This is a genomic window from Algoriphagus sp., from assembly GCF_013373065.1.
Lineage (GTDB): Bacteria > Bacteroidota > Bacteroidia > Cytophagales > Cyclobacteriaceae > Algoriphagus.
On the sequence record NZ_JABXIN010000018.1, the window covers coordinates 57,672 to 115,342 of the forward strand.

Sequence of the window (57,671 nt, forward strand, 5' to 3'; positions counted from 1 at the left end):
CCATTTTTCCATCAATCGAAAATTAGGAGTCGTCTTCCGTGTATCCATCAATCGAGCCTTGGTATGGAGGATTTTTTGGGTAAGTAGGTGGGTTTTGGTGGCAATCCCGCTCATGCGCTGCATGCAGTTCAAGACCAATCGTTCCGAAGATAGAATGGAAGCAGCAGGGCCTTTTACCTCCAGGCCAATGTCTCCGAATTTAACCGGATCCCCATCCTTTTTGAATAGAGTGACTTCCAAGCGAGGGTCAAAGGTTTTAAATATTCGCTCGGCCAATTCCACTCCAGCAAGAATACCCTCACCCTTGATTAAAAGTCGAGCTCGCCCTTGGGTATCTGGTGAAAATGCCGACAGAGAGGAATAGTCCCCGGGTCCAATGTCTTCGTTAAATGCAGCTTGAATAAAGGCCTCTAGGGCTGAATCTGTCAAATAGGAGGGTTTCATCCCACAAAAATAGGCATCTTGGAAGGTTTATCCCTTCTTTTTTAAAAAATCACTCAGGCTTTGACAAAGCCCAAACTATAAACTTCCAATTGGGAGTTTTGCTGATTGATTTTGATTAATACTTTATATCGGGCTTGTCCGCTTTGATATTCTCCGATGTAGGAGCTTAGGCTGGGGTTGTTTTCGCTTTTGAAAACCACCTGGAAACTAAGAGGAGGATTTTTTTTAAAAAAGTCTCGTAGCACCAGTTCTGCCTGGTTTTTTGAAAAATCTCCCTGTTGCCCATTGATATTTAGTGAAATGCTATTTCCAAAATAGCGGGCTAATTCACTGCTTGAGCCTGAGTCGATCGCCAAAATTACCGGATCAATAGAATCCATCGTTTTGGCTGGCTCTAAAGGAGAGATCCAAAAGGTAAGGAAGAAAAGAAATAACTTAAATCCACTCATCGGCCCACGAATAGACAAATACTAAGCCAAAAAAGCGGTATACCCTTGATTTTTTGTCCTTCAGGAAAAAAAGTGAAAATAAAGCAAAGAAGTCTATTGCTCCGGTCAATGGTAAGAAAAGTAATATATTTGCGACATGGAAAAGAATGTACTTTTAATGATTTTGGATGGCTGGGGAATCGCGACTAATCCAGCCGTGTCTGCCATCGACAAAGCCAAAACTCCTTTTGTAGATAGCCTCTATGAAAAATACCCGCATGCGACACTTGAGGCCTCTGGTCTTGCGGTAGGTTTGCCTGAAGGTCAGATGGGAAATTCAGAAGTGGGCCACATGAATATCGGTGCTGGTCGAGTGGTCTATCAGGATCTTGTAAAAATCAATCAGGCTGTCCAAAATGGCGAACTTAAGGAGCATCCTATCCTTGTTGAAGCATTTGAGAAAGTAAAATCAAATAAGAAAAAAGCACATTTTATTGGCTTGGTTTCCGATGGAGGGGTGCATGCCCACATCGATCACTTGAAAGGGCTTTGCGATGCTGCCCATTCCCATGGGGTTGAACAAGTTTTTGTACATGCCTTCACGGATGGAAGGGATACTGATCCTAAAAGTGGCGCAGGATTCCTTGCCGATTTGGAGCAACATATGGAAAAATCCACCGGCCAAATTGCTTCTGTCGTAGGTCGTTATTATGCGATGGACAGAGACAACCGTTGGGAGCGAGTGAAACTTGCCTATGATGCTTTGGTCCTTGGAGAAGGTGAAAAGTCCAAAAATATTCAAGCGGCCATTAAGAAATCTTACGAAAACAATGTAACGGATGAATTTATCCGGCCTATTATCCATGTAGGTCCTGACAATAAACCTTTGGCCACTATCGAAAATGGGGACATGGTGGTTTGTTTCAACTTCCGTACAGACAGAGGAAGGGAAATTACGCAGGTCCTTACCCAGCGTGATTTTGAGGATTTCAATATGAAGAAGTTGGACCTGGATTACATCACCTTCACCAACTACGACGATACATTTAAAGGGGTAAAAGTTCTTTTTGAAAAAGATAATCTGAAGAATACCTTGGGAGAGGTGTTGGAAAAAGCCCATAAAAAACAAATTCGAATTGCTGAAACCGAGAAATATCCCCATGTGACCTTTTTCTTTTCCGGAGGTCGCGAAAAGGAATTTGAAGGAGAAAGCCGAATTCTTTGTCCATCCCCAAAAGTTGCCACCTACGATCTCAAGCCGGAAATGAGTGCCTATGAGATCGCTTCTAAGATTAATCCCGAACTCAAAAAGAAGTCAGCCAATTTTATCTGTCTCAATTTTGCAAATGCAGATATGGTAGGGCATACCGGGGATTTTGAAGCAGCGGTAAAGGCCTGCGAGGCTGTGGACGAATGTGCAAAAAGTGTTATCGAGACCGCTCTAGATAATGACTATACGATTATCGTTATCGCGGATCATGGAAACTCAGATGTCATGATCAATGAAGATGGTACCCCAAACACAGCACATACGACGAATTTGGTGCCTTTCATCATGGTGGATAAACATGATCGATTTACATTAAATAATGGAAAACTGGGGGATTTAGCACCTACTATTCTGAAATTGATGGGTGTTGAAATTCCAAAAGAAATGACCGGAAATATTCTGATAAGCTGATGAAAATCAACCTATTACTTCTTTTCGGAGCCTTTTTGTTTCTGTTTTCTTCCTGCGAAAATGCGCCAGGTATTGCAAAACCCGGGAAGCTTGATCCCTTACCCTACTATGATGTCAGTGGATTTATTGAAGCTGAGATTGCCAAAATGGATGAAGAAAGGGTCACCAAATCTACCCGGATCAACGGGAAGGAGGAAAGTCTGGAAGTCTCCCTTTCCCAAGAGGAATGGCGGGAAGAATTGGACGCCTTTATTCGGGCGGATATTAATAAACCGTCTTTGGTGAGTTCTTACACGACAGAATTACAAGGCGATATTTTAATTCACCGACTGAAACCAGGGGCTAAGAATTCTGTCCAAGAAATCCGTGTTCGAATCATCGACGATCGTCCCATTTGGCTGACCTTCAAGGTTGCCAAGGAAAGTATGTTTTATACTTCCTACGTCTTAGGGGAGGTTTACATGAATCAGCGGACTCAAAAAATTGATCACTACGGGATCGAAACCACTCAGAAAATCTGGTTTTTGAGTCCTAATAATATGCGGGTAAAAGGGGCGGTTTTGCCTTGATTGAATCTTGAAGGAAAGATAAGAGGCTGTCTCAAAAAGTATCGTCATTACGAGGCCTAACATTTGGAAGAATGCACAAAACGAGATGACAGTGTTCAATATTCTCCGAATTCTGGTCACCCTGAGCGGAGTCGAAGGGTCCTCGACTCCGCTCGGACTGACCCATTTTAGAATACCCAAATAAAATCTATCATCGGTAACGAAGTGAAGGAATCTACACTCATTTAATTTAAATCAACATCGAGATCGCTTCGTTTCACTCGCTATGACAAAACCTTATACTTTTGAGACAGCCCCTTTTTTATTTGTTAAAAAGGGGAGGTCGCTTCGCCTGCCAATCCGTATTTTTTTGAATGTAATTTCCTAATAACACTAACTTATCTTCTTCAAATAGATTTCCAAGCAAGGTGATGGAAGTTGGGCTTCCTCCTCCATTAAATCCATTCGGAAGGCAAAGTGCCGGATGGCCTGTCAAGTTGGTGATTTGTAGTTGTTGTCCCCCATAGCTAGGTGTGACAATCACATCATATTCCTTCATCAAATCATGCATTTCTTGGATCAAGATGCTTCGCTGACGTGCCAAATTCACATATTCCACGGCCGGGATAAATCGTGCGGCTCGGAAAAGATTGGGCCAGGCATTTCGGTTTTGCGCAACCAATTCATCATCCCAACCCAAGCGGGTGAGTTCGTCAAATGCTGCAGCACCTTCTACCATCAGCATCATGGTTATAGGTCCTGCCGCAACAGAAGTTTGGAGCTCAACAGGATGTAATTCAAACCCTTCATTTTCTAAGAATTCCAGGACTTTTCGATCATTCTCTGAACTTCTATTTCCTTCGAAAAAGGATTTGAAATAGCCGATTTTAAGACTTTTTGGATCTTTATCGGCAGAATAATTGAAGGCTGCTTCGATCGTGCTTGGGTCTTTTTGATCCTTTCCATTTAAGACAGAAAGCACGATGGCATTATCCAAAGCGGATCGGGAAATTGGGCCGATTTTGTCCATGGACCAGCTCAAAGCCATCGCCCCATGTTTACTAACACGACCATAAGTTGGTCGAAGTCCAGTAACTCCATTTCGGGTACTTGGGGAAACGATGGAGCCCAAGGTTTCTGTACCAATGGCAAAAGGCACCAAGCCCGCGCTTACTGCTGAAGCAGACCCGGCAGATGATCCACTTGATCCTTGTTCCAAATTCCAAGGGTTTTTCGTTACTCCCCCATACCATACATCCCCCATGGCTAATGCACCTAGGGTAAATTTGCCTACCAAAACAGCTCCTGCTTCATCCAGTTTTTCAACGATCTGAGCCGTTTCATCAATTTCTTGATCCTTGTAAGGAGCCGCTCCCCAAGTTGTTTTGGTTCCTTCCACAGTCAAAAGGTCCTTGATGCCATAAGGGATTCCATGCAATGGCCCTCGATAGCGTCCTGAAGCCAACTCGGCATCCATGAGACGGGCTTTTGCAAGGGCATCCTCTTCCATCAAGGTGATTAAACACTGAAGTGTGTCTGAATAGGTTTTGATCCGATCCAGATAAATTTTAGTCAGACGCTCACTGCTTAACTGGCCATTTCGGATCAGGACAGCCAATTCATGAACTGGCGTGTAAGCAATGTCCACATCACTGTTTGGTAGCGTCACATTTTCGGCTAGTCCAAAATCCACCGGCATTTGACGGGTCTCCGGTTGGTAGCCAATAGGCAGTGGATTGAAGACAAGCGCCGGAGCTATGGAATTATCCAATTTGTATTCCCGAGAAGATTCCAAATTCCTCAATTGAAATTCAAGTCGGGAAATCATACTGTCTTTTTCAGCAGGAGAAAAGCTCAGACCGATAAGCCCAGCGGCGCTGTCAATTGTTTGGGGATTGATTTCCCCAGCTAGTTTTCCGAAGGTAAAGCCTAAAGTCAGGGTTGAAATCATCCCCAAAACCACAAACAAGGCAGAATGTCTTTTATTTTTTCTTTCCATAGGATAGTTTTACTATACTGCACAAACAAGCATTGCTCGAAGGTGTTTATTTAGCTGTAAAAATTCAAACCGTTCATGGATCAAAAAGCCCAATTTCCAATTTTCCCAATGCATTTTCGGGGCCTTCTTTTGTTAGCAGGTATGTATACTGTGGCTTGGTCAGCATTTTTCAACTGGTTTGGACCTGAACTTATTGCATGGCTTGCAGAATCCCCAGGTGAGGTTTTCGATCTTCCCGCGAAATACTATGGTATGTTCGGGATTGTAGTTGGCTTGGTACTTTTTGTATCCGCTTTTTATCCTGTGAGTTGGGTGTATTTGATTTTGGCAGGAATTACGGGAAAAGTCATTTTGGCAATTTGGTTTTCGCTTGGTTTTTTGCCCGAGCTTGGCTGGAACAAACGGACAGGTTTTCATTTGATAGTCAATGAATTATTGTGGTTAATTCCTTTGGTAATCATTTTTCTTCGTGCCTTACAAGTCAAGGAATATCTAAGAAAGCAAGAAGAATAACCTTGTTCGTCTTCGCTTTCTTTTAGCTTGAAATCTGCTAATAGCTGTCTCAATTGGCCGTATGGCAGGGTATTTTTTGTAACTTCATCGACTCATTTGGATCCAAAGAACAATGACTCAAAAACAAGCTCATAAACTTTTCCTGCTCGATGCCATGGCCCTTATTTATAGGGCACATTTTGCCTTTAGCAAAAATCCACGTATCAATTCGAAGGGATTGAATACTGGGGTAATGTTGGGATTTACGAATACCCTACTGGAAGTGCTGAATAAGGAAAAGCCTTCTCATATCGCTGTAGCTTTTGATACATCGGCTCCTACTTTTCGGCACGAACAATACGAACCCTATAAAGCCAACCGACAGGAGCAACCTGAAGATATTACCGCCTCCATTCCCTGGGTAAAAGAAATCGTCAAGGCCTTTAATATCCCACTTTTGGAAATGGATGGCTTTGAAGCGGATGATATCATCGGGACAATCGCCAAAAAGGCTGAAAAAGAATCCTTTACGGTTTACATGATGACTCCGGATAAGGATTATGGTCAGTTGGTGGATGATCATATTTTTCTGTACAAACCAGCCTTCATGGGGAATGGCGTGGATGTTATGGGACCCAAGGAGGTATGTGCAAAATGGGAGATCGAACACGTGGATCAGGTTCGGGATATTTTGGGCTTGATGGGAGACACTGTGGATAATATTCCCGGAATTCCCGGGATAGGCCCCAAAACTGCTACCAAATTACTCAAGGAGTATGGCAGCATTGAAGAACTGGTCAAAAACACAGATCAGTTGAAAGGAAAGCAAAAAGAAAATGTGGAAAACTTTGCAGAGCAGGGTTTACTCTCCAAAGAATTAGCCACCATCAAGATCGATGTCCCGGTTGATTTTGTGGAGGAGGAACTTCGGTATGATGGATTTGATGAAGAAAAGTTGCGGGCAATTTTTAATGAGTTGGAGTTCCGAACCCTTGCCAAAAGAGTCTTCAAGGAGGAAGGGAAAAAAGCAGTTATCCAAAAAAATGAGCAATTGGGACTTTTTGGGGATAGTGCTAGCGGATCAGAACTGGAGTTTGAAGAGGAAAGTGTGAACCCTTCCGCACCAGTGGTTTTAGAAACCATTGATAGCCGTTTTCACCATTACCATAAAGTCAAGGGTAAGGATGAGATCAAAGAATTGGTGGAATATCTTCTGCTTCAAAAGGCAGTTTGCTTTGATACCGAGACTACCTCTCTCAATGCGATGGAGGCAGAGTTGGTTGGGTTGTCCTTTGCATATCTCAGCGGGGAGGCTTATTATATTCCTTGTCCTGATGATCAAAAAGACACACATCGAATTTTGGATTGGCTCAAGCCTTTCTTTGAAAATGAAAAAATCCTCAAGGTTGGTCAGAACATCAAATACGATTTACTAGTCCTGAGAAACTATGGAATAGAGGTTAAGGGAGCACTTTATGATACCATGCTCGCGCACTATTTGATTGAGCCGGAAGGAAAGCATTCTATGGATTTTTTGGCGGAGCAGTACTTGAATTACAAGCCGGTTTCCATTACAGAGTTGATCGGTAAGAAAGGTAAAAACCAAGGAAATATGCGGGATGTGGATGAGGATACCGTGACCGCATATGCCGCTGAAGATGCTGATATTACCTTGCGCCTGAAGGAGCAATTTGATCCTATTCTCCAAAAAAACGAGCTGGAAAAACTATTCTACGAAGTAGAAAATCCTCTTATTCCGGTATTGACCGATATGGAGTTTGAAGGAGTTCGAATTGACACCGAAAGCTTGGCAGAACTTTCCAAATCTTTGGATGAAGAAAGCAAGGAAATTGAGAAGCGGGTTTATGAACTTGCCGGGGTAAGGTTCAACTTAGCTTCTCCCAAGCAGTTGGGGGATGTGCTTTTTGAAAAATTGAAACTGGATCCCAAAGCCAAAAAGACAAAAACAGGGCAATATGCTACGGGGGAAGAGATTCTGAGCAAACTAGCCAATGAGCATGAGATTGCGCAGGCTATTTTGGATTATAGACAAATGGTCAAATTGAAGTCCACCTACGTAGATGCGCTTCCCAATATGATCAATCCAAAGACAGGCCGAATTCATACTACTTACAATCAGTTTGTCGCAGCGACGGGACGACTTTCGTCCATTAATCCCAACTTGCAAAATATTCCCATTCGGACCGATCGAGGAAAAGAAATCCGGAAAGCATTTGTTCCCCGAGACGACAATCATGTGCTTTTCGCGGCGGATTATTCGCAGATAGAACTGCGCATTATGGCCGCCTTTTCTAAGGATGAATCTATGATCGAAGCCTTCAAAAATGGTCGTGATATTCATGCAACCACTGCAGCCAAAATCTTCCAGGTTCCTCTGGATGAGGTCACTTCAGATATGCGGAGAAAGGCAAAAACGGCCAACTTTGGGATTATATATGGGATTTCTGCTTTTGGACTTTCCCAACGCTTGTCTATTTCAAGAACAGAAGCCAAAGACATCATTGATGCTTATTTTAAAGAATTTCCCGCTGTCAAAGCCTACATGGATGGAGTGATCGAAAAGGCTCGCAAAGATGAGTATGTAGAAACTATTTTGGGCCGTCGTCGATACCTTCGGGACATCAATAGTCGCAACATGACCATGCGTGGGTTTGCAGAGCGAAATGCAATCAATGCTCCTATCCAAGGTTCGGCTGCTGATTTGATCAAAGTTGCGATGATCCATGTGCATGACTGGATAAGAAAGGAAAAACTTAAGTCCAAGATGATTCTTCAGGTCCATGATGAATTGGTATTTGATGCCCATAAACATGAAGTGGACTTGCTTAGAAAGCATGTGCCCCAATTAATGTCTCAGGCGATTGAACTTGCTGTTCCAATCGAAGTGGAAGTAGGGGTTGGAAATGATTGGTTAGAAGCGCATTAAGAATGGCAAAAATTAAAACCGCTTTTTTCTGCCAAAACTGTGGGGCTCAAAGTCCCAAGTGGCAAGGAAAATGTCCAGCCTGTGGACAGTGGAATACCTATGTAGAGGAAGTAATTCAAAAGGAAGAAAGCGGAAAAGGAAATTGGAAGCCAAGTGGAAGTGGAACCAAAAAATCCAATTCTCCAAAAAAGATAACAGAGGTCAAGTATGAGGAACAACCTCGTTGGGTGACAGGAGATTCCGAATTAGACCGGGTTTTGGGTGGAGGAATTGTTCCCGGCTCTTTGGTGCTGATCGGCGGGGAACCTGGAATCGGAAAATCCACTTTGATGCTCCAGATTGCCTTGACCTTAAAGGGAAAAACCGTTCTCTATGTATCTGGAGAAGAATCAGAAGCGCAAATCAAAATGCGGGCAGATCGAATGGCCGCTCAGAACCCTGATTGTTTTGTTCTTTCCGAAACCAATACCCAACAAATTTTTCAACAGGTAGAATTACTAAAGCCGGACTTCTTGGTCATTGACTCAATTCAGACCCTCAACAGCCAATATGTGGAGTCGGCTGCCGGTTCGGTTTCCCAAGTTCGAGAGTGTACAGCAGAATTGATGAAGTTTGCAAAGGAAACCGGAACCCCTGTTTTTCTGATAGGTCATGTGACCAAAGATGGAACAATTGCTGGGCCGAAAGTACTCGAACACATGGTGGATACGGTCTTGCAATTTGAAGGAGACCGACATTTGACCTATCGGATTTTAAGAACTTCCAAAAACCGTTTTGGGTCCACTCATGAATTAGGAATCTACGAAATGCGGGTAGATGGTCTTCGAACGGTCGCTAATCCTTCAGAAATTCTACTCACCCAACGGGAGGAAGTGCTTAATGGGGTAGCAATTGGAGCTATGATGGAAGGGAACCGCCCTCTTTTAATCGAAATACAATCCTTAGTCAGTCCTGCTACCTACGGAACCCCACAGCGTAGCAGCACCGGGCATGATGCAAAGCGATTGAATATGTTGCTCGCTGTTTTGGAAAAGCGAGGAGGGATGCGCTTGGGGAATCAGGATGTGTTTTTGAATGTAGCTGGTGGAATGCGAGTTGATGATCCAGCATTGGATTTGGCAGTTTGTGCCAGTTTGATTTCCAGCTATGAAGACACGCCTGTTTCGGAAAAAATTTGCTTTGCTGGAGAGGTAGGTTTGGGTGGAGAAGTTCGGGCTGTTTCCCGAATTGAAAACCGAATCGCTGAAGCTGAAAAGTTGGGCTTTACAAAAATTCTGGTGTCCAAATACGCCGTCAAAGGACTGGATTTAAAAAAGTATCAGATTCAGGTTTTGCAGGTGAGTAAATTGGAAGAAATGTACCAGTTGATTTTTTGATTCAATTTCTAATTGATAGAAAATCAGGGTCTTATTTTTCAAAACTCGGACACATTTTTTATTTTTCTACCATAGAATTTCTTTCACCTCTAACTTTTGTGGTATGAAATATTTTCCTCGATCATTTTGCTTCTCCTTGTTTTTTCTTGTTCTCAAAAATCTGAGCATTCAGAAATCGAAACCTATCCAGCTCCCCTTCTTGATCTTCAAGCTGAATTGGATGGGATTGAGGAAACCAGGGCTGCTTTCCAATTAGCCATAAAGGATAAAAGGTATGGGGATCTTGCTCAGTATTCAACAGATGATTTCATAGGGGTTTCACCGGGAAGTGTAGAGTGGTTGGAGTATAAACGAGAGCGAGAGCAAAAATTGGGAATGTTTAGCTACGATAGTATCCGCATGCGTCCCCAAGAGACCGTGATCGTCAGCGATTCAGTTGCCTATGATTTTGGAACCAGTTCGGTTTTCTATACCAATGCCAAAGGAGAATCTGTAGAGTTATTAGATACTTTTTTGGCAATTCTCAAAAAGGATAAAAGAGTGGCGTTTGGAAAATTCATCGAGAAGTGGCCTCTTCAATTGTTGAGTAGAAGAATAAATTGTTCTTCATGAGCATATGTTAGAAATCTAAAATTTTTTCTTCCTGACTGTAGTTTTTTGGTGTCTCTTGAGACTAACGGAGTAAATGATTCACTAAACTATACCGCGCTATGAAAACTACAGACAATCATCCAGCTCTATTATTCAAAGGGGCAGGTTACCTCATCGGCTCTTTGATCACCTTTGTACTTGGAATAAGTTTGTTCATCCTGACCGAGAACTTTGTGATTGCGCTTTCTTCATCTCTTCCCATCGGCACCACCTTGGGGATTTTGATCGAACAAAGATTCCAAAGTGGGCAAGATCAATTGGATTCTCGCAAAACCAAGCTATTTACCGGACTCTTGCTTTTGGGTATCATTGTGTTTTTTGCAATCTTATTCCTGTAAGTCAGACGGCAGCCGGCCGCTTCCCACATGCAGTCAGAAAAGGACATAGAAAAGGAATTCATTGCAAGAATTGAAAAGCATCAAGGCATACTTCATAAAGTATGCTTTGTCTATGCAAAGGATGAAGCGGATCGTAAGGATTTATATCAGGAAATGGTCCTCCAACTTTGGAAGTCCTACTCGAAGTTTCGTGGGAACTCCGCCTTTTCGACTTGGATGTATAGGGTCGCATTAAATACCGCGATCACTCAAACTAAAAGGCTAAAATTGCTCACAGTTAATTCCGAAATCCCTTCTCTTGGGGATGATTTAGAGGCATCCATGGATGCGTCTGAAGATGTCAAGATCCTCTATCGGGCTATTTCTCATTTAAACAAAATAGAAAAGGCGATTATCCTACTTTGGCTGGATGAAAAATCCTATGAAAAGATCGCAGATACGATAGGAATCAGTGTGAAAAATGTAAGTGTAAAGTTGGTCCGTATCAAGGCAAAATTGGCCTCAATCATTCAAAAGCTTCAATAAAATGGAACCAATAGATTTAGAAAAGTATAAAGAAGCTTGGAAAAAGGAAGCTCCTTTTCAGAAGCAAAAGCTTTCAGAGAAAGATATTACCACTTTCGTACGATCATCTTCCAAAAATATCCGAGCCCAATTCAAGTCAGCTTTGATTTTAGATTTGGTATTAAAAGCCCTGCTTATCCTTGCAGGTTTATACCTTTTCCTTATTCAACTTAAATCGGCAAAATCTGGGATTACCATTTCCTTGATTGGGATTTTGGTGGTTGGAATTTTTATGCAGTTGCAGAATTTAAAGAAGCTTGTCCGTCTCGATTTTACAAGTTTAGGGGTAGTTGATTCGCTCAAGTTAACGGTCGAGTTTTATCAAAAGGAATATATCAAGTCCATCCCCATTGGGGCTACCACAGGTACTATGGTGTTTTTGATTGGGTCTTTATTCTATTTGCAAAGCAAGTACGGTGAAATTCCTCCCTTTGAATGGGACGATTACTTGGTCTTTGCAATAGGAATAGGCTTGAGCTTTTTCATTAGCTTTTTTTCTCAAACCTATTTCAACCAATTCAAGATCAGGCAACTGCAAGAGGCATTAAATGATGCAGGAGAGATTGCTGTGGATGAATTATATATTCAAAATTACCGATCCGGTACACGAAGCTACCTTATGATTTTTGGGATGGTTCTGCTACTGGGACTGGCGATCTTTTTATACCTATTGCTCAAATAAATCCTTGAAATACACATGGAATCAAAGCAAAAAATCTCTTGGAATCTCATTCGGACTATTCTCTTTCTAGTGATTGGATTGATGAACACGGTTTTTGTAAAGCCCGAAGATGTTGGGAGTTTCAAAAACTATTTGGGCTATGTTTTGCTGGTTTTGGGGATTATTGACACATTTTTTGTGATTCGAAAGCAAATCAAATTGAAAAAAGGTGGAAGACATCTATAATTCTTTTTTCCTTAACAAATGGAAATCCAGATTTATGGTCTTCAAAGCAAATGGAATTTTATGAGGAACACCAATAAAGTCTTTATTGCCACCAGTTTGGATGGATTTATTGCTGATAAAAAAGGGGGGATTGATTGGTTGGATGCCTTTCCAGCTATTAATCAGATTGATACAGGATATGGGGCTTTTATGGCTCAGATAGATGCCCTATTGATGGGGAGAAATACCTTTGAGACGGTCTGCAGCTTTGATATCGAATGGCCTTATGAAAAGCCTGTTTTTGTATTGAGTAATAGGTTGAAAGAGATTCCCAAAGCTCTTCAGGATAAAGTCAAATTAGTTAGTGGACCGCTTCAAGAAGTCTTGGATGCAATCCATCAACAAGGCCACCATCATTTGTATATCGATGGAGGCAAAACCATTCAAAGTTTTTTGAAAGAAGATCTGATTGATGAAATGATCATTACTACCATTCCTTTCGTGTTGGGTGGAGGAATTCCTTTGTTTTCGGAACTTCCCAATCCCATTCTTTTTGAATGTGTTTCTTCTCAAACATTCCTTGGAAAAATTGTCCAAAGCCGCTTTGTGCGGAATAGGGAAAAATGAGGCTTTGTGAGACTAGGTTCAGGTACTTTATTTTTTTCGAAGGGATTCGAAAACCTCTAAATATTGTTCTGTGACATGATCCCAATTGTATTTTTGGGTTAGCCCCGATCGCGCTGTTTTTCGTAATTCTTCCAAGGCCTTTGGATTTTCTTCTGCTTTTTCTACCAATTCCTTCACAGAATTTCCATTCTTTTCAAAGTACCATCCATGCTTTCCATTTTGAAGCATTTCTTGGTTGAAAGGGGTATTGAGTGCTAAAATAGCACAACCATAACCCAGGGCTTTCAACATGGCAGGATTGGTGCCACCATATTCATGTCCATGGAAATAGGCATAGCAATGCGAATACAAAGCCGCCAGTTCCAGCGGATCCCGGACATAGCCCGTAAACAACAATCTGGGATCTTGAATTTCTTTTAACCGATTAGCCCAAGCATCTTTAAAAGGAACATCTCCTACAACTACTAATTTTCGTTGGGAATTAGATTTCAAAAAACCTTCAATAATGAGGTCTGCATTGTTATCTGGCACAAGTCTTCCCACAATCAAATAATAGCCTTGAGGATCCAATTGCCATTTGGAGAGGGGTTCTGAAGAAACGGATTCCTTTGGGTTGGCACCATAAGCGATGACCACTGAGTCCTTTTGGAAAAGCTCCAAATAGACCCTGCGCATTTCTTCGGAATCATTGATGATTTGATCATAAAATTTGGTAGCCATCTTGGAGGCCCAATAAAAATATTTAGCCCCGAGCCCTTTCCATTTGGGACGAAGCCATTCCAATCCATCTACGTTAATGGCAGTTGGCTTTCCAAAGAGGCGAGCCAAAAGCCCGAAGGGTCCATTCCCCGAATTGACTACAAAAATCACATCCACATCCGAGAAGCATGCGTGGACCATGGAAAAAAAAGTATGGGTCAATTGAGTCAAACTTTTGGATTCAATGGCAGGAGTATAAATGCATTCAATGCCATTTACCCATCGGGGTTTCTCTGGAAAAAGAGCCCGGTGATTGTAAACCCGGACATGCACTCCTTTGGCAACGAGGCGTTCCCCCAATTCCTTAATCATCGTATCATAGCCACCGTAGACATAGGGGTAACCTTTTGCCCCCATGATGGCAACTTTTAGCTTTTTGTCAGGTGTTGCCATAGATGGTTTTTGATTTTTTCTTTGAAAGCCTCCAAACTAAATTCCTTCAACACCCGGACTTGTCCTGATTTTCCCATTTCGTTTCGTAATTCCGGGTTTTCGATCAGCTGACTTATGGCCTGTATCCCCTGTTCTACATTCCCAGGGTCGATCAAAAAGCCGGTTTTCCCTTCTTTAATCATCTCTATTGCTCCCCCACTTTTGGTAGCTACGATGGGTTTCCCTGCTGCCATAGCTTCCAAAATAACTGTTGGGAATGAGTCTGGGAGAATGGAGGGCAAAACAAAAATATTCAATGAGGTCATGATTTGGGGAATATCTTCTCGAAATCCCAAATAAGATACCTGTTGACTCAAGCCTTCCTGTTCTGTTTTTTTCAAGAGTCCATCCAGAATCGGTTCATAGCCGGGGAAAGGATCACCGACCATTACAAAATGAAGTTTGGGATGAGTGGCAGCTAAATGCTTAGCCATTTCTAAGAAAAACCCTTGTCCTTTTCCCGGATTTATTCGCCCAACCATTCCGATTAAAATTTGGTCTGCCGATAGACCTAATTCTTCCCGGAGGGTAGGCATTGCATTTAAATAAGGTTCATAGGGAATACCGTTATAAATGACGCTTAGTTTAGCTTTTTTGAATTTGGCTTGCCAGTGATTTCCTACGGATTTAGAAACTGCAATAGGATGAGGGGTAGTGGCATCCAGTATCTTTGAAAGCCACCAAATTAGTGGTTTGGGACCAAGCAGGATTTCGTGAATATGCCAAGTATGAGGAATTTGCTTTTTCTTGGCCCAATAAGCTCCAATCACCACTGCCAGCGTGTTGGAGTAGACAAATTCGAATTGGAACTTTTGATGAAGATCCGTCAGAAAATTAAAAGCCTGCAAATTTTTTTGAGCTCTATTGAAGAGTCCCCAAGGGCTGAAGTATTTCCTTCTTAAAATCCCGAGATTTTGAATAAAAACAGGGATTCTTTCCTTTTCTAAAAGAGTTTGGAGAGGACCTTGATTAGTGAGTACAACTACCGGGTTAAATCCCTGCTCCTGATATACACTTATGACCTGAAGGAAAATTTTTCCTGAACCATAAAGCTCTGATGAACTTTGGAGAAAAAGGATATTTCGCGATTCAGACATGTCTTTGGAAATAGAGTCTTGTAATTCCGGATTTCCCAAAAAAAGTTGAAACAAACTCAATTACCCACGCAAAAGGCAAGACTAAGGCCAATGTGATCAACAAACCGAATGATTTTTCTCGCTTGAGTCTTAGAATAAGATTGTCCCGAAAACCCAGTCTGGAAAGCAAGGCTTGAAGCATGCCCAATACTCCCAAATGGATGGAAAAACTTCTTGAACCTACAGCTAAAAACCCCAGTTTTGCCAGTTCTTTTTTCAATCCCTCTTCGGTCCAATGTGTGAGATGCTTAGGAATATCCCAATGCATCCAATTTTTGCCAGCTATGCGAGCCTGCCAAGAATCTAATCGAGGCACCTCAATATAAAGGATTCCATTTTCAACCAAATTTTCTCGAAGCAACTCCCTTAGTAATTCTAAGGGTTTTGGCAGGTGCTCAAGTACATGGTTCAGGGTCATCAAATCATACTTTCCCTTTTCAATTGGTCCAGTTTCATAAAATTGATTCAGGACTTTTACCCCGTACTTTTCCCGGGCAAAATCCGCACGGGCCTTTTCAGTTTCTATCCCAACTCCATCCCATTCTAAATTTTTGGCAACCGCAAGAAATTGGCCTTTTCCTGAGCCGAAATCCAATAATCGCATGGCGGCAGGATTCATTTTTTTGGCGCCGATAAGAATTTTTCTAGCTTCTCGAAAAATGATTTTTTCAAAAATAGAATTGCGGTTGTCAACCACAGCATAAACTTCATCTCGGTAGAGAGATTCCGAATCCACGTCTTCTGGAATCCAAGTCCAAGATATTCCACAATTGGGGCAGGCAATAATGGAAAATGGGTTTGGAGTTAGCTTTGGAGAAGAATGACAGACCGGACAGGAGACTTGCCGCATGGTTTACTTACCGGGATTCAGAATGACCTGATGAAAAGCTTCAATAAATTTTTTGGGTGAAAAATCCTCAGCCCTTCTTTTTCCTTTTTGAATTAGCTGAGCGCGGAGGTCTTTTTCTTTGCTCAAAAGTATCATTTTTTTAGTCAAGTCTTCCAAATTTCCCGTTTGGAAAGGAATTCCGGCTCCATTGGCAACTTCCAATAGGGCTTCCTGATCAGAGTGGATGACGGGAACACCAAATCCCATAGATTCTAGAATCGGGATTCCAAAACCTTCATTTTCTGAAGGGAAAACATAGGCAAAAGCTTGGGAATACAAGGCTTTTACCGCTCCGTCGCTGATGTAACCTGGAAGAACCACCTTATTTTCCAATTGAAGTTCGCTTATTAATTTTTGGACGACGGGAAGGTCATCCATTTGTTTGCTTTGACCGGGTCCACCAGCCAAAACCAGTTTATAACTGCTTTTGGTTTGGGTTAAAAATTCCGCAAAAGCACGGACAAGAAGGGGGAGATTTTTTCGTCGGTCAAAGGTTCCGATATGTAAAAAATACCCTTCCTTTTCCAAATGATGAGTTTTCAAAATGGCCGGTTCAATGGCAGCAATTAATGTTTTGGGAGCCTGATAGATCACGGTAATTGGCCAGCTATCCCCCACATGCTGCAATAGGGCTTTTTTCGAATATGCGGTAGTAGTGATGATTTCCGTATTTTCTTTCAAGCCTTTTTGGATCAGGTTTAGGAAATATTTCCGCCACCATCGTGGGTAGTTTTGGGGCATTTGCCAAAAAAACGCATCATGAAACACAGTAAGTCTCCGACATTTCAAGGATGCTGCTGGGGAAACAAAATCCGGACAGATCAATACATCCGGCTGATGCTTTTTTATTAAATCAGGAAGCTGAAATTCCTTCCATCGAAAATAATCAAGATGGTAATTTAAACGCTGAATCTTGGATTGGGGGTATTTGTAGGTAGCGTCGTCTGCTTGTTTTTCAGGTTCATGGCTAAAAACCCACTGAATATCCGGATGGTTATATCGTCGGGCGGCTTTTGCCAGTTCCATCATATAGGTTTTGATGCCAGTTGTGGCGACGTTGAGGTATTGGAGGTCAAGCAGAACTTTCATGCCTTCTCAATTTCATCATTTTTTTTAAAGGGAGAAAGTGTTAAAAATCCTTCCAGCAGTTTGAAAGTGGATCCGATTAGCTCGCTTTTAGCTTTAATTCCCCATGTCTTTTGATCACACGGATTCCAAAGTGTTGGTTAATAAAGGCCTTGCAGTTGTTTTCAGCCCATTCTGCACGGGATTCGGTATCATATAGAATAGTCATTCGAAGCATAGTTTTTACATAAGCTTCATGCTGTCCCAATTCTCGCACATAGTTTAGAAAAGATCGCTCCCAATCTTCTTTAAACTTGTCAAAATGAGATTTCCCGTCGAAAAGTAATTCAAGCTGATTGTCGCCATTCAAATATCTATATACACCACAAAGCTGTCGATAAATAAGACGAATACGGTCGGTAGGAAATTCAAAATTGTCCAAAATTGCCGCGTAGGTCGAATCCATCAATTGCAGCGGGTTGTACAGGTAGGTGTAAGAGCGTTTTAGTTCATATACCATCTGTTCCAAAAGCTCTTCCTCCATGGCAAATTGTGCCTGTCGAAGGATGTAGTTTTTATCGAGCGGAAAAAGCTTTTGGATCATAACAAAAAGAATTGGTGCAAAAATAGAAAAAATCCCCTGATCTGTAAAATCTCTCAGGAGATCGGATCAGTTTTGCCAAATTTTATTTTAGGGTTTTTAGATTTACCAATCTGCGGGCCGTTTCGCTTGATAGGCTGCCATTTGATCCAACAAGTCAACTGGATCATCAGAAATGATTACCAGCTCTTCCTGCTCTGGATACAAAAACCCTTCCGCTTTGGCTTCATTTAGGAAGTCAATAAGTTTATCAAAGTAGCCATTCACGTTATAGAGCGCCAAAGGTTTTTGGATGTAATGGAGCTGGTTTAGCGTCATAATTTCAAAAAGTTCCTCCAAGGTCCCAATTCCACCTGGCATGGCAATAAATCCATCCCCTCGCTCGGCCATTAGCCACTTTCTGTCCCGCATCGTTTCCACGATGATCAATTCTGTGCATCCGGAATGGGCCACTTCCCTATCTACTAATTTCTGTGGGATAACACCGAGAACCTCTTTTCCTGCTGACAGCATTTCATCGGCAATTACACCCATAAGCCCCACTCTTCCGGCCCCATAGACTAAAGATAGATCCCGCTGAATCATTTCTTGAGCTAAGGCTCGAACCGCTGATTCGTAGACAGAAGAGTTTCCTTTTCTGGAACCACAATAAATCGTAATTTTTTTCATACTGTTTATAAAAAACCTTGGTTGAAGATAGCCGATAGAAAGGGATTGGCAAGGGAGTCTCCGAAAAAGCCTTCAGGAATTTTCGGGTGGAATTCCCTAATTTTGACACATGAAAATTTGCTTTGCCACCAATAATCCCAAAAAAATAGAGGAAGTAAAAGCCGCTTTGGGTGGAAGAATAGAAATTCTTTCCCTCCGTGATATTGGTTGTTTGGAGGAGCTCCCTGAGACGGGAGATACCCTGGACCATAATGCTTTTCAAAAAGCTCAATACGTGAGGGATCATTATGGGGTGGATTGTTTCGCAGATGATACCGGCTTGGAGGTGGAAGCATTGAACGGTGCCCCTGGGGTATATTCCGGAAGGTATGCAGGAGAACCCCGCTCTGACGAGCGGAATGTGGATCTTCTTTTGAAAAACCTAGAAGGTATATCAAATCGAAAAGCACAATTTCGAACGGTAATCGCTTTGTTATTAGAGGGAGAAGCTTATGCTTTTGAAGGAGTAGCAAAAGGGGAGATCATTGATCAACGAAGGGGAACAAAAGGGTTTGGGTATGATCCTATTTTTGTAGCCGAGGGAAAAAAAGAAACTTTTGCGGAGCTCAGCATGGAAGAAAAGAACAAAATTTCCCATCGAGGAAAAGCGGTAGCCCAATTAGTAGACTTTTTAAAGCAGAAAAATTCCTAAACTTGTAAGCAAATTCAAACCCATGGGAAGGCCTTTCATCGTTGGGATTACCGGCGGCTCAGCATCTGGAAAAACACTATTCTTGGAAAGACTTTTAGGAAGTTTTGAGCCGGGTGAAGTTTGCCTGATCTCCCAGGATAATTATTACAAGCCGCGGCATCTACAACCTATTGATGCACAGGGAATTCATAATTTCGACACTCCTCAAAGTATCGATTTTGAAGCCTATGCGAATGATATTCGAAAAATTCAAAAGGGAGAAACTGTTTACCGGGAAGAATATACGTTTAATAATGCGGCGAAAAAGCCCAAAATGCTTGCCTTTCAGCCTGCTCCTGTGATCGTTGTGGAGGGCATATTCGTGTTGTACTATCCTGAATTGTCTGACTTATTGGATTTGAAAGTTTTCATTGATGCCAAAGATCATATCAAACTCAAGCGCCGGATCATCCGTGATAAAGTAGAGCGAGGATATGACTTGGATGATGTGTTGTATCGCTATGAGATGCATGTCATGCCTACCTATGAAAAGTACATCAAGCCCTTTAAAAACGATGCGGATTTAATTATCCCGAACAATCACAATTTTGATAGAGGGCTAGAAGTCATCCGAGCCTACCTTCGTGCGAAATCCTCCCAAACGACTTGACAGTTTGGTTCTTGGAAAAAAATTATTTCTATATTTGCGCTCCATGAGACCAAAAAGCAACAAAAATAACCTATGGCAGCGAAGACTTACCCTAGTCTTGGCAATGTTGCTTTGCTTTTTTGTGGCCTCTGTTGAATACGTTGCAGATCAAGAACCCCAAAAAATCGAGCAACAGCAAGCTTCGGAATCAGGTAATCATACAGTGATTAGCTTGGCAGTTGATGCTGTTGTTCCTTTTGCATTGCAACTCACACAGACGGCACTCTATTTCATTTATGATTTAATAAGTTTTGAGCCACGTACCTATGTGGTTTCGTCTGTATCCATTCCCCAGTCCAATCAGCTGGTTCAGATTCTTTTTGAGCGGATCATTTCTACGCAAGGGCCCTAGTCCTTTTCCAATTTTTCGAATCTATTTCTATGCAGGCCAAATTTAGGTCCTGTGTTACTTCTTATTTCTAAAAATCAAATTTCAAATTCAATAATACAATGCAAAACAAAGGAGTCGTTGTGTTTTTGACAGTAATCATTACAGCGCTATGTCTGTATTATCTGTCATTCACATTTGTTTCAAATGGCATTCAGCAGCAAGCTACTGAATATGCCACCGATGCCACTGGCAACATAGACTTTGTCAAAAGAAGAGGCTATCTCGATTCAATCTGGAGAGAGCCTGTTTACAATTTCTTGGGTGCGGACTTCACCTATCAAGAAATTAAAGAAACTGAACTAGGTCTAGGTCTAGACCTTCAAGGAGGTATGCACGTTACCCTGGAAGTTTCTCCAGTAGAAATCGTAAAAGGCTTGGCTGGTAATCCAAAAGATGAAGGTTTCAATCAGTCTGTAGAAGACGCTAGAATTGCATCCAAAACTTCTACCGATAAGTTTGTAAACCTGTTTTATACTGCTTGGCAGCAAAATAATCCTGGGAAAAACCTGAGTAGCATTTTTGCCACTGCAGCAAATAGAGGAAGAATTTCTTTAGAATCCTCTGATGCAGAGATCTTGGACATTATCGATACCGAGGTAGAAAATGCAATCGAGCGTTCTTTCAACATCCTAAGAACTCGTATCGACCGATTTGGAACTTCGCAGCCAAATATTCAGCGAATTCAGGGTACAGGCCGAATTCAGGTGGAATTGCCTGGAGTGGATAACCAAGAGCGTGTACGGAAATTGTTGCAAGGTGTGGCTAAGCTTCAATTTTGGGAAGTAGCAGAAGTAAATGAAATCGGTGGAGCAATCGATGCTATCAATGCAGCTTGGGTTGCAGATAACCAAGGAGCAAATGACACTGCGCAGGATTCCGTTTCTATGGAAAATATGTCCGAAGAAGATTCTTTGCGTATGGCCTTGGAAAAGCAATTGGAGCAAATCGATCCATTGAATCAATCCAATGATATTTCTCCACTTTACAGCTTGATCCAAGCAAATTATGGATTGGCATATCAAGTTCGGGATACTGTCGTTATCAACCGAATCTTGAATAACCCTGACTACAAATCCCTTCTTCCAAGAGATATTAAATTATTGTGGGGAGTTAAGCCAGTTACTCCAGAAGGAACAGACCTTGAAATTCTTGAATTATATGCTATCAAGACCCCTAGAGGTTCTGATCAGGCTCCTTTGGAAGGTGATGTAGTTACCGATGCAAGACAGGTATTGGATCAAACATCCAGACCTGCCGTTTCCATGCAAATGAATGCCGAAGGTGCTCGAAAGTGGAGAAGTATCACGGCTGCCAATGTAGGCCGTCGTATTGCCGTAGTGTTGGATGATTATGTTTACACAGCACCAGTTGTAAATGGTGAAATTCCAACAGGACAATCTGAAATTTCTGGAACATTCACTTTGCAGGAAGCACAAGATTTAGCAAACATTCTAAAATCAGGTTCTCTTCCAGCACCTACACAAATCGTAGAAGAAAGTATCATTGGTCCTACTTTGGGTAAGGAAGCTCAAAGTCAGGGTATTATTTCCATGGTTGCCGGTTTGGTATTGGTAGTGCTTTTCATGGTGGCTTACTATGCTAAGGGTGGATTGGTTGCAATCGCAGCCTTGGTGTTCAACATCTTCTTTATCCTTGGAATTTTGGCTCAGTTGGGTACTGCTTTGACCTTGCCAGGTATCGCCGGTATCGTATTGACCATTGGTATGTCAATTGATGCGAACGTTCTAATCTTTGAACGAATCAAAGAAGAACTTCGAAATGGTGTTGGTTTGATTTCATCCATCAGTGCAGGATATAACAAAGCATTCTCTGCAATTTTGGACTCCAACGTAACAACCTTCTTGACTGGTGCAATTTTGTATGCTTTGGGTCAGGGTCCAGTTAAAGGGTTTGCCATCGTATTGATGATTGGTATTGCCTCCTCTTTCTTCTCAGCGGTATTCATCACCCGAGTGATTGTTTCCTGGATGAGTAAGAAAGGCGATCAGAGCTCCATTAGCTTTGCCTCTCCTTTTGCCAAAAATGCGCTTTCTAAAATCAGTTTTGATTTCTTGAGCAAGCGTAAGGTGGCCTACCTGATCTCTTCTGGAATTATAATTCTTGGATTGGGAATCGCGGCTGTCAATGGACTTAAGTTTGGTGTAGATTTTACAGGAGGTCGATCTTACATCGTTGCTTTTGAAGAGGCAGTAGTCCCTTCTGAGTTGAAAGTTGGATTGGATGGAGAATTTGATGGTTCGGTAGAAGTGAAAACCTATGGTGCCAACAATGTGCTCAAAGTAACCACATCCTATTTGATCAATGAAGATGACGATGCTTCTAACTTAGAAGTTGAACAGAAGGTTAAAGAAGGAATTGCAACGGTTACAGGGTTTACTTTCACGGATGATGCTGAAAATTTGCAAGCAGGTCAGTTTGCAATTACAGGATCTTCGAAAGTTGGTGCAACGGTGGCAGATGATATCAAGACTTCCTCCTTGGAAGCGATGGTAGTAGCCCTAATCGCTATCTTCTTGTATATCTTGGTGCGTTTCAGAAAGTGGCAGTTCTCCTTGGCATCTATCATTGCCTTGATTCACGATACTTTGTTTGTGATTGCAGCCTTTGCCATTGCATCTGCTTTTGGAGCGACCTTCGAAATTGATCAGGTATTTATCGCTGCGGTATTGACCGTTATCGGTTACTCCATTAACGATACCGTGATCGTGTTCGACCGAATTCGAGAAAATATTGAACTTCGAGGAACAGGCAAATTGGTCAGCATCTTCAATGAGGCCATTAACCTGACATTGGGACGTACTTTGATTACTTCCTTTACGACTTTGATTGTGGTGATTGTACTTCTTGTATTCGGTGGAGAGGTGTTGAGAGGATTCTCATTTGCCTTGTTCATCGGTATTTTGGTAGGTACTTATTCATCCATTTATATCGCTACTCCTATCGTAGTAGATTTGATGAAGCGAGAGATGGACAAAGAGAAAGAGGCGAAAAAAGTATCCTAATTTCCTAATTTATAAATTCTAAAAAACCGCTTTTATTTTATTTAAGAGCGGTTTTTTTGTTTTTTAACCCTGTAGAAATCAATAAAATTAGATTCAACAACAAAGAGGATTTTTTCATGAGGAATGGAGTTGTTTTTCTATTTGAGGAAAATTTATTTCCATTCAAAAATTCCAGGACTACCAAGCTGATAATTACGTTGTAGCTCAGGATATTCTTCTAATAAGCGCTTAAAGTCTCCATTTGGATCGAGGACAAGCTGGGGTTGTTGAGAATGAATCAACTCAAAAAGACGGACTCGTTGCCGTAAATTTTTCTCCTGGTCCAAATAGACTTTGCTTAGATGATAGTTTAAAAATGGTCCTCCTAATCGATGATTGAGGTAAGGACCCATTTCCTCTCCAAGAACCTGGATGGATTTTCCAGGGTCTAAGGATTTGGAATAAGGCTGAACCCTATAATTTTTTTGAAAAGCCTCATTATTTGCAAAATAGCCCCAACTACCTAATGGGACGATAACGATAAGGGTGAAAAAGGCCAATTGAAGAATGATCTTTTTTTGTATCACTAAGAAGAATCGGGTAATAAGGTAGCTCAGTGCTGGAAAAATAATTACCACTTGAAACATGGCTTGTTTTCTTGAAAAGTATAGCGAAACAGCTGCGAACAGAAGCCAAAATATCATGATTTGCCGCTGCTTTTGTTGGTTGATAGTCGCGGAAGAGGCTATTGACCCAATGAAATACCCTAAAAATGACAATAGGAACGGGAAAGCCAAAAGGATGCCTACCCAGTTCAGCGGCTGGTAATTATAAGGTTTGGACTGAAAGATCAGCGGCCAAATCCCCAAAAAATCTTCCAATCCATCCATCCAGAAATAATAAACTGAAATCAGTAAAAGTGGAAGGAAATAGCCTGCCAGGGAAAGCATTAACTGTCGAAATGAAAAGCCACTGATGGCAATTCCTACAACAATTACAAAAGGAAGAAAAAATATGTAGACCGAATGAAAACCAGTTGCTAATCCTCCATAAATCCCAATCAACAAAGTAGATTCGCTACTTTCTGTTTGAAGTACGGTTTGTGAAAAAAGCTGGGACAAGGCCAAAACTAAAAAGGTACTTCCCATCAACGCAGGGTTGAGGCTAAGCATGTCAAAACTGAGATGAAAAAGAGAAAGTAGGATAATGGCTGGTAAATAGGTGTTTTCACTGAACACCCGGTATCGGATCATCGTACGGTTCCAATGAATCACTTGAAAAATAATCAAGAGACGGCCCAGGAGCTCATAGACCAGCAAGTTTCTTCCAAATAACCAATCGATCCACATAAAGACACCTGCGGAAAGGGGAGCGGTGTCATCTAAAACTTCTTGGTAAAGCAAAGCCCCTTCCGAAAGTCGTTCCCCTAAAAGCATCCAGGTCAGTTGGGCATTCGTAGGGACATCACTCGAAAAGAACAAATAAAGGACTGACCAAAGGAGTAGGAAAAAGACTACACCAATGATTCGAAAAGGATCGTTTACTTTGAAAAATTGAAACAAGGTAGGTGGATCTGTTTAGGCTTAGGCCCGAAATTAAAGCTTGCCCAAGTATTTCGCTAAATTTGTACCATAAATACTTCAAATGGAAAGTAAAAGACAACAAAAACATGCAAAACTCCTTCAAAAGGAGATTGGGGAAATTTTCCAAAAAGAAGCCAAGCATCTTGTTGGGAAGGCGATGGTAACCGTTACTCGGGTTTTTGTCAGCCCTGACTTGAGTGTGGCAAAGATTTACCTCAGTTTTTTGCTTGCAGATACACAGGCAACCTATGAGTTGATTCAGGAGCATAAAAAGGAAATTCGCCATCATTTGGCAAAAAGAATCGGAAAATCTGTTCGGATTATTCCTGAATTGGCATTTTTCCCAGACGATTCGGCTGCCTATGCGCAGCATATGGATCAGGTAATTTCAAACTTGGATATTCCTCCTGCTTCGGAAGAGGATGAAGAAGAAGATATTTAACTCCTTGATTTCTTGAATCTCAGCTATTTCATAGCGGCCCGTTATTTCCGCAGTAAGAAAAAACGAAATTTTATTACTGTTCTATCGACAATCTCCATGATTGGTGTGGCGGTCGGAACGATGGCTTTGGTTATTGTGATGTCTGTTTTCAATGGGTTGGAGGATTTGATTCGTGGACTTTTTGCAAGTTTTGATGCCGAACTCAAGGTCGAGACGGTGATGGGGAAAAGTTTTGAAACATCCCCGGAATGGCTTGATGAAATACGGAAGGTGGAGGGAGTAGCGATTTTGACGGAAGTTATCGAGGATCACGCCTTGTTTGATTATAACGGAAATCAATTAGTCGCTACGATCAAAGGGGTGTCCGATAATTTTTTACAGCAGGAACGCTTTTCAAAGGGCTATTTTTGGGGTGATACTACCCTTGGGACGGATTTAAGACCAGGAGCTATTTTGGGTCGGGGGGTTGGTTTTTTTCTTTCTGTTAATTTGAAGGATATCAATGTTCCCCTAAAGGTATATTATCCAAGAGCCCCAAAAAGTGCCGCTACCCTCAATCCAAATCAATTATATAGCTCAGCTTCTTTAGAGCCAGTGGCATTCTTTTCAGTAGAACGACAATTTGACGATGAGTATGTCATCGCCCCGCTACATTTCACCAGGGATCTTTTAGATTATGGAAGAAAACGAACCTCCTTGGAAATTAAAGTCGCCGAAGGGTTTGGTATTCAGGAGGTCCAGCGAAATCTTCAACAGCATTTGGGACCGGAATTTTCTGTCAAAAATACCGATGAGCAACATGCTGATTTGTTGCGGACTGTCAAGTTAGAGAAGCTGTTCGTTTTTCTGACCCTTACCTTCATCCTTGCCATCGCCTCCTTCAATATTTTCTTTTCCCTCAGCATGTTGGCCATTGAGAAGAAAAAGGATATTGCAATACTAAAGGCCATGGGAGCCAAGGATCAGTTGATTCGGGCAATTTTCCTAAAGCAAGGAGCTCTCATTGCAGTCAGTGGCGCTTTGGTGGGTTTGATTTTGGGCTTTTTGATTGTGTGGATTCAAGAAAGCTACGGTCTGGTATCTCTGGGGATTGCTTCAGCTGTCGTTGAGTCTTACCCGGTCCGAATGGTATGGACCGATTTTTTATGGATTAGTGTAGCCGTCATTTTCATTACGCTCTTGGCTTCTTGGAGACCTGCTTGGATTGCTTCTAGGGTCGATACAACTCGAGAGCTTTAATCCTTACAAGTTTTTTCAAAGACGATTCTAGCTTCCTCCATTCCCCAATCTGAAGCCAATTTTAGATTTTGGCAAGCTTCCGATTGGCGGTTCATTCTTAGCAGGGTAATTCCACGATGGTAGTAGGCGGTAGGAAGTGAGGGGTCAGCCGCCACCAATTGAATAAAATCAGCCATGGCACCCTCCAGGTTTTCTTGTTGGTAGCGAATTTGTCCCCTTGACAACAGCAGCTCCGGGTTTCGTTCATCCATAAAAAGTCCTTCCGAAAAGTAATTCTCCGCGGCTTCCAGGTTTCCTTGTTTTTTGGCGACTGTTCCTAAATAGTACCAAGTTTCAGGATCTTGGGAGTCCAATTCAAGCGATATTTTTAAGTCTTCTCCTGCTTGAGTTAAATTTCCCTGATTTAGAAAATAAAAACCTCTTTTTTTCCAGACTAATGGGTCATTTGGTTTGTTTTTGACAGCCAAATCATAAGGTTCCTGAAGTTGATCGAGATCTTTTCCCTGAACTTGGGCTAATCGTTCTTTGGCTAGAAAATGTTCAGGATTTAATGCCAATGCCTGGATAAATGCCTTTTCAGCATCCTCATTTTTATGAAGGTTCCAAAGTGCGAGGCCTTTTTCAGCAAAATAATCAGCTTCAGGTTTGAGTTGAATTGCCTGATTGAAAAAGTCGATTGCCTTTTCATAATTTTTCATCCCCAAATAGGAAAGCCCTAAATGGTAAAAAATAGGGGCTTTGTTTTCCGTTTGTTCTGTGAAGACCCCCGAAACACCTCCCTCGGTAGCATTTTTTTTATAAATAATTTGAGATGTTTCTCCTTTAGGAAGGCGTAGGTAGGCTTTAAAATCTTCTGCTGCTTCTCCAAATCGTTCCATTTTTAATAACAACCTTCCTCTACTAAAATAGGCAGAGGCCAGTTCGGGATCGTGCAGGATGGCTTGATTATAATTCTCAAGAGCGAAGGGCTCATTCAATCCTGAAAAATTTTCATAGACCTGTCCTTGGTACCAATAGGCCAAAGCATCGGTGGGATGGTCTTTTATCCACTGATCTAAAAGGAAAAAAGCACTTTCGAAATCCTTTTTCTCTATAGCCGAAATTGCTTGTTCCAATCCATTTCCCTCAGATATTTCTTGAGCAAAAATTGGGGCTAGGAAAAAACTAAAGAGCCAAAGAAGTAGACAAATGGTACGCATTTTTCAAATCCGATAATTGAATTTAGATAAAATCTTAAATAGCCTGAAAATGGCTAAATCTCAGAATAGCATATTTTCCATAAAAAATCAGGTTAAATTTGCCCTTAGGCATATTTATTGAATGCTGCAGGACAATCCCCAAAACTAACTTAACATGAGAAGTCTAAAAGGTAGTCTGCTACTTTGTTTATTCTTGATTTCAATTTCTCTTTCAGCCCAATCAACTAGCGAAGAGCAAGGATCACTCCAGTCTGGAACTATCGATTCACAGTTTGATTACCTCTATCGCGTTTCTAATAATTATCAAGAATACAAAGTTGTTCGAAGAAGCTATCTTGATCAGCTCAAATCTAATATTTTAGATTCGATCCAAACCATGCGTGGTGAGGTTTTGGAAATGAAACAAGAAGTCCAGTCCCGTCAAGATTCCATTCAATCGATTCAAGCAGTATTGAATCAAACCGAGGCTGAAAAACAAGAGGCCATTGCGGCAAAGGATAATTTCACCTTTTTGGGATTAGGCATTCACAAGGCCGTATACTCCACATTTATGTGGATTTTGGTAGGGGCTCTTGCTGTGGCCTTGGCATTTTTCTCGTTTAAGTACTTTAGAAGCTTTTCGAAAATAAAACGAGCTGAAAAAGACTTGATGGATTTGCAGGAAGAGTTTGAACAGCATCGCAAGAACACCTTGGAGCGGGAGCGAAAGTTGAAGCGGGAGTTGATTGATGCACAGATGGGCAAGTCCTAACCAACGGTCATGCTTGAAGTAGATTATGCGGTGATTGGTCTAGGAGCTGTAGGCTCTGCCGCTCTTTACTTTCTATCAAAACAAGAAAAAAATGTTTTGGGCATCGATCGCTTTGATCCGCCTCATACCATGGGTTCTTCCCATGGCGAAACCCGAATAACGCGTCTTGCGGTCGGAGAAGGCCGAGAATATGTCACCTATGCGAAGCGTTCTCAACAAATTTGGAAAGAACTGGAGGCGATCACTGAGGAGAAACTTTTTGATTCCGTCGGTGGGCTTTTGATTGAATCGGGTACCCAGGCTTGGGTCAAATATGGTGGATCAAGTTTTTTTGATAAAACCCAATCTTACGCAGAATCAGAATCGATTTCTCATCAAATTCTAAAGAAGAAAGACCTTCAGAAGAAATTTCCAGCATTTCAATTGACAGATGAGGCTAGGGGTTATTTTGAACCTGCGGCAGGTTATGCTTTTCCAGATCGAATCATCAGAGCCCAATTGGATTTAGCTGTACAGCAGGGAGCTGAAATTCGCGTTCACCAACCAGTCACTCAGCTTCGGCAACAAGGACCTTGGGTGGAGATCGATTTGCGGGAAGAAACCATTCGGGCAAAAAAAGTTTTGGTTTCCGCTGGGGGATGGATCAAGGATTTTTTGGATGAAAAGGAGAAATCTCAATTTCAGATTTGCCGACAGGTACTTCATTGGGTGAAATTGAAAAAAGATAGTCCCATGGCTGCCAACAAGTCGGTTTTTATGTGGGGCTATGGACCAAACCCAACTGATTTTTTGTATGGCTTTCCAAGCCTGGATGGAGAGACGGTAAAAATTGCTACTGAACAATTTGAATCGGTACCTCACCCGGATTTTTTGAACCGGACTGTTAGTCAAGATGAGCAGCAAACTTTTCTGAAAGAAAAACTCGAAGGAAAATTTGAGGGTTTGTTACCAGAAATTCTGCGAAGTGAGGTGTGTTTTTACACAGTGACTCCTGATGCTAAATTTGTGATCAAGTCACATCCAGGAATGAGTAGGGTCTTGATGGTGAGTTCCTGTTCGGGTCATGGATTCAAGCATGCAAGTGCTTTGGGTGAGCAACTGGCGAATCAGCTTCTCTAGGGTAAATAGACTTTGCCTAGTCTACCTTTGAATAATCCCAATTTTAAATTTAAAAGGCTATTTTTGCGGCTGAATTAATCTTTAGGAATGGCAAAGAAACGAGGCGGAGCACTGGAGGAGCACGAAAAACGAAAGTTAAATAAAAGAAGCTTTGAAAAGCTGGGTGGCATCTTCCGCTTTATGCTTCCGTATAAAGGGTACTTTTTTTTAGGCCTGGTTTTTTTGCTTTTTTCTTCCCTGACGCTACTGACCTTTCCCTATGTTGCTGGCAAATTGATAGATACGGCTCAGGGGTCTGAATGGGTCGTCAATGATATCAATTCCATCGCGCTAATTCTATTGGGGATTTTAGCAGTTCAAAGTGTTTTTTCTTTTTTGAGGGTTTGGCTATTTGCTCAGGTTTCGGAACGATCCATGAGGGATATCCGGATGGCTTTGTATGGTCGGATGCTGCGTCTCCCGATGACTTTCTTTGACAAGCGTCGTACAGGTGAGCTGATTTCCAGAATTACTTCGGATGTAAGCCTTTTGCAAGATGCATTTTCAGTCACTTTGGCCGAGCTTTTCCGACAGGTAGTAACCTTACTTGCTGGTATCGGATTTTTGGTGTTTACCACGCCCAAATTGACCCTTTTTATGTTGGGGACTTTTCCAGTGCTTGTTTTGTTGGCCATGGTCTTTGGCCGGTTTATTCGGAAACTTAGTAAGAAGACCCAAGATGAATTGGCTCATGCCAATGTGATTGTGGAAGAGACGCTCCAATCCATTACCACGGTCAAGTCTTTTGTGGGAGAGAGTTATGAATCCAATCGCTATGCAAGCGGTTTGGAAAAGGTGGTGCAGGTAGCTCTTCGAACAGCTAAATTTAGAGGAGGCTTTATCTCCTTTATCATTTTTGCTTTGTTTGGAGGAATCGTCGCTGTCATGTGGTATGGTGCAAGCTTGGTTTCTTCAGGAGAAATGAGCGTGGGCGAATTGGTTTCATTTGTCTTATACACCACCTTCATCGGAGGATCCATTGCTGGCTTGGGAGATATTTATAGTCAAATCCAAAAAGCGATCGGAAGTTCTGAACGGGTTTTGGAAATTTTGGATGAAAAGGAAGAACAGGCGAAAGGAAGTACAAAAGGGGAAGGTTTGGGTGATATCGTATTCTCGGAAGTGAGTTTTCATTACCCGACTCGACCCGAGGTGGAAGTTCTTAAATCACTTTCACTTCAAATCAGACCGGGCGAAAAGGTAGCCTTGGTCGGGCATTCAGGAGCAGGAAAATCCACGATCATTCAACTCTTGCTTCGCTTTTATGATGTTGAAAAAGGAGAAATTAGGATTAACGGCCTTTCTTTGGAGAATTGGGATTTGGAGGAACTAAGGAGACATATTGGGATGGTTCCGCAGGAGGTGCTCTTATTTGGAGGAAGTATCCGGGAAAACATTGCCTATGCAAAACCACATGCAACAGAGGAGGAAATCATCGAAGCTGCTAAAAAAGCAAATGCCTGGCAGTTTATTTCTCAGTTTCCTGAGGGGCTAAATACTTTGGTCGGCGAACGGGGAGTTAAGCTTTCAGGTGGTCAGCGACAGCGGGTAGCCATTGCTAGAGCAATTTTGAAGGATCCTAGTTTGTTGATTTTAGATGAAGCCACATCTTCTCTGGATGCGGAATCAGAAGCATTGGTGCAGGAAGCCCTGGATGAGCTGATGAAAGGGAGAACGACAATTATCATTGCGCATCGATTGGCGACCATTCGTAAGGTAGATCGAATTTATGTCCTCAGTGAAGGAAAGATTATGGAAGAAGGAAGCCACTTCGATTTGGCTGAAAAAGAGGGTGGTTTTTACGCTAATTTGGTCAAGTTGCAGTTCGCTGATAATTGATAATTTCCTATAGTTTTTTTTAATAAGATTTTTTGAACAATCCCCCGGTATGAATTGGTTTCATCTCGAAACTGATCCGTATGAATAATTCTTTAAAACAATTAATAGCAGCTGTTGAGGAGGAAAGAGAAGGGCTATTGAATCATCCACTCTATCAAAATCTCCAGGATTTGGAAGACTTTCGGGTTTTCATGGAATATCATGTTTTTGCAGTTTGGGATTTTATGAGTTTGCTCAAGGCCCTGCAGCATCGATTGACAGGCATGTCTCTCCCCTGGCTTCCTGCCAAGGATCCCTTGGCGGCAAGACTGATCAATGATATTGTTTTGGCAGAGGAAAGTGATGAAGATGGACGCGGGGGATTTTGCAGTCACTTTGAACTGTATAGAAGAGCGATGCATGAAGCAGGAGCTTCTACCAAAACCATTGATCAATTAACCAAATTGCTTTCTCAGGGAATAAAACTGGATGAGGCCATGAAGGCTTGCCAGCTTCCTGATTTTGTTCAGCAGTTTCTTCGGGCAAATTACCAAACCGCCCTTTTTGGGGCACCGCATGAAATAGCAGCTTCTTTTACCTTGGGTAGGGAGGATTTGATTCCAGACTTGTTCAGAATGTTGGTTCAGGAATTGGTGAAAGATCAGCCTGAAGAATTAAAGACCTTAGCCTATTATTTCGATCGACATATCCATTTGGATGAGGAGGAACATGGACCTCTTGCCTGGAGGATGGTCGAAATGCTTTTGGAATCTGAGTTGCATGTAGAGCAGGCACGGGTAGCGGCTCAAGATGCTTTAGCTGCTAGAAAAGTTCTTTGGGATGGAATTCATCAAGAACTAATGAGCAGAAAAGAAGCGCTTACAATCTAAAGAAGATTGTGAAGCGTGATGGATTTGGTCATGCCCAGGAATTTTTCTCGGTAAACCTTTCCTTCAGGAAACAAGCGCTTCATCTCGCTTTCGTCCAATAATCTGATTTCTTCCAAGTATTGATGGGCTGCTTGGGGCTCCCATTTTCGGAATCGGCTCAAAGGGGTTTTTGTAAGAGTCTGATACAATAACCCCTTTGGCCAATATTGAGCAAAAGGGAGAGCGTAGTGAGCTTCAATAGGGAAGAAACGATTCGGCGTTTGCACATAGTATCGCTTGCCGATTCGCTGGATTTCTTCTGCCATTTTCTGCTGGTTTTCCCAAGTGTATAAATGCTCGATTACGGAATTGGAAAAAACCAAGTCAAATTCCTTTGCCCCAAATTCAGGCATCGCTGTTGCATCACCGGTTTTCCCATGAATAGTTGGGATCTCAGATTGTTCCTCATGGAGATTGAGAAGTGTAATCTGGATATTGGGATAATTAATCAGTTGGCTGGCTTCCCAAAAATAGGAGGTGCCTCCCACGTCTAAGATTCGAGTCGGTTCGGCTGGGTCAAAATTTCTGAAAAACAAGCTCTCAAAAAAGGCGAGTCTTTTTTTTCGAAATTTTGCTCCCAACGAATCGGGGTCATCGGAAGAGGCTAAAATCTTGGGAAGAAATCTCGTCATAGACAAAAATACCAGTCGGTCAGAATTTAGTGCCAAAAGTAAGCATGCTTGACGATTCTTTTCTTAATTTTGGTTTCGAAATCGAGATAAGCCTTTGGATGAGTAGCTTAGCCTGATTTTTGTAACGAACTGTTTGATCAGATTTTTATGAAGCGCAGATTTGATAAATATTTTCCTTGGCTCTTTATGGCCAGTGATTTTATTGCTTCATGGATTGCATTATTGCTTTGTAATCTATTGCTACAAGAATTTGGAATTTTTTCAGGTGTGAGTTTAGAAGCGCTCTTTCCTCTATCAGTTCTATGGGTTTTAATTGCGTCTCTTCGCAAAGATTTTAGAATTGGCCGTACGGATGAATACAATCAAACCCTGCGTCATTTATTGGGGACGGTTTTGTGGTTTGTAGGTGCTACCGCAGTATTGTGGATTCCATTTAATACCCCTCAACTTCAAGTCATTCCTGTTTTGGCCTTGGGTTTTGGAATGTTGCTATTGATGGGAAGTTATCGGGTTGGCGTTCATATGGTCCTACGGTCCTATCGCTCACTTGGTAATAATTACCGGAATGCTGTGATTGTCGGGAAAGGTGGAACAAGTCCAAAATTGGCAGATGTGTTTCGAATCCGGAAAGATTTTGGGATCAACTTTTTGGGGTATTTCGATAACCTTTCAGATTGTAAACAAACGCGTGGAGATATTCATGACTTTTTCGAGCAGGCACCTCAATTGGATTTGGATTTGATTTATATCCACGAGCAGTTGGAACCCAGTCTTGTTCGTCGGGTCATTGACTTTGCGGATGAGCACTATATTAAGGTGAAAATGATTCCCGGTGGATCTTTGCAATTGGAGAAGAATCTTTCCTTCTCTCGTTATGGAGATTTTTTTGTAATCAATGTCAATGAAATTCCATTGGATAATGCTTTTAATAGCTTTGCCAAGCGAGCCTTTGATATTGTCTTTGCGAGTTTGGTGATTGTCTTTATTCTTTCCTGGCTAATTCCTTTGGTGGGAATTTTGATTAAGTTGGAATCAAGAGGGCCAATCTTTTTTATTCAAAAGCGAAATGGGGTCAACAACCAAGTTTTCAACTGTTTGAAATTCCGTTCTATGACCCCCAATGACTATGCGGATACTGTACAGGCTGTAAAAGGAGATCCTCGAGTGACCCGTATTGGATCCTTTCTTCGGACGACCTCTTTGGATGAGATGCCACAATTCATCAATGTTTTATTGGGAGATATGTCGATCGTAGGACCTCGTCCCCACACTATTCCGATGAACCAAACTTTCAAAAAGCAGATTGATCGCTATAATTCACGGCATAAGATCCGACCGGGAATTACTGGACTTGCGCAGGTGAGAGGATATCGGGGTGAAATTGAAAATCCGCATCAAATCCGTTCGAGAGTAAGATTGGATTCTTTTTATATCAACAACTGGTCATTTTTATTGGATATGGGCATTATGATCAAAACGGTTCATGAGTTGTTATTCAACCGTGAGAATGCCTATTAATCCATGAATGCCTGTAAGTTTTGTGGAAAGGAAAACCTTCGAGAATTTACTGCCCAAGAAAAAATGTTTGGCCTTGGGGAAGAGTTTGTTTATCAAGAATGCCTTTCCTGCAATTCGTTACAGATAAAAGAAATCCCTGATGATCTAAGTCCTTATTATTCATCTGGAGGCTATTATTCCTTTTCGGCTTTAGTCCTCTCTGATCCACTTCGGATTTTTTTGAAGAAGTTGCGAATGAATATGTTTTTGGATTGGGGGATTTCCTGGAAAAGTCCTTCCTATGGCTATTGGCTGAAGAAAATCCACCGAAGCTTTGATGATGCGATCGTTGATGTGGGCTGTGGAAATGGGCAATTGCTTTACGAATTGCACGCTGGTGGCTTTACCAATTTGACAGGAATAGATCCATTTTTGATGGAGTCATCTTCCATAGCACCAGGGTTAGAATTGATCAAAGGTAAATTGGAAGATGCTAGTCAAAAGTTTGATGTGATTATGATGCATCATTCCTTCGAGCATTTGGATGATCCATCTCAGATTTTGAAGCAGTGCTATGATTCTCTTCATCCTGGAGGAAGGGTGCTGATCCGCACTCCTTTGGCCAAAAGTGCAGCATGGGAAGAGTTTGGAACGAACTGGGTGCAATTGGACGCTCCTCGTCACTTAATTATTCCCAGCTTGGCTGGATTCCAGGCTTTGGTGTCATCCAGTGGATTTCGATTAAAAGAAGTTCTTTTTGATTCAACTGGCTTTCAGTTTTGGGGGTCCAAGCTCTATGAAAACGAATTTAAGCTATCAGGAGAGAAGCTCGCCGATCATTATTCAAAAGAAGAATTGGAAGAGTTTAATAAAAAAGCCCTCCAATATAATTTGGAAGGCAAAGGGGATCAGGCATGTTTTTTCCTAGAGCGTGAGGATTAAATACGAAGCAAGGCTTCAAAGAAGCCCATGGTTTCTCCCTTCTTTTTGAAAATAATCATCGGCAGGGAATTGTTTGCATGAATTAATTTTTCTGCGGTACTCCCGAGCAGGACAGCAGCTGATTTGGAGCGGCCTCTAGAACCGATGATGATCATATCCACATCCATTTGATGTGCTATATTCATAATTTGCTCCCCGGGATTTCCACCATCGTCTAACATAAACTCACATTTGAGTTCCGGATGGTCATGATGCGCAACAAATTTTTCGTAATCCTTCTCGGCATTTTTCAGCATGATATCCGCAAACTCCTCGTAAGATTTTCCTGTCTTGGAGTAGCCAGAGGGTACCTCATACCAATGAATGGGGATCAATTGGGCCTTTAATTCGTCAGCTATCCGCTCTCCAAATTCATAAATCAAATGATTGTGATTGGAGAAGTCGGTCGGAATCATGATTCGTTTTGGAATTCCCGGTGGTCTTCGTTCTTGAAGCAGCATGACGGAACAAGGTGCTTTTTTAGCAACTCCATTAGCCAACACGCCATTTCCTGCCAAGGTCTCTTTGCGGCCCATAATGATCAGATCCACATTTTTGATTCGAGCCCAGCGTAGAAAGGTTTCCAGCGGATGATCTCCTTCTTCTGCAAAAATTTCTACTTCGACGTTTTCAGGAAAATTGTGTTTTTGGATTTTTTTCTCAATGATGGCCTCAATTGATTCATCCCCTGGTGCCAATAAATCTGGATATTGCTTGAGAACCTCATCAGGGATAGCCAAATTTTGAGAAACGTGAACAAAATAGCACTTTTCGACTCCTAAAAACTTCAAGAAAATATTGGTCTTTTTGATGATGATGTCATCCATCTCAGTCAAATCCAAACCAATCATGATTTTTGGGAAAAATTTCATAGCGCAATGTCGTTTGAGAGTCTTAATTTAAAATAATGATTGAGTTTATTAAACTGTTTTTACGAATTTGCCCGAAACAGGGTCTAATTGGCTAAAGGATCAGATGACAAAGCTGCAAAAATACTTTCTGGCAATCTTACCACCTCTGGATTTCTTAAGCCAAGTTCATCAATTGAAGTTGGAGATTCGGGAAGCGTTTGGAATCAAATATGCCCTTAAATCTCCTCCGCATATTACGGTGAGGATGCCATTTTTATATAATGAATTGAAAGAGGATAAGCTGGTGACTTTATTAAGTTCTTTTTCAAAAGAATATGAGCAATTCCCAATTCATGTAAGGGGAACCGATGAATTTCGAAGGCGGGTGATATTTTTAGATATTCAAGCAGGAGAAGCGCTTTTTAAATTCCAAAGGGAGTTGCGAATATTTTGTAAGCGGAATCTTTTTCTCCAAGATGAATTGAGTGATTTGAATTTTCATCCGCATATGACGGTAGCTTTTCGGGATGTTAAAAAACAGCAATTTGATTCCGTTTTTAATTTTATAAAAGAACGGGATTTGAGTGCTGATTTTGAGGTGAAGAGTTACTTTTTATTAAAGCATAAAAATGGGCTATGGGAGCCCAAAACAGAGATTTTTCTAAAAAAGTGAGCCTATCAAATCATTTTTTTTCCATTTAAGAAAAAAAGGAATAAAAATTAAATTTCGGTTTCTTTCAAAAAGAAACTAAAAAGTTTTGATTAATGAATTTTCAATTTCGGACAGCCTCAGAATTTTATTTCTAATTGAAGGGGGAAAACGAATATAATCAGAATAAAATTTCATTTGGAATAATTAAAAATTATAAATCTATTTATTGTATTTTTCCAAGATAAAAAATAAAATTTTATTTATGGATATTATAACAAAATTTAATTTTTTAAAAAATCTATTTTTGGCAATAAGTGGCTGATTTTTAAGATTCGGACAGTGTACGGGCACTCTCTTATCCTGCTAAAATTTTACAAATGTTATATATTCAAAATTTTATTCTGAAAATGCCTGATAATATACGATTATTCAAAATTTGCTCTTTTTGAATTTTACATCGTGCTTTATACTAACGAAAAATAAATCTTCTATTTAAAACTAAACCTATGAAGAAAATTTTACTAGGTTTTGCTTTGCTGTTTATGACTGCTATTTCGGTCATGGCACAAAACAGAACCATCACAGGTAGAGTGACAGCGCCCGACGAACCAGATGGTTTGATCGGTGTCAATGTCCTTGTAAAAGGTACGACTATCGGGGTCGTGACTGACTTAGATGGAAATTACACCTTATTGGCTCCAGAAGGAGCAACCACTTTGGTGTTTAGTTACATCGGCTATCGCAGTGTGGAGGAACTAATTGGAAACCGCACTGAAATTAATGTCGTAATGCAGGAAGACTCTCAAAATTTGGAAGAGATCATCATTACGGCCTATGGTGGTACTGCAGATAAAGGAAACTTTACTGGATCCGCAGTAGCACTTAAAGGAGACCAAATCGCTAACCGACCTATTAACAACGTGGTAAATGCGATTGAAGGACAGGCTCCGGGTGTAATCACCACTTCTGCTTCAGGTCAGCCAGGTTCTACTCCTGCTGTACGAATAAGAGGTATCGGATCCGTTAACTCTTCTTCAGCTCCTCTTTATGTAGTGGATGGTGTTCCTTATGATGGAGACCTTTCAAACCTTAACCCAGAGGATATTGCAGACATGACCATCTTGAAAGATGCTTCATCTGCCGCACTTTATGGTTCTCGGGCTGCGAATGGGGTAGTGATGATTACCACTAAAACAGGTAACAAAAACAAGCCTACCTTTAATCTTCGCTTACAGCAAGGGGTTTCTGGTCGAGCACTTCCAGAATACGATCGAGTGAATGCTGACCAATACTATCCATTGGTTTGGGAATCATTGAAAAACTCCCAAATCGGTAATGGTGCAAACCCAGCGGATGCAGCAGCTTTCGCTTCTCAGAATTTGATAGACATCCTAGGATACAACGTGTACAATGTACCGAATGACCAGATTGTTGGATTGGACGGTAGATTGAATCCAAATGCAGTCAACAATTTCCAAGGATTGGATTGGTTTGACGAATTGCAGAGAATGGGTGATCGTAAGGAATACAACTTGACTTATTCCGGTGGTGCAGGTAAAACCGATTTCTATACCTCTTTTAACTATTTGAATGAGAAAGGTTTTATTATCCAGTCTGACATTGAGCGATTCACTGGTCGTTTGAACGTGAATACCCAAGCAACAGATTGGTTGAAGACAGGTATTAACCTTTCTGCTACCTTGAGTGAAGGAAACAACGCAAGAGATGGCGGAAGCAACAGCTTTGTAAACCCATTCTTTACAGCTCGTTCCATGGGTCCTATTTATCCAGTGTATGCTCAGAATATGCAGACAGGTGGATTTATCTTGGATGAGTTTGGTAACAAAATCTTTGACTTGGGTGATTTGGAAGAATTAGGTCTTCCGCGAAGAGGTGCAGGTGCCTATCCTGGCCGTCACGTAGTTCAGGAAACGTTGTTGAACATCGATCGATTCGACAGAGATGTGATTTCTTCCCGTGCTTATGTTGAAGCTAAATTCTTGAAGAATTTCACATTCAGAACGAACATCGCTACAGATATCACTTCCTTGTTGAATATCGGATATGATAACACCATCGTAGGTGATGGCGCGCCAGCTGGACGTACTCGAAGAGAGAATATCAGAATCAATTCCTTGACATTCAACCAACTTTTGACTTATTCCAACACCTTCAATGAGAAGCACTTCGTGGAAGTTTTGGCAGGTCATGAAAATTATGATTACCAAGTAAACCGTCAGTTTATCTCCAAGCAGGATCAAATTCTTGCTGGTAATATTGAGCCAGACAACTTTGTAACCATCAACTCTGCAACTGGTCGTTTGGATAGAGATCGCATTGAGTCCTATTTGTCTCGAGTGAACTATGTATATGACGACAAGTACTCTTTCTCTGCTTCTTGGAGAACTGACGGATCTTCACGATTCTATCAAGATGTACGTTGGGGTACCTTCTTCTCTGTAGGTGCAGCTTGGTCTATCGATCAGGAAGATTTCTTCAATTCTAATTTCTTCCAATTGTTGAAATTTAGAGCGTCTTATGGTGAAGTAGGTAACAATGCTGTCGGTGGTTTCTACCCATGGCAGGCGCTTTATGACCTTGGCTTTAACAACGCTTCTGAACCAGGTATTTTGCAGGCTTCCCTTTCTGCATTGGATTTGCAGTGGGAGTCCAACAATACCTATGACCTAGGTTTGGATTTCGCTTTTGGAAATAGATTCTCCGGTACTATTGAATACTTCAACAGAGAGTCAAGCAACTTGCTTTTTGAAGTTCCGTTGTCTTTGACAACAGGTTTGAATTCTAGATTCCAAAATATCGGTACCATGGCAAACACTGGTATTGAATTCAATATCGGCGGTGATTTGGTTCGTTCTGGTGATTTCAAGTGGAATGCAAACTTGAACATGTCCACCTTTAAGAATGAATTCAAAGAATTGCCTTTCGATGAGCAAATCGTAGGTACCAAAAAATATGTAGTAGGTCGCTCTATCTATGATTTCTGGTTGAGAGATTGGTATGGTGTGGATCCTGAAACAGGTGAAGGTCTTTACAGAGCTGAAACCTTCTCCGAAACTGATTCTAGAGATAGAATCGTAAATGGTGACACCTTGACTACCAACTTCCAGAATGCAAGATTCCACTTTGCTGGAAATGCGATTCCTGACTTCTTTGGTGGTCTTAACAATACCTTCTCATACAAAGGATTCTCTTTGAATGTATTGGTGAGCTTTGCAGTTGGTGGAGACATCTATGATGGAATCTATGCAGGCTTGATGGCTGCAGATCCTGATGGAGGTGCCGCTCACGTGGATATCATGAACAGATGGCAACAGCCAGGTGATATCACTGATGTTCCAAAAATGGATGTAACAGGTGCTGCTCAAACCAACGTCGCTTCAGACAGATGGTTGACGGATGCCTCTTATTTGAATCTTCGTTCAGTGAACCTATCCTATACATTCCCTCGCACCTTATTGGAGCGTTGGAAAATGAGAGGAGCTACGGTCTATCTAGCAGGTGAAAACCTTGGATGGTTGTCTTCCCGAAGCGGAATGTATGTATCCGGTACCTTTAGCGGAACTACTTCTAATACGTTTACGCCAGCGAGAACCTTCACGCTGGGAGTTAATGTACAATTGTAATCTACCAAGACAATGAAGAAATTAATTAGTAAAATATTCTTACTCGGAGCAATCCTAAGTTTTGGTTGTGCTGAGGACTATTTGGATACCCTTCCTACGGATGCGGTATCAGAAAACGCAGTCTTTACGACTACACAGAATGCGATGACCGCATTGAATGGAATTCACAGATCAATGTTTATCCGATATGATTCTCAAGGTCAACCTGGTGAGGGTGGCGTGATGATTATGCGCGAAGCATTGGGTGATGATTATGTAATGACAGGAATCGCAAATGGTTGGTTCGTTTCCATTTCGAGATGGCTAAACCATATCAATGAAAACAGTGGCGATGTTCGTTTTGTGTGGAGATTCTATTACAAGATCATTGGTAATGCCAACATGATCATTGCAAATATCGACAATGCAGAAGGACCTCAATCTGAACGAGATGAAATCAAAGGTCAAGCTTTGGCTTACCGTGCTTGGGCTCATTTCAACTTAGTACAATTGTTCGCGCAGCGTTACAATGCAGGTGGAGGAAATAGCCAACTAGGTGTACCTATCGTATTAGAGCCAATCACTGAAGGTGGTCCTCGAAATACAGTGGAAGAGGTTTACACCCAAGTCAATGCTGATTTGGACGCAGCTATCGCTTTATTGAATGAGAGCAGAAATGCAAAATCTCATATCAACATCAATGTAGCCAGAGGAATTAAAGCTCGTGTTGCTTTGACCCAAGGTAACTACGCAGTAGCTGCAGCTCAGGCAAAATTGGCTAGAGAGGGATACGACTTGATGTCTCAAGCTCAGCTCTATGAAGGATTCAACAATGTGGATAACCAAGAGTGGATTTGGGGTAGCCGTCAGATTGACGATCAGCAGACCTTCTTCGCTTCTTACTTTGCATATGTTTCTTTGAACTTCAGTTCAACCAATATTCGGGGAAATCCAAAAGCGATCAGCAGCAAATTATACGATATGATCCCTGATTCTGATTACAGAAAAGGACTTTGGGATCCAAATGCATCTGATCCAGCATTGAGAGATCCATTTATCGATGAGGTGACTTTGAGTTCCTTTGCTAAGCGTGATTACATGAACCGTAAGTTTGTAGCTCAAGGAAATGCTTCCTCTGTAGGGGATGTGCCTTATATGAGAGCGGCAGAAATGTACTTGGTTGAAGCAGAAGCTTTGGCTAGATCAGGAAATGACGCGCAGGCAGCTCAAGTTTTGTTTGAGTTTGCTTCTCAGCGTGACCCTGAGTACACTTTGACTTCTAATACCGGTGAAGCTTTGATCGAAGAGATCATGATTCAGCGTCGAATTGAATTGTGGGGTGAAGGCTTCAGATTCTATGACTTGAAGCGTTTGAACTTGCCTTTGGACAGAAACGGTGCTAACCATGTTGCTACCGTTATCAACTCCAAGTTTGATGAGCCTGCAGGCACTAACAACTGGCAGTTCAAGATTCCTATTTCAGAATTGAACGCCAACGAAAATATGGTTCAAAATCCTTCATAAGGTTTAGATTGATTTAAATAGAAAACCCGATGAATTTCATCGGGTTTTTTTATTTCAGACTTATTTCATCCCATTCATTTCCCTTTGTCAATAACATACTTCTAGGACTTCTGCTGTTTCCCTCGTAGATATGGATGATGTTTTGTTGGGTAGAAAAATCCTCCATTAGCACTGAGTTTTTGACTTTGAATTTGCCTGAAAATTGGACGGGCTCGGATTCTAAATAAAACCAAGCTGCATCTTCCTCAACCTCATAACCCAATAAGCTCCAGCTTACTTCCTTCCCTTCTATCCAAAATTGAATTTGTTGATGCAGGTATCTATCAATATGTTCTTCCAGTTTTTCAGAATTTTCGGGATTCAAAAAATCTACTTTTTCATCAAAGGAATTACTTAGGCCAACTTCCAGATCATCCCAAAAGATTTTAGTGGCAACTTCCAATTTTTTTGAATTTGGGTTCTGTCTGATTTCGGTTAAGGAAATGTAAAAAGGGTGGCTGAAAACCATCCATCCCAGCGTGAGTAAGGACGTGTAAATCTGTAGCATTTGGAAGATTTGAGGTACTATTTGTGCGAATAAACCTGTATTATTGCCGCAATTTACTTCAATTGAGGTATTTATTTACTTATGAATTCATTTGAGCTTTATTTCCGAATCGGAATTCAGCATATTCTAGATATACAGGGTTACGATCACATTTTATTTGTGTTGGCATTGTGTGCCCTTTACATTCCACGGGATTGGCGCAAGATTGTGATTTTGGTGACTGCCTTTACCATTGGCCATTCCTTAACTTTGGCATTGGCTACCTTCAAAGTGATTCAGGTTCGCTCTGATATAATTGAATTTTTGATTCCGGTAACCATTGCAATTACAGCCTTCTTTACCATTTTAAAACCCAAGCCATCCGCTGGTAAAAATATCCAGCTTAATTATTTGTTAGCATTGTTCTTTGGATTGATTCATGGACTTGGCTTTTCAAATTATTTGAGAGAATTGCTTGGGAAAGAAGCCGTCATCTGGAAACCTTTATTGGCATTTAATGTTGGTCTGGAAGTGGGACAATTGGTCATTGTTGCAATCTTTCTGACAGTCACCGGAATCCTGGTGGGGATTGCAGGTGTAAACCGTCGGGACTGGACCTTGGTCATTGCATCCAGTGTTTTCGGAATTGCCTTGAGTTTAATGTTGGATACAAAATTTTGGTAATAAATAAATGATTATGAGAAAAATAGGATTAGCGCTCTTAGTCTTGACTTTCGTTTCAGTAGAAGCTTGGGCCCAGGCTCGCAGATCGGAGCAAAACCATGCCGAACGTTTCGAGCAGTTGGGCACGATGTTGCGTTCTCCAAATGTCTACCGCACCGCATCCGGTGCTCCTGGACATATGTATTGGCAGCAGCAGGCCAATTATGTAATCGATGTGGAATTGAATGATGACAATCAATCGATCAAAGGCTCTGAGACCGTCACTTACATCAACAACTCTCCGGATGTCTTGACTTATCTATGGGTACAGTTGGAAGAAAATCAGCGAGGTCCTGAATCAGATGCACCTAAAGTAGCTGAAAGTTCCATCAATTCCCGGATGACATTGAGAACCCTGGAGGGCATTCTTTGGGAAAATGAGGAATTCGGATATAAGGTGTTGAATGTAAAGGACACTGATGGAAATCCCCTTCCCGTTGCCGTTAACAAAACCATGATGCGTATTGACCTTCCTCAGCCATTGAAGGCAGGCGAGAGCTTCAGTTTCTCTGTAGATTGGTCTTTTAATATTACTGATCGGATGAGTTATATCTCTGGCCGTCCAGGCTATGAGTATTTCCCAGAGGATGGTAACTACCTATACACCATGGCCGAGTGGTTCCCGCGAATGGCAGTTTATTCCGATTTCGAAGGTTGGCAAAATAAGCAGTTCTTCGGAAGAGGGGAATTTGCGTTGACCTTTGGAAATTATGAAGTGCGTATCACGGTGCCGGCTGATCATATGGTAGGTGCTACTGGTGTGCTGCAAAATCCGGAAGAAGTACTTTCTGCCACTGAATTGGAGCGATGGAATAGAGCAAAGCAGTCTTATGACAATCCAGTCATAATCCGTACGCAAGCAGAAGCGGAGAAATTGGAAAAAGGAAAATCAAAGGAAAAGAAAACATGGATTTTCAAAGCTGAAAACGTTCGTGATTTTGCCTGGACTTCTTCCCGCAAATTCATCTGGGATGCTATGGCAGTGAAGCAAGGTGGAAAAGATGTGATGGCTATGTCTTACTACGCGAAGGAAGCTAATCCACTTTGGGAGCAGTACTCTACAAGAGTTGTAGCTCACACGATCAAGTCCTACTCTGCACATACTTTTGATTACCCATATCCAACTGCCATTTCCGTGGAGGCAAGCAACGGGATGGAGTATCCGATGATTTGTTTCAACTACGGTCGTCCGGATAAGGATGGCACCTATTCTGAAGCAGTGAAATACGGGATGATTTCCGTAATCATCCATGAGGTCGGACACAACTTCTTCCCAATGATCGTCAATTCCGACGAGCGTCAGTGGACGTGGATGGATGAGGGCTTGAATACCTTTATGCAGTTTATGGCTGAGCAAGAGTGGGATCGAAATTATCCTTCCCGTCGTGGTCCGGCTCACAAAATTGTACCTTACATGAGAAGTGAGAAGCATCTATTGGAGCCGATCATGACCAACTCTGAGAATATCATCCAATTTGGTCCAAACGCCTATGCGAAACCAGCAACTGCATTGAATATCCTTCGGGAAACTGTGATGGGCCGTGAACTCTTTGATTTTGCTTTCAAAGAGTATGCAAGACGATGGATGTTTAAGCACCCGACTCCAGAGGATTTGTTCCGAACTTTAGAAGATGCGTCAGCGGTAGATTTGGATTGGTTCTGGAGAGGATGGTTCTTCGGTACTGAACCTGTGGATATTGCTATTCAGGATGTCAAGTGGTTTAAACTGGATAACCGCACTCCAGCTGAGAAGAAAGCTGCTGATAAGGCAGAATTTGAGCGGGAAGAAACATATATCACCAAAGAATTTAACCGAACTGATGTTCCTGAGACAGTAGTGGAAGGAAATCCAGCTACTCGTGATTTCTATAACAGTTACGATCGATTTGAAATTACACCTGAAGATGAGGAGGCATACAAGCGATTTATGGCAAGCCTTTCTCCAAAAGAGAAGGAGTTGTTGAACTCAGATATGAACTTCTACGAGCTCACCTTCGAAAATGTGGGTGGCTTAGTGATGCCTTTGATCATTGAATTTCAGTATGCCGATGGTACTTCAGAAATCGAGCGTATTCCTGCTGAAATTTGGAAACTGAATGAGACGGAAGTGACCAAGGTATTTGCCAAGAAAAAAGAAGTGGTACAGTTTGTACTCGATCCGTATCGTGAGACTGCTGACATTGATGAGAGCAGCAACTATTGGCCGAGACAATATCAGCCATCCCGTTTTGAGCTTTTCAAAGGCAGAGGTGGTGCACGAGGGGCTTCTTTCGGTGATAATCCGATGAAGCGAGCTCAGAATAAGAAAAAGTAAGCGATTCACGCTATAAAGTAAAACCCTCCAAAGACTTAATCCCTTTGGAGGGTTTCTTTTTGTATTATTCTTTCAAAAATTCTCACCCCTGTTTCAATCAATTCATCCGGGAAATCATAGGTCGGTTCGTGGAGCTGCGGGCAGCTTTCTCCAGCTCCCAAACCAAAGAGGTAGGAAGGGCAAGTCTGACTAAATAAACCAAAATCTTCAGACCATCGGAAGGGTTCGGTATTTTCTATCACTGCCAGGTTAAAGTCTTCGAATGCTTGTTGAGCCAGGTTTGCAGCATCTGGATTGTTTTTGGAAACGGCAAAGCTTTCTAGAAATTCAATCTCGAGTTGGAGCTGATCAACTGCAGCAAGTTCTTTTGCTTTTTCTTCTACTTTTTGAATCAGTAACTCTAGGTTTTTCTGATCAAAAGCCCGCAACGTCAAGCTCAGACTTCCCTTTCCAGCACTGGTTCCGAAAGCCAAACTTCCCAATTGGATATGAATGACGGTTGCCAAAGTAAAACCGGGAATAGAATTTCGGATTTGTGGCAATGCCAAAATCAATTTAGAAATGGTCTCCGCAGGATTATTTCCGTCTTCGGGATGAGCTGCGTGGGATGTTTTGCCAAAGAAGTTTAACTTCATTCCCGTACTTCCGGCAGCAAATGTGCCTTTGCGAGTAATGATCTGATGGAGCGGATAGCCCGGTAAGTTGTGTAGTGCAAAGGCAAAATCAGGTCGGATTTCTTCGAAGCGGGAATCCTCCAAAACGGCTTTAGCTCCTTGACCGGTTTCTTCAGCTGGTTGAAATAATAAAACTACCTCTCCGAATTCCGGTCGCTTTTTGGAAAGTTTTTCACCTAATCCGCAAATGATCGCCATATGTCCATCATGTCCGCAAAGGTGCCCTTTTCCTAGGATTGAGCTCTTGTAACTTGGCTTTCCTTTTTCCTCAATTGGTAGCGCATCCAATTCGCAGCGGAAAAGCAGGCGTTTCCCTGGATTTTTTCCTTTGAAAATAAATGCTAAACCTGTTCCTCCCAATTTTTCTAGTATTTCATCCGGTTTCAAAGGCTTGAAAAAATCCAGAATTCGCTGGGCAGTTTGATGCTCTTCCCCGGCAATTTCTGGATACTGATGAAGGGTATGTCGAAGTTGAATGAGTGGGTTCATGATGTTAATGTGGGACTTCCCGAATTACTTTGCAAATCATTTGATTGGTTTATAAGTCTTTTGAACCGGATAGCAACATAGAGCACATAGCAAAGGAGATAGAATCCCTTCACTTAGAGGATATAAATTTCTATGTGACTATGTGTTTTAAAATATTTCAAGTAATTCTAGGTTTACTTTTTTTGGGAAAGGATGATAAAAATTCTGGTTGAATTCTGAATAAAGAAAAGGTTTGGAATTATTTTTGATTTCTTCGAAAACCATTAACCATTAACCATTAACCATTAACCCTAACTTTTATGAGCGAAGTACAAAAGCAAGAACTCGAGGCACAAATCGCCGATCTGAAAAGTCAATTGACTGGTGACATGTTTGCTGACATGGAACTGCGGGATCAAATCCACAATCTGGAAATGAAACTAAAGGGTGTGAAGCCTATGGATTCCAGCATTGATTGTATTGGTTGCGGAAGCTAATTAAGGTTGGCACGTTATTTCATTATTTACAAACCCTTTGGGGTTTTGAGTCAATTTAGTGGAGAGGGGCAGACGCTTGCCTCTCTTTTTCATTTCCCCAAAACAGTCTATCCTGTAGGACGTCTGGATAAGGATAGTGAAGGCTTGCTCATCATTACGGATGATAAGCAACTCAATCATCACTTGTTGAATCCGCGTTTTGGACATCAGCGAACTTATCTTGCACAAGTCGAAGGAATTCCCGACCAAGAGGCCTTGAGGCAATTAGAGAAAGGTGTTGATATCAATGTGGATGGGAAAATTTATCGAACCAAACACGCTGTTGCAAAAATACCTGAACAAGTTCCCGATTTACCGGAGAGGAATCCCCCAATTCGATATCGGAAAAATGTTCCGGACACCTGGATTTCCCTCACTTTAATTGAAGGGAAAAATAGGCAGGTTCGAAAAATGACTGCAGCTGTGGGACATCCTACTTTGCGCTTGGTTCGGTGGTCTGTTGAAAAATTAACCATTCAGGGATTTCAAGTTGGGGAAGTTCGGGAAATGGAAAAAGAGGAAATATACCGGGCCTTGGGATTGAGTGGTTTCCGGAGAAAATAAGAGGAGTTTTTGCTCGCCAAGACGTAGCTGCGCAACGATTTTTTCTCCCGCAAAGCAAAGAACACGCAAAGGCTGGAGTTAAAAAATCCTTTTCTGATGAGCCATTTCAATCACAACACCCTTTGCTCCTTCGCGCCGTTGCGTCTTTGCGAGAGATGTTCCCTCTTAAAAATTCCTAAAAATCCGTTTGCCCCAAGGCAATACCGCTCCAATGAATTAAGATTGCGCTTGGGACAAATAGTTCTATTTTTACACGATTCATAGAAAAAGTTAGGCAAATGTATCAGGATAAAATCCAAGCTGTCATCGAAGAAGTCCGAAAAGTGGTAGTAGGACAGGAAAAAATGGTTAACCGCTTGTTAATCGGGCTTTTCACAAATGGGCACATTTTGTTGGAAGGGGTTCCCGGGTTGGCTAAGACCCTGACTGTAAATACCTTGGCAAAGGTACTGCATTTGGATTTCAACCGGATTCAGTTTACTCCTGATTTGTTACCTGCTGATTTGATTGGAACGATGATTTACAATCAGCAGAATGGAGATTTTGAGGTGAAGAAGGGACCGATTTTCGCCAATTTAATTCTGGCAGATGAGGTTAACCGTTCTCCTGCTAAAGTACAATCCGCTCTTTTGGAGGCCATGCAGGAAAAACAAGTGACAATCGGGGAAACTACTTTCCATCTGGATCGTCCATTTTTGGTATTGGCTACGCAAAACCCGGTTGATCAAGAGGGGACTTATCCGCTTCCAGAGGCCCAGGTCGATCGATTTATGATGAAGGTTCACATCGATTATCCTAGCAAATCCGATGAAATGGAAGTAATGCGCCGAATGGCAAATATGTCCTTTTCCTCTGAGGTGAACGCAGTGCTTTCCAAGCAGGATATATTTGATATTCGCAATCAGATCAATGGAATTAAGATTGCAGAGCCTTTGGAACAATATATTATTGAGTTGGTATTTGCAACCCGTTTCCCTGAGCAGTATGGGTTGAAGAATGAGGCCAAGTATATTCAATTTGGGGTTTCTCCCCGTGCAAGTATCAATTTGAATCTCGCTTCCAAAGCAATAGCCTATTTTGACGGGCGGGATTATGTACTTCCTGAGGATATTAAGGAAATAGCTGAGGATGTCCTAAACCATCGAATTATTCTCAATTATGAGGCTGAAGCCGACGGAATCAATACTCGTGACCTAGTTCGGATCCTACTCGAAAAGGTTCCGATTAACAAGTCGGTAACATTGAAATAACACAAAAAACCCAAAATAGAGGCTTTCTGGAAGGAAAGCCTTTTTTTATGCATTTTCTGTTAATCCAATATTAAATTCTGTATTCATTTTTAAAAAAAGCATAATTCAAAAAATTCTCTTGTGATCTCAAATTGAGGCACTTTTGTATCGTCGAACTGAAAAAACAAGAAAACGACGATAACCATGAAAAAAACAACCCTAATCGTAAACCTCTTACTTGGGTCGCTTTTAATTTTTTCTTCTTGTATTGAAGGAAATGAAAAGCCCATTATTGATCCAGGAGATAATGGTTCAGGAAATGTATTGCTAGTTGATTCAAATATCACTTCCAGTACTACGTGGGAAACAGGAAAAACCTATGTGCTTTCCGGTAGAATTTCTGTAACCGCTGGAAACACCTTGACTATTCAAGAAGGTGTTGTTGTAAAAGGAGAAGTAGGAACGGGGTCAAATGCTTCAGCTTTGATCATTGCTCGTGGTGCAAAAATCAATGCTTTGGGAACTGCAACAAGTCCAATCATATTCACAACAGTTGCCGACGAAATTGAGCCAGGTCAAATTGTATCTCCTAACCTAGATCCAGATTTGTCTGGTTTGTGGGGAGGATTGTTGATTTTGGGCAATGCACGTGGATCTTTCGCAGGAGATATCTCTGAAGTTCAAATTGAAGGTATTCCACCATCAGACACCAATGGTCTCTACGGTGGAGACAATGATGCTGATAACTCAGGTATATTAAGATATGTCTCTATCCGTCACGGTGGTGCAAACATCGGTGAGGGTAACGAAATCAACGGCTTGACCCTTGGTGGAGTAGGATCCGGAACAGTCATCGAAAACGTAGAAATCATCGGGAATCAAGATGATGGAATCGAGTGGTTCGGTGGAACAGTTTCAGTAAAAAATGCCATCGTTTGGAATGCTGGAGACGATGCTTTGGATACTGACCAAGCTTGGGCAGGAACGCTAGACAATTTCGTAGTAATCACCGGTGGTGAAACTGATCACGCTTTAGAAATCGACGGACCAGAAGGTTCTTATAACGCTGCTCATACTCTTAAGAATGGTACAATCAAAGGAAATGACGTGGCGGAATTCGGTGATTTCCGAGATGGAGCAAGAGGAAGTTTTGAAAACATTTATTTCTATAATTTCTCCAGCCCTGATGATACAAACGGAAGAGGAGACCTTTCTCTTTCAGGAGATAAGACTATTGCAAATTTTGTAGATGGAGTATTGACCTTCTCAAATCTTCAAGCAACCCTGGCTCCGGGTGTAACCTTAAGTCAGGTATTTAAAGGTGGAACGGATGCATTTGCTACTTCTGTAGACCTTGGTGCAAACACTGTTGGAGCCGATTTGGACGCTTTCAATGGTTGGTCTTGGGCAAGTGAAGCTGGTATTTTAACAATTCAATAAGAAAAAAGAATGTGACGGAGCTTGCAAGGTCTCCGTCACATTTCTCAATACTAATTGCTGTATGAAAAAGTACAATTCAAAATCGCTTTCTAAAAGCATTATCACCCTAATCATTATCGTCCTAACCCAGTTTTTGGTAGGATATGTATTTGCTCAAAATGGTACCATTCGAGGTACAATTTATGAAGAGGGTTCTGGTGAGCCTCTCTTTGGAGTTTCTGTATTGGTGAGAGAAACCAGTACAGGTGCCATCACTGATTTTGATGGAAAATTTGAGGTTCAAGTAGCTCCTGGAACTTACACACTTCAGATTTCTTACCTTTCTTACACAACGGTGGAATTAACTGCTGTAACTGTAACTGCAGGAGAAGTAACTGTCTTGGATGACATTCTTATGGCTGAAGAAGCATCAGAATTGGAAACCGTAACGATTGCGGCTTCTGCCATCCGAACTACTGAATCTGCTTTGATGTCTGTGAAGAGAAATGCTGCCAACTTGATGGATGGTATTTCAGCCAGTACCTTCCGAAAAATAGGAGACGGAGATGCGGCCTCTGCTGTAAAGCGCGTGACGGGTGTTTCCATTGAAGGAGGCAAGTATGTGTACGTTCGAGGTTTGGGGGACCGTTATACAAAGACCGTATTGAACGGGGTAGACGTTCCTGGTTTGGATCCGGATCGAAATACCATTCAGATGGATATCTTCCCAACCAATGTGATCGACAACATCATCGTATCCAAGTCTTTCACTGCTGAACTTCCTGCCGATTTTACAGGTGGTGTGGTTGATATTGAAACAAAAGATTTTCCTGAAGAAAAGGTTGCTCGAATTGGAATATCCGGTGGATATAATCCTTCCATGCACTTTAACAGCAATTATCTGAAATATGATGGTGGGAAAACTGATTGGTTAGGGATTGATGATGGAACCCGTGCAATTCCTACAGGAGGAAGAACAGATATCCCTCAGTATGGAGATGTAGTAGGTAATCCAAATTCACCACTTGGACAAGAATATCAAAGCATTTTAGGTGGTTTTAATAAGACATTGGGAGGATATAGAACCAGCTCTCCTATGGATTTTGGTTTGAGCCTTTCTCTTGGAAATCAATTGGTGAGACCTAAGGTAACTTGGGGGTACAATGTCGCTTTGACTTATAAGAACGATACAGAGTTTTATCAAGACGCTGAATTTAATCTTTATGCCAAGCCAAGAGAGTCTTCTGATCTTGAATTGGAACCTCTTGAAAGACAAAGGGGCGATTATGGAGTCAATAACGTATTGGTAGGTGGATTGGCAGGTATTGCCATGAAAACTGACAATTCTAAGTATAAATTGAATTTGATGCACCTTCAAAATGGTGAATCTAAGGCAGGTGAATTTGACTTTGTTAATACTAACCTAGGAGCAAATTTTGAGGCAAAGCAATACAATTTGGAATATTCTCAAAGAAGTTTGACTAGTGTTCTCCTTAACGGGGCTCACTATTTGAATGGAAGAGATTGGGAAATCAATTGGAAGGTAGCTCCTACTGTATCTACTATTCAAGACCCAGATATTCGATTCACTCGATTCAGATTACCAAATAATACCATTTCAACCGAAGTGGGGCTACCTACTCGAATTTGGAGATCTTTGGAGGAATATAACCTAAATGGTAAACTGGATGTAACTCGTAATTTGAACCTATTCCAGCGTGATTCTAAGTTGAAGTTTGGCGGAAATTATGTTATCAAATATCGGGACTTTAATATCCAAAGCTTCCAGTTTGCAACAGGAAACACCCAATTCACCGGAGACCCAAATGCAATTCTAAATACAGAAAACTTGTTTTCTGCTGAAAATAGAAATGGGGTTCGATACAATGCGGATTTCATCCCAATCAATCCAAATGAATACCAGTCTATCCTTACAAACATTGCGGGATATGGATCATTGGAAGCTAGCCCTTCAGATCGATTGAAGGCAATCATGGGTCTTCGAGTTGAGAAATACAATCAATATTATACTGGTACCAACCAAACAGGAACTATCGTATTCGACTTGGTTGAAATGCTAGATGATTTTGATTTCTTCCCTTCTGTGAATTTGATCTATAACCTAAAGCAAAATCAAAACCTGAGATTCTCAGCATCTCGAACGATTGCTAGACCTTCTTTTAAGGAGTTGTCTTATGCTGAAATTCTAGATCCGATCACAGGTAGAACTTTCGTAGGAGGTCTTTATCCTGAAACAACCAATGGAGGTTCTGAGGTATTGTGGGATGGTAACTTGACACCTACTCGAATCAATAACTTTGACTTGAGATGGGAAGCTTTCCAGGAAAGAGGGCAGATGTTATCCGTAAGTGCTTTCTATAAGACTTTTGACAAGCCAATTGAAATGGTTCAGTTCCTTTCTGACCCGGGAGCCTTCCAACCTCGAAATGTGGGAAATGGTACGGTTGCTGGTTTGGAGTTTGAATTTAGAAAAGAGCTATCCTTCATCGCTCCTGCATTGGAAAAATTCAGCTGGAATACCAACGTGACGGTGACTCAATCTCAAATCAAGATGTCTGAATCAGAATTCCGATCCAGATCTTTAACTGCTCGAGAAGGAGAAGAAGTTAAAGACACTCGTGACATGGCTGGTCAGGCTCCTTACATTATCAATACCGGATTGAGTTTCTTGGATTTCAATAGTGGAATCGAAGCAGGTTTATTCTACAATGTACAGGGATCTACCTTGAATTATGTAGGTTTTGGAAACCGTACGGATACCTATACAGTACCTTTCCATAGTTTGAATTTCAACGTGAATAAGTCTTTTGGTGCGGATGAAAGAATCCAAACCAGCTTGGGAGTATCTAACATTCTGAATGATAAAAGACAGCAGGTGTTTAGATCTTTCGGTGCTCAGGATCAACTGTTTACTAATTTGGCTCCTGGAACTCGAATCTCCTTTAGCTTCGCCTATTCTTTTTAATTAATTGCTCATAAGTAAATAAGAGGCCGACTCAAGAAATTGGGTCGGCTTTTTTCTTGTTCAAAAATCCAGAAATTTTGACTTTGGTTAACAAAATAAAGTTATGATAACGCTAGTTTTTCGGAATAATATTTTGAGCAAGATTTTTTCTTACCTTTGCTCCGCAATGAAATTCTTTATCATTGGCAGTTCGCCACAATGATTTTTGATTCACCAGCTTTCGTCACAATCTCTATTCGTGATTTGCTGGAATCCTTCAGTTGCTTCTGCTTACTAATTCTATTCAATATCATTTCCTTTATCCATCCATGAAGAACTTCTTCAATTTATTTGACTTTAGCCAACGGGTAGATTATAAAACCGAGGTGCTTTCGGGTTTGACCGTTGCCTTGGCTTTGATTCCTGAAGCAGTCGCCTTTGCGTTTATCGCAGGACTTTCACCCTTGACGGGCTTGTATGCGGCCTTTGTAATGGGGTTGGTCACTTCTATTTTGGGAGGCCGACCGGGAATGATTTCCGGTGCCACCGGTGCCATTGCAGTCGTGATCGTTACTTTGGCGGCTACACAGGGGGTGGAATATGTCTTTGCAGCGGTCGTTTTGTCTGGGATATTTCAGGTGATTTTTGGGAGCCTTAAGCTTGGTAAATTTATTCGATTGGTTCCTCATCCGGTGATTTTTGGTTTTGTGAATGGTTTAGCCATTATTATTTTCATGTCCCAGTTGGATCAATTCAAAGGAGCAGATGGAAACTGGTTGAGTGGCTCAACTTTATATACTTTCTTGGGATTGGTGCTTTTGGCGATGTTGATTATCTGGGGACTTCCGAAGTTGACCAAGGTGGTGCCGGCATCCTTGACAGCCATTTTAGTGGTCTTTGCGGTTGTGGTAGGTTTTGGTATTGATACCAAGACGGTGGGGGATATGGCCAGTATCAAAGGAGGATTTCCTCCATTTCATATACCAGCAGTACCCTTTTCTTTGGAGACTTTGGAGATAATTTTTCCTTATGCATTGATCATGGCTGGAGTAGGTCTGATTGAGTCTCTTTTGACCTTGAATATCGTGGATGAAATTACCGAGACAAGAGGACGAAGCAATAAGGAGGCTGTGGCACAGGGATTGGCGAATGTGGCTTCAGGTCTTTTCTCCGGAATGGGCGGTTGCGCTATGATTGGGCAAAGTTTGATTAACATTTCCTCCGGTGCTCGAGCTAGGTTGTCAGGAATTGTGGCTTCGGTGATGCTTTTGGTGTTTATCATGTTCGGCTCCAGTCTGATCGAGCAAGTACCCATGGCTGCATTGACTGGATTGATGATCATGGTTTCAATAGGGACTTTTGAGTGGGCAAGTTTTCGGACGATTACGAAAATGCCCAAGAAAGATATCTTCCTGATGTTTTTGGTTACATTGATAACTGCAATTCTCCACAATCTCGCATTGGCAGTATTGATCGGAGTTATTCTAGCGGCCCTTTTCTTTGCTTGGGATAATGCCAAGCGCATTCGAGCGAGGAAGTATGTCGATGAAAAAGGGGTGAAGCACTATGAAATGTATGGGCCTTTGTTTTTTGGATCAGTTTCGGCTTTTGGGGAAAAATTTGATGTGCTGAATGACCCGGAAGAGGTGATTATTGATTTTGCTGAAAGTAGAGTAGTCGACATGTCTGCCATTGAAGCTTTGAATAAAATCACGGAACGTTATCAAAAGGTGGGTAAAAAAGTACATCTGAGGCATTTGAGCCCGGATTGTCGGAAATTACTAGCCAAAGCGGATGAGATCATCGAGGTAAATATCATTGAGGATCCTACCTATAAGGTGGCAATTGATGATTTGGCCTAAAGGCTGACAGGTAGGAATATGGATTAGGTGATTTTTCTTTTCCCTAGAAATCACCAACTTTAATTTATCTGGAAGTTTTCACTTTGGATTAGAATAATGGCTTCGCATTCACATCACTCCCATCATAATCATACTTCAGGGAAAAATCTCAAAACAGCTTTTTTGCTCAATTTGGGATTTACCATTTTTGAGCTGATAGGGGGCTTTTATGTAAACAGCGTCGCGATTATTTCTGATGCCATCCATGATTTGGGGGATAGTATTTCCCTGGGAACAGCTTGGTATTTGGACACTAAATCCAAGCAAAAACCAACCCGAACCTTCACTTTTGGCTACAGAAGGTTTTCTCTTTTGGGAGCTTTGATCAATAGCCTTGTCCTTATTGTAGGTTCGATCTATGTAATTATCGAGGCAATAGGCAGAATTATAGAACCTGAGTTAATTGATCCCCAGGGCATGTTGATTTTTGCCATTATCGGGGTGGGTGTGAATGGTTTTGCAGCTTGGAAAATGAGTAAGGGTAAATCTTTGAATGAACGGGTAATTTCCTGGCATTTGCTGGAGGATGTTTTGGGTTGGTTTGCCATTTTGGTAGCAGCTGTTATCCTGCAATTTTGGGATATTCCTTACCTCGACCCAGCCCTATCCTTGGGGTTCGGGATGTTCATACTTTCCAATGTTTTTTTGAGGCTTAAAGAAACATTGATGGTTTTTTTACAAGGTCATCCGGAGGATGTGGATCGTGAAAAGATCGAAAAAGAACTACTAGCCATTGACAAGATCGAATCCATCCATCATATGCATATCTGGTCATTGGACGGAGAACACCATGTTTTTAGTGCCCATTTTAAGCTGAAAGAAATAACCGGGTTAGAGGAATTACTCATTGTCAAAAACCAAATCAAAGCCTATCTAAAGAAGTATAATTTTGAGCACTTGACTGTCGAAATTGAAACTGCTAATGAATGCTGTGAATTTTCTGAGGAGATGGAGGAATAAAGTCAGATTAATTTCCGAATGATTTCTTTTTCATTGGGAAATTCTGTGAGTAGTTCCTCTGTCGAAAAAAGCTCAAAATCCTGAAAGTCAAATCCAGGTGAAACCACGCAGGAAACCAAAGCATAAGAATCCGGCTCTGCCACAGAACTTCCAAAAATGGTATCGGCCTTGACTACTTGTTGCGGCTGATTTCCTATTTCATCGACTGGTCCTAATCGAAGGATTTCGTGGCCCTTCTCGGTTAAAATATGGATATTCAACGGACTTCCTTCATGCCAAAACCAATGTTCATCACTTTTGATCCGATGGAATTTGGATACATTTTCAGAGGTGAGTAAAAAGAAAATGACTGTTTCTAGGTTTCGCTCCCCGGAAGAAGTTGAAATCCGTAATGGACTTCGGTAGGTTTCGACGTAGAATCCTCCTTCGGGATGGACTTTCAGGTCGAGTTTTTTGACCAAATAGTCAATTCGTTCAGTCGAGTTCATCAAGCGTAAGCTTTGATCAAAATATCTACAATACGCTCAGCAGTCTTTCCATCCCAAAGAGGAATTCCCTGATACTGCTTCCAATTCCCTGTCATAATCTTTTCGAGGTAGGGTTTCAATTTACTTGGATCTGTTCCTACCAATTCATTGGTTCCCATCGTGATGGTTTCAGGCCGCTCGGTATTGTCCCGCAAGGTGATACAAGGGACATTCATGACAGAGGCTTCTTCTGTGATTCCTCCCGAGTCGGTGATGACGCCTTTTGCATGTTTTACCAAATAATTGAATTGCAAATAGCCCAAAGGTTCACACATGTGAAGATTAGGTGCGGAGATTCCGATGGCTTGGAGATTTTTAGCGGTTCTAGGATGAACTGGAAAAATAATCGGTAAGCCTGCTGTGCCTTCCAAGATCGCAGCTATCATGTCTTTAAGCTTTTGCTCCTGATCGACATTCGCAGGGCGGTGCATGGTCATCACAAAATATTCCCCTTGTTTTAAATTGGAAAAGATTTCTCCCTCAGGCTTTTCAAAACGAGGCATTTGTGCCAAAAGGGTATCGATCATGGTATTTCCCACAAAGTGGATTTTTCCTTCAGGAAATCCACTTTTTCGAAGGTTTTGGTTGGCGATCTCTGAAGTTGTAAAAAAATGATCGGTGATCGAGTCGGTAACCATTCGGTTGATTTCCTCAGGCATAGTCAAGTCGCCGGATCGAATTC

52 protein-coding genes (2 of these 52 cut by a window edge) are annotated in these 57,671 nt (G+C 41.6%); 35 read left to right on the forward strand and 17 right to left on the reverse strand.

The annotated features are described in order from the left end of the window. On the reverse strand, positions 1-444 hold the 5' portion of the coding sequence (nadC, locus tag HWE15_RS12745; RefSeq protein ID WP_290507922.1) for a carboxylating nicotinate-nucleotide diphosphorylase. 414 nt of this gene lie to the left of the window's left edge; only the first 444 of its 858 coding nucleotides appear in the window; the start codon lies at positions 442-444; its stop codon lies off the left edge, out of view. Positions 445-497: 53 nt separating this feature from the next. Next, on the reverse strand, positions 498-893 hold the full coding sequence (locus tag HWE15_RS12750; protein ID WP_290507923.1) for a DUF4783 domain-containing protein: 396 nt from the start codon (positions 891-893) through the stop codon (positions 498-500). A gap of 136 nt (positions 894-1,029) precedes the next feature. On the opposite strand from HWE15_RS12750, the gene gpmI reads away from it, so the two are divergent. Further along, positions 1,030-2,553, forward strand: a complete 1,524-nt coding sequence (gpmI, locus tag HWE15_RS12755) for a 2,3-bisphosphoglycerate-independent phosphoglycerate mutase (protein ID WP_290507924.1) — start codon at positions 1,030-1,032, stop codon at positions 2,551-2,553. Continuing rightward, entirely contained in the window at positions 2,553-3,122 is a 570-nt protein-coding gene (locus HWE15_RS12760) for a hypothetical protein (RefSeq protein ID WP_290507925.1), read from the forward strand. The genes gpmI and HWE15_RS12760 overlap by 1 nt, the downstream gene beginning before the upstream one ends. 301 nt (positions 3,123-3,423) lie before the next feature. Here HWE15_RS12760 and HWE15_RS12765 read toward each other — a convergent pair whose 3' ends face one another. Further along, positions 3,424-5,100, reverse strand: coding sequence for an amidase (locus tag HWE15_RS12765; RefSeq protein ID WP_290507926.1), 1,677 nt, complete (start codon positions 5,098-5,100; stop codon positions 3,424-3,426). A 75-nt stretch (positions 5,101-5,175) separates the two neighbouring features. Here HWE15_RS12765 and HWE15_RS12770 point away from each other — a divergent pair, with 75 nt between their 5' ends. The 9 genes from HWE15_RS12770 (at position 5,176) to HWE15_RS12810 (ending at position 12,981) form a co-directional block, all read left to right on the forward strand. Next, the gene (locus tag HWE15_RS12770) at positions 5,176-5,613 is read left to right on the forward strand and encodes a hypothetical protein (RefSeq protein ID WP_290507927.1); all 438 of its coding nucleotides are present in this window, start codon (positions 5,176-5,178) and stop codon (positions 5,611-5,613) included. Positions 5,614-5,725: 112 nt separating this feature from the next. Next, the gene (polA, locus tag HWE15_RS12775) at positions 5,726-8,539 is read left to right on the forward strand and encodes a DNA polymerase I (RefSeq protein ID WP_290507928.1); all 2,814 of its coding nucleotides are present in this window, start codon (positions 5,726-5,728) and stop codon (positions 8,537-8,539) included. Between the two features lie 2 nt (positions 8,540-8,541). Beyond that, positions 8,542-9,915 carry a DNA repair protein RadA gene (radA, locus tag HWE15_RS12780; protein ID WP_290507929.1) on the forward strand — a complete coding sequence of 458 codons (1,374 nt, stop codon included), beginning with the start codon at positions 8,542-8,544 and terminating at the stop codon, positions 9,913-9,915. Positions 9,916-10,041: 126 nt separating this feature from the next. Beyond that, positions 10,042-10,527 (forward strand): hypothetical protein, encoded by a 486-nt coding sequence (locus HWE15_RS12785; protein ID WP_290507930.1) that lies wholly within the window; start codon positions 10,042-10,044, stop codon positions 10,525-10,527. A 98-nt stretch (positions 10,528-10,625) separates the two neighbouring features. Next, positions 10,626-10,904, forward strand: a complete 279-nt coding sequence (locus HWE15_RS12790) for a hypothetical protein (protein ID WP_290507931.1) — start codon at positions 10,626-10,628, stop codon at positions 10,902-10,904. Positions 10,905-10,931: 27 nt separating this feature from the next. Then, on the forward strand, positions 10,932-11,429 hold the full coding sequence (locus HWE15_RS12795) for a sigma-70 family RNA polymerase sigma factor (RefSeq protein WP_290507932.1): 498 nt from the start codon (positions 10,932-10,934) through the stop codon (positions 11,427-11,429). 1 nt (position 11,430) lies between these two features. After that, positions 11,431-12,150: a hypothetical protein gene (locus HWE15_RS12800; protein ID WP_290507933.1), complete on the forward strand. Its 720-nt coding sequence runs from the start codon at positions 11,431-11,433 to the stop codon at positions 12,148-12,150. Positions 12,151-12,165: 15 nt separating this feature from the next. Beyond that, entirely contained in the window at positions 12,166-12,375 is a 210-nt protein-coding gene (locus HWE15_RS12805) for a hypothetical protein (protein ID WP_290507934.1), read from the forward strand. 60 nt (positions 12,376-12,435) lie between these two features. Further along, positions 12,436-12,981 carry a dihydrofolate reductase family protein gene (locus HWE15_RS12810; protein WP_290507935.1) on the forward strand — a complete coding sequence of 182 codons (546 nt, stop codon included), beginning with the start codon at positions 12,436-12,438 and terminating at the stop codon, positions 12,979-12,981. 27 nt (positions 12,982-13,008) lie between these two features. On the opposite strand, the gene HWE15_RS12815 is transcribed toward HWE15_RS12810, so the two are convergent. The 6 genes from HWE15_RS12815 to HWE15_RS12840 all read right to left on the reverse strand — a co-directional run bounded on the left by HWE15_RS12815 (position 13,009) and on the right by HWE15_RS12840 (position 18,532). Beyond that, entirely contained in the window at positions 13,009-14,133 is a 1,125-nt protein-coding gene (locus HWE15_RS12815; protein ID WP_290507936.1) for a glycosyltransferase, read from the reverse strand. After that, on the reverse strand, positions 14,109-15,269 hold the full coding sequence (locus HWE15_RS12820) for a glycosyltransferase family 4 protein (RefSeq protein ID WP_290507937.1): 1,161 nt from the start codon (positions 15,267-15,269) through the stop codon (positions 14,109-14,111). Before HWE15_RS12820 ends, HWE15_RS12815 begins: the two co-directional genes overlap by 25 nt. Next, on the reverse strand, positions 15,262-16,158 hold the full coding sequence (locus HWE15_RS12825) for a class I SAM-dependent methyltransferase (protein ID WP_290507938.1): 897 nt from the start codon (positions 16,156-16,158) through the stop codon (positions 15,262-15,264). Before HWE15_RS12825 ends, HWE15_RS12820 begins: the two co-directional genes overlap by 8 nt. A 3-nt stretch (positions 16,159-16,161) precedes the next feature. Beyond that, complete coding sequence (locus HWE15_RS12830) at positions 16,162-17,286, reverse strand: glycosyltransferase family 1 protein (protein ID WP_290507939.1); 1,125 nt, start codon at positions 17,284-17,286, stop codon at positions 16,162-16,164. Positions 17,287-17,362: 76 nt separating this feature from the next. Continuing rightward, a complete protein-coding gene (locus HWE15_RS12835; RefSeq protein ID WP_290507940.1) occupies positions 17,363-17,866 on the reverse strand; it encodes a hypothetical protein in 504 nt (167 codons plus the stop codon). 102 nt (positions 17,867-17,968) lie between these two features. Next, a complete protein-coding gene (locus HWE15_RS12840) occupies positions 17,969-18,532 on the reverse strand; it encodes a TIGR00730 family Rossman fold protein (RefSeq protein WP_290507941.1) in 564 nt (187 codons plus the stop codon). Positions 18,533-18,641: 109 nt separating this feature from the next. Between HWE15_RS12840 and HWE15_RS12845 the strand changes: the two genes are divergently transcribed. The 4 genes from HWE15_RS12845 (at position 18,642) to secDF (ending at position 23,325) form a co-directional block, all read left to right on the forward strand. Then, complete coding sequence (locus HWE15_RS12845) at positions 18,642-19,223, forward strand: non-canonical purine NTP diphosphatase (RefSeq protein WP_290507942.1); 582 nt, start codon at positions 18,642-18,644, stop codon at positions 19,221-19,223. Between the two features lie 22 nt (positions 19,224-19,245). After that, positions 19,246-19,872, forward strand: a complete 627-nt coding sequence (locus HWE15_RS12850; protein WP_290507943.1) for a uridine kinase — start codon at positions 19,246-19,248, stop codon at positions 19,870-19,872. Between the two features lie 43 nt (positions 19,873-19,915). After that, positions 19,916-20,263, forward strand: coding sequence for a hypothetical protein (locus tag HWE15_RS12855; RefSeq protein WP_290507944.1), 348 nt, complete (start codon positions 19,916-19,918; stop codon positions 20,261-20,263). 98 nt (positions 20,264-20,361) lie between these two features. Then, a complete protein-coding gene (gene secDF / locus HWE15_RS12860) occupies positions 20,362-23,325 on the forward strand; it encodes a protein translocase subunit SecDF (RefSeq protein WP_290507945.1) in 2,964 nt (987 codons plus the stop codon). A gap of 152 nt (positions 23,326-23,477) precedes the next feature. On the opposite strand, the gene HWE15_RS12865 is transcribed toward secDF, so the two are convergent. Continuing rightward, the gene (locus HWE15_RS12865) at positions 23,478-24,866 is read right to left on the reverse strand and encodes a hypothetical protein (RefSeq protein WP_290507946.1); all 1,389 of its coding nucleotides are present in this window, start codon (positions 24,864-24,866) and stop codon (positions 23,478-23,480) included. 82 nt (positions 24,867-24,948) lie between these two features. Between HWE15_RS12865 and rbfA the strand changes: the two genes are divergently transcribed. After that, positions 24,949-25,329, forward strand: a complete 381-nt coding sequence (gene rbfA / locus HWE15_RS12870; RefSeq protein ID WP_290507947.1) for a 30S ribosome-binding factor RbfA — start codon at positions 24,949-24,951, stop codon at positions 25,327-25,329. 12 nt (positions 25,330-25,341) lie between these two features. Then, a complete protein-coding gene (locus tag HWE15_RS12875; protein WP_290507948.1) occupies positions 25,342-26,568 on the forward strand; it encodes an FtsX-like permease family protein in 1,227 nt (408 codons plus the stop codon). On the opposite strand, the gene HWE15_RS12880 is transcribed toward HWE15_RS12875, so the two are convergent. Next, on the reverse strand, positions 26,565-27,767 hold the full coding sequence (locus HWE15_RS12880; protein WP_290507949.1) for a tetratricopeptide repeat protein: 1,203 nt from the start codon (positions 27,765-27,767) through the stop codon (positions 26,565-26,567). The genes HWE15_RS12875 and HWE15_RS12880 overlap by 4 nt on opposite strands. Positions 27,768-27,921: 154 nt before the next feature. Here HWE15_RS12880 and HWE15_RS12885 point away from each other — a divergent pair, with 154 nt between their 5' ends. The 4 genes from HWE15_RS12885 to HWE15_RS12900 all read left to right on the forward strand — a co-directional run bounded on the left by HWE15_RS12885 (position 27,922) and on the right by HWE15_RS12900 (position 32,384). Then, positions 27,922-28,518, forward strand: coding sequence for a hypothetical protein (locus HWE15_RS12885; protein ID WP_290507950.1), 597 nt, complete (start codon positions 27,922-27,924; stop codon positions 28,516-28,518). A gap of 9 nt (positions 28,519-28,527) precedes the next feature. Then, positions 28,528-29,637 (forward strand): N-methyl-L-tryptophan oxidase, encoded by a 1,110-nt coding sequence (gene solA / locus HWE15_RS12890; RefSeq protein WP_290507951.1) that lies wholly within the window; start codon positions 28,528-28,530, stop codon positions 29,635-29,637. A gap of 87 nt (positions 29,638-29,724) precedes the next feature. Further along, positions 29,725-31,515 (forward strand): ABC transporter transmembrane domain-containing protein, encoded by a 1,791-nt coding sequence (locus HWE15_RS12895; RefSeq protein ID WP_290507952.1) that lies wholly within the window; start codon positions 29,725-29,727, stop codon positions 31,513-31,515. An 80-nt stretch (positions 31,516-31,595) separates the two neighbouring features. Further along, positions 31,596-32,384 (forward strand): DUF3050 domain-containing protein, encoded by a 789-nt coding sequence (locus tag HWE15_RS12900; RefSeq protein ID WP_290507953.1) that lies wholly within the window; start codon positions 31,596-31,598, stop codon positions 32,382-32,384. Here the strand turns inward: HWE15_RS12900 and HWE15_RS12905 are convergent. Then, the gene (locus HWE15_RS12905) at positions 32,381-33,055 is read right to left on the reverse strand and encodes a class I SAM-dependent methyltransferase (RefSeq protein WP_290507954.1); all 675 of its coding nucleotides are present in this window, start codon (positions 33,053-33,055) and stop codon (positions 32,381-32,383) included. The genes HWE15_RS12900 and HWE15_RS12905 overlap by 4 nt on opposite strands. Before the next feature lie 147 nt (positions 33,056-33,202). Between HWE15_RS12905 and HWE15_RS12910 the strand changes: the two genes are divergently transcribed. Together HWE15_RS12910 and HWE15_RS12915 are read left to right on the forward strand one after the other, a co-directional pair. Then, the gene (locus HWE15_RS12910; protein ID WP_290507955.1) at positions 33,203-34,573 is read left to right on the forward strand and encodes an exopolysaccharide biosynthesis polyprenyl glycosylphosphotransferase; all 1,371 of its coding nucleotides are present in this window, start codon (positions 33,203-33,205) and stop codon (positions 34,571-34,573) included. Positions 34,574-34,576: 3 nt separating this feature from the next. After that, positions 34,577-35,494, forward strand: coding sequence for a class I SAM-dependent methyltransferase (locus tag HWE15_RS12915; protein WP_290507956.1), 918 nt, complete (start codon positions 34,577-34,579; stop codon positions 35,492-35,494). On the opposite strand, the gene HWE15_RS12920 is transcribed toward HWE15_RS12915, so the two are convergent. Continuing rightward, positions 35,491-36,405 carry a universal stress protein gene (locus HWE15_RS12920; protein WP_290507957.1) on the reverse strand — a complete coding sequence of 305 codons (915 nt, stop codon included), beginning with the start codon at positions 36,403-36,405 and terminating at the stop codon, positions 35,491-35,493. The genes HWE15_RS12915 and HWE15_RS12920 overlap by 4 nt on opposite strands. Positions 36,406-36,508: 103 nt before the next feature. On the opposite strand from HWE15_RS12920, the gene HWE15_RS12925 reads away from it, so the two are divergent. From HWE15_RS12925 to HWE15_RS12935, 3 genes are all read left to right on the forward strand, one after another. Beyond that, on the forward strand, positions 36,509-37,057 hold the full coding sequence (locus HWE15_RS12925) for a 2'-5' RNA ligase family protein (protein WP_290507958.1): 549 nt from the start codon (positions 36,509-36,511) through the stop codon (positions 37,055-37,057). A 485-nt stretch (positions 37,058-37,542) separates the two neighbouring features. After that, on the forward strand, positions 37,543-40,680 hold the full coding sequence (locus HWE15_RS12930; RefSeq protein WP_290507959.1) for a SusC/RagA family TonB-linked outer membrane protein: 3,138 nt from the start codon (positions 37,543-37,545) through the stop codon (positions 40,678-40,680). A gap of 12 nt (positions 40,681-40,692) precedes the next feature. Then, positions 40,693-42,183: a RagB/SusD family nutrient uptake outer membrane protein gene (locus HWE15_RS12935; protein ID WP_290507960.1), complete on the forward strand. Its 1,491-nt coding sequence runs from the start codon at positions 40,693-40,695 to the stop codon at positions 42,181-42,183. 49 nt (positions 42,184-42,232) lie between these two features. Here the strand turns inward: HWE15_RS12935 and HWE15_RS12940 are convergent, their stop codons facing one another. After that, positions 42,233-42,730, reverse strand: a complete 498-nt coding sequence (locus tag HWE15_RS12940) for a DUF6702 family protein (protein ID WP_290507961.1) — start codon at positions 42,728-42,730, stop codon at positions 42,233-42,235. A gap of 81 nt (positions 42,731-42,811) precedes the next feature. Between HWE15_RS12940 and HWE15_RS12945 the strand changes: the two genes are divergently transcribed. Then, positions 42,812-43,393: a HupE/UreJ family protein gene (locus HWE15_RS12945; protein WP_290507962.1), complete on the forward strand. Its 582-nt coding sequence runs from the start codon at positions 42,812-42,814 to the stop codon at positions 43,391-43,393. A 13-nt stretch (positions 43,394-43,406) separates the two neighbouring features. Continuing rightward, positions 43,407-45,746: a M1 family metallopeptidase gene (locus tag HWE15_RS12950; protein WP_290507963.1), complete on the forward strand. Its 2,340-nt coding sequence runs from the start codon at positions 43,407-43,409 to the stop codon at positions 45,744-45,746. 35 nt (positions 45,747-45,781) lie between these two features. Here HWE15_RS12950 and HWE15_RS12955 read toward each other — a convergent pair whose 3' ends face one another. Next, positions 45,782-46,909: an amidohydrolase gene (locus HWE15_RS12955; protein ID WP_290507964.1), complete on the reverse strand. Its 1,128-nt coding sequence runs from the start codon at positions 46,907-46,909 to the stop codon at positions 45,782-45,784. Positions 46,910-47,208: 299 nt separating this feature from the next. Here HWE15_RS12955 and HWE15_RS12960 point away from each other — a divergent pair, with 299 nt between their 5' ends. The 7 genes from HWE15_RS12960 (at position 47,209) to HWE15_RS12990 (ending at position 56,462) form a co-directional block, all read left to right on the forward strand. Further along, positions 47,209-47,385: a hypothetical protein gene (locus HWE15_RS12960; protein ID WP_290507965.1), complete on the forward strand. Its 177-nt coding sequence runs from the start codon at positions 47,209-47,211 to the stop codon at positions 47,383-47,385. A 6-nt stretch (positions 47,386-47,391) separates the two neighbouring features. Then, positions 47,392-47,988, forward strand: coding sequence for a pseudouridine synthase (locus tag HWE15_RS12965; protein WP_290507966.1), 597 nt, complete (start codon positions 47,392-47,394; stop codon positions 47,986-47,988). A 278-nt stretch (positions 47,989-48,266) separates the two neighbouring features. Further along, a complete protein-coding gene (locus tag HWE15_RS12970) occupies positions 48,267-49,238 on the forward strand; it encodes a MoxR family ATPase (RefSeq protein WP_290507967.1) in 972 nt (323 codons plus the stop codon). Between the two features lie 183 nt (positions 49,239-49,421). Further along, positions 49,422-50,657 (forward strand): hypothetical protein, encoded by a 1,236-nt coding sequence (locus HWE15_RS12975; RefSeq protein WP_290507968.1) that lies wholly within the window; start codon positions 49,422-49,424, stop codon positions 50,655-50,657. Positions 50,658-50,718: 61 nt separating this feature from the next. Next, positions 50,719-53,622: a TonB-dependent receptor gene (locus HWE15_RS12980; protein ID WP_290507969.1), complete on the forward strand. Its 2,904-nt coding sequence runs from the start codon at positions 50,719-50,721 to the stop codon at positions 53,620-53,622. Positions 53,623-53,930: 308 nt separating this feature from the next. Beyond that, positions 53,931-55,463 carry a SulP family inorganic anion transporter gene (locus HWE15_RS12985; RefSeq protein ID WP_290507970.1) on the forward strand — a complete coding sequence of 511 codons (1,533 nt, stop codon included), beginning with the start codon at positions 53,931-53,933 and terminating at the stop codon, positions 55,461-55,463. Positions 55,464-55,559: 96 nt separating this feature from the next. Further along, positions 55,560-56,462 (forward strand): cation diffusion facilitator family transporter, encoded by a 903-nt coding sequence (locus HWE15_RS12990; RefSeq protein ID WP_290507971.1) that lies wholly within the window; start codon positions 55,560-55,562, stop codon positions 56,460-56,462. A gap of 2 nt (positions 56,463-56,464) precedes the next feature. On the opposite strand, the gene HWE15_RS12995 is transcribed toward HWE15_RS12990, so the two are convergent. Beyond that, positions 56,465-56,950 (reverse strand): cupin domain-containing protein, encoded by a 486-nt coding sequence (locus HWE15_RS12995; protein WP_290507972.1) that lies wholly within the window; start codon positions 56,948-56,950, stop codon positions 56,465-56,467. Continuing rightward, on the reverse strand, positions 56,950-57,671 hold the 3' portion of the coding sequence (wecB, locus tag HWE15_RS13000) for a non-hydrolyzing UDP-N-acetylglucosamine 2-epimerase (RefSeq protein ID WP_290507973.1). The gene runs 373 nt beyond the window's last position; only the last 722 of its 1,095 coding nucleotides appear in the window; its start codon lies beyond the right edge, outside the window — the gene reads right to left on this strand; it ends in the stop codon at positions 56,950-56,952. The genes HWE15_RS12995 and wecB overlap by 1 nt, the downstream gene beginning before the upstream one ends.

Bases quoted from the DNA above. Each gene is read 5' to 3' on its own strand.
- HWE15_RS12750 (WP_290507923.1), bottom strand. From the start codon at position 893: ATGAGTGGATTTAAGTTATTTCTTTTCTTCCTTACCTTTTGGATCTCT.
- gpmI (WP_290507924.1), top strand. From the start codon at position 1,030: ATGGAAAAGAATGTACTTTTAATGATTTTGGATGGCTGGGGAATCGCG.
- HWE15_RS12760 (WP_290507925.1), top strand. From the start codon at position 2,553: ATGAAAATCAACCTATTACTTCTTTTCGGAGCCTTTTTGTTTCTGTTT.
- HWE15_RS12765 (WP_290507926.1), bottom strand. From the start codon at position 5,100: ATGGAAAGAAAAAATAAAAGACATTCTGCCTTGTTTGTGGTTTTGGGG.
- HWE15_RS12770 (WP_290507927.1), top strand. From the start codon at position 5,176: ATGGATCAAAAAGCCCAATTTCCAATTTTCCCAATGCATTTTCGGGGC.
- polA (WP_290507928.1), top strand. From the start codon at position 5,726: ATGACTCAAAAACAAGCTCATAAACTTTTCCTGCTCGATGCCATGGCC.
- radA (WP_290507929.1), top strand. From the start codon at position 8,542: ATGGCAAAAATTAAAACCGCTTTTTTCTGCCAAAACTGTGGGGCTCAA.
- HWE15_RS12790 (WP_290507931.1), top strand. From the start codon at position 10,626: ATGAAAACTACAGACAATCATCCAGCTCTATTATTCAAAGGGGCAGGT.
- HWE15_RS12795 (WP_290507932.1), top strand. From the start codon at position 10,932: ATGCAGTCAGAAAAGGACATAGAAAAGGAATTCATTGCAAGAATTGAA.
- HWE15_RS12800 (WP_290507933.1), top strand. From the start codon at position 11,431: ATGGAACCAATAGATTTAGAAAAGTATAAAGAAGCTTGGAAAAAGGAA.
- HWE15_RS12805 (WP_290507934.1), top strand. From the start codon at position 12,166: ATGGAATCAAAGCAAAAAATCTCTTGGAATCTCATTCGGACTATTCTC.
- HWE15_RS12810 (WP_290507935.1), top strand. From the start codon at position 12,436: ATGAGGAACACCAATAAAGTCTTTATTGCCACCAGTTTGGATGGATTT.
- HWE15_RS12815 (WP_290507936.1), bottom strand. From the start codon at position 14,133: ATGGCAACACCTGACAAAAAGCTAAAAGTTGCCATCATGGGGGCAAAA.
- HWE15_RS12820 (WP_290507937.1), bottom strand. From the start codon at position 15,269: ATGTCTGAATCGCGAAATATCCTTTTTCTCCAAAGTTCATCAGAGCTT.
- HWE15_RS12825 (WP_290507938.1), bottom strand. From the start codon at position 16,158: ATGCGGCAAGTCTCCTGTCCGGTCTGTCATTCTTCTCCAAAGCTAACT.
- HWE15_RS12830 (WP_290507939.1), bottom strand. From the start codon at position 17,286: ATGAAAGTTCTGCTTGACCTCCAATACCTCAACGTCGCCACAACTGGC.
- HWE15_RS12835 (WP_290507940.1), bottom strand. From the start codon at position 17,866: ATGATCCAAAAGCTTTTTCCGCTCGATAAAAACTACATCCTTCGACAG.
- HWE15_RS12840 (WP_290507941.1), bottom strand. From the start codon at position 18,532: ATGAAAAAAATTACGATTTATTGTGGTTCCAGAAAAGGAAACTCTTCT.
- HWE15_RS12845 (WP_290507942.1), top strand. From the start codon at position 18,642: ATGAAAATTTGCTTTGCCACCAATAATCCCAAAAAAATAGAGGAAGTA.
- HWE15_RS12850 (WP_290507943.1), top strand. From the start codon at position 19,246: ATGGGAAGGCCTTTCATCGTTGGGATTACCGGCGGCTCAGCATCTGGA.
- HWE15_RS12855 (WP_290507944.1), top strand. From the start codon at position 19,916: ATGAGACCAAAAAGCAACAAAAATAACCTATGGCAGCGAAGACTTACC.
- secDF (WP_290507945.1), top strand. From the start codon at position 20,362: ATGCAAAACAAAGGAGTCGTTGTGTTTTTGACAGTAATCATTACAGCG.
- rbfA (WP_290507947.1), top strand. From the start codon at position 24,949: ATGGAAAGTAAAAGACAACAAAAACATGCAAAACTCCTTCAAAAGGAG.
- HWE15_RS12880 (WP_290507949.1), bottom strand. From the start codon at position 27,767: ATGCGTACCATTTGTCTACTTCTTTGGCTCTTTAGTTTTTTCCTAGCC.
- HWE15_RS12885 (WP_290507950.1), top strand. From the start codon at position 27,922: ATGAGAAGTCTAAAAGGTAGTCTGCTACTTTGTTTATTCTTGATTTCA.
- solA (WP_290507951.1), top strand. From the start codon at position 28,528: ATGCTTGAAGTAGATTATGCGGTGATTGGTCTAGGAGCTGTAGGCTCT.
- HWE15_RS12895 (WP_290507952.1), top strand. From the start codon at position 29,725: ATGGCAAAGAAACGAGGCGGAGCACTGGAGGAGCACGAAAAACGAAAG.
- HWE15_RS12900 (WP_290507953.1), top strand. From the start codon at position 31,596: ATGAATAATTCTTTAAAACAATTAATAGCAGCTGTTGAGGAGGAAAGA.
- HWE15_RS12905 (WP_290507954.1), bottom strand. From the start codon at position 33,055: ATGACGAGATTTCTTCCCAAGATTTTAGCCTCTTCCGATGACCCCGAT.
- HWE15_RS12910 (WP_290507955.1), top strand. From the start codon at position 33,203: ATGAAGCGCAGATTTGATAAATATTTTCCTTGGCTCTTTATGGCCAGT.
- HWE15_RS12915 (WP_290507956.1), top strand. From the start codon at position 34,577: ATGAATGCCTGTAAGTTTTGTGGAAAGGAAAACCTTCGAGAATTTACT.
- HWE15_RS12920 (WP_290507957.1), bottom strand. From the start codon at position 36,405: ATGAAATTTTTCCCAAAAATCATGATTGGTTTGGATTTGACTGAGATG.
- HWE15_RS12925 (WP_290507958.1), top strand. From the start codon at position 36,509: ATGACAAAGCTGCAAAAATACTTTCTGGCAATCTTACCACCTCTGGAT.
- HWE15_RS12930 (WP_290507959.1), top strand. From the start codon at position 37,543: ATGAAGAAAATTTTACTAGGTTTTGCTTTGCTGTTTATGACTGCTATT.
- HWE15_RS12935 (WP_290507960.1), top strand. From the start codon at position 40,693: ATGAAGAAATTAATTAGTAAAATATTCTTACTCGGAGCAATCCTAAGT.
- HWE15_RS12940 (WP_290507961.1), bottom strand. From the start codon at position 42,730: ATGCTACAGATTTACACGTCCTTACTCACGCTGGGATGGATGGTTTTC.
- HWE15_RS12945 (WP_290507962.1), top strand. From the start codon at position 42,812: ATGAATTCATTTGAGCTTTATTTCCGAATCGGAATTCAGCATATTCTA.
- HWE15_RS12950 (WP_290507963.1), top strand. From the start codon at position 43,407: ATGAGAAAAATAGGATTAGCGCTCTTAGTCTTGACTTTCGTTTCAGTA.
- HWE15_RS12955 (WP_290507964.1), bottom strand. From the start codon at position 46,909: ATGAACCCACTCATTCAACTTCGACATACCCTTCATCAGTATCCAGAA.
- HWE15_RS12960 (WP_290507965.1), top strand. From the start codon at position 47,209: ATGAGCGAAGTACAAAAGCAAGAACTCGAGGCACAAATCGCCGATCTG.
- HWE15_RS12970 (WP_290507967.1), top strand. From the start codon at position 48,267: ATGTATCAGGATAAAATCCAAGCTGTCATCGAAGAAGTCCGAAAAGTG.
- HWE15_RS12975 (WP_290507968.1), top strand. From the start codon at position 49,422: ATGAAAAAAACAACCCTAATCGTAAACCTCTTACTTGGGTCGCTTTTA.
- HWE15_RS12980 (WP_290507969.1), top strand. From the start codon at position 50,719: ATGAAAAAGTACAATTCAAAATCGCTTTCTAAAAGCATTATCACCCTA.
- HWE15_RS12985 (WP_290507970.1), top strand. From the start codon at position 53,931: ATGAAGAACTTCTTCAATTTATTTGACTTTAGCCAACGGGTAGATTAT.
- HWE15_RS12990 (WP_290507971.1), top strand. From the start codon at position 55,560: ATGGCTTCGCATTCACATCACTCCCATCATAATCATACTTCAGGGAAA.
- HWE15_RS12995 (WP_290507972.1), bottom strand. From the start codon at position 56,950: ATGAACTCGACTGAACGAATTGACTATTTGGTCAAAAAACTCGACCTG.